Source organism: Chryseobacterium sp. L12, assembly GCF_056133985.1.
In genome coordinates, this window is sequence record NZ_JBVYOF010000046.1 from 1 (window position 1) to 57,671 (window position 57,671).

General features: G+C 33.8%; 48 protein-coding genes (1 of these 48 running past the window's edge). 39 read left to right on the top strand and 9 right to left on the bottom strand.

Annotation, left to right across the window (positions count from 1 at the left end; genetic code table 11):
- The first annotated feature begins 72 nt into the window (after positions 1 to 72).
- A complete protein-coding gene (locus tag AC0NBN_RS17610) occupies positions 73 to 234 on the top strand; it encodes a hypothetical protein (RefSeq protein ID WP_474468974.1) in 162 nt (53 codons plus the stop codon).
- 54 nt (positions 235 to 288) lie between these two features.
- On the opposite strand, the gene AC0NBN_RS17615 is transcribed toward AC0NBN_RS17610, so the two are convergent.
- The 5 genes from AC0NBN_RS17615 to AC0NBN_RS17635 form a co-directional block, all read right to left on the bottom strand.
- Positions 289 to 2,145, bottom strand: a complete 1,857-nt coding sequence (locus AC0NBN_RS17615) for a M61 family metallopeptidase (RefSeq protein ID WP_160813064.1) — start codon at positions 2,143 to 2,145, stop codon at positions 289 to 291.
- A gap of 66 nt (positions 2,146 to 2,211) precedes the next feature.
- A complete protein-coding gene (locus tag AC0NBN_RS17620) occupies positions 2,212 to 2,622 on the bottom strand; it encodes a hypothetical protein (protein ID WP_160813063.1) in 411 nt (136 codons plus the stop codon).
- 150 nt (positions 2,623 to 2,772) lie between these two features.
- Positions 2,773 to 4,419 carry a M1 family metallopeptidase gene (locus AC0NBN_RS17625; RefSeq protein WP_160813062.1) on the bottom strand — a complete coding sequence of 549 codons (1,647 nt, stop codon included), beginning with the start codon at positions 4,417 to 4,419 and terminating at the stop codon, positions 2,773 to 2,775.
- 140 nt (positions 4,420 to 4,559) lie between these two features.
- Positions 4,560 to 5,384 (bottom strand): twin-arginine translocase subunit TatC, encoded by an 825-nt coding sequence (gene tatC, locus AC0NBN_RS17630; protein ID WP_474468979.1) that lies wholly within the window; start codon positions 5,382 to 5,384, stop codon positions 4,560 to 4,562.
- Between the two features lie 103 nt (positions 5,385 to 5,487).
- A complete protein-coding gene (locus AC0NBN_RS17635; protein WP_160813061.1) occupies positions 5,488 to 6,447 on the bottom strand; it encodes a KpsF/GutQ family sugar-phosphate isomerase in 960 nt (319 codons plus the stop codon).
- A gap of 143 nt (positions 6,448 to 6,590) precedes the next feature.
- On the opposite strand from AC0NBN_RS17635, the gene recQ reads away from it, so the two are divergent.
- The 7 genes from recQ to AC0NBN_RS17670 all read left to right on the top strand — a co-directional run bounded on the left by recQ (position 6,591) and on the right by AC0NBN_RS17670 (position 15,847).
- Positions 6,591 to 8,795: a DNA helicase RecQ gene (gene recQ, locus AC0NBN_RS17640; RefSeq protein WP_160813060.1), complete on the top strand. Its 2,205-nt coding sequence runs from the start codon at positions 6,591 to 6,593 to the stop codon at positions 8,793 to 8,795.
- Positions 8,796 to 9,009: 214 nt separating this feature from the next.
- Positions 9,010 to 10,092 (top strand): glycosyltransferase, encoded by a 1,083-nt coding sequence (locus AC0NBN_RS17645; RefSeq protein WP_160813059.1) that lies wholly within the window; start codon positions 9,010 to 9,012, stop codon positions 10,090 to 10,092.
- Positions 10,093 to 10,149: 57 nt separating this feature from the next.
- A complete protein-coding gene (locus AC0NBN_RS17650; RefSeq protein ID WP_160813058.1) occupies positions 10,150 to 10,500 on the top strand; it encodes a hypothetical protein in 351 nt (116 codons plus the stop codon).
- A 36-nt stretch (positions 10,501 to 10,536) separates the two neighbouring features.
- Complete coding sequence (locus tag AC0NBN_RS17655) at positions 10,537 to 11,019, top strand: hypothetical protein (RefSeq protein WP_160813057.1); 483 nt, start codon at positions 10,537 to 10,539, stop codon at positions 11,017 to 11,019.
- Between the two features lie 118 nt (positions 11,020 to 11,137).
- A complete protein-coding gene (gene lpdA / locus AC0NBN_RS17660; protein WP_160813056.1) occupies positions 11,138 to 12,541 on the top strand; it encodes a dihydrolipoyl dehydrogenase in 1,404 nt (467 codons plus the stop codon).
- Between the two features lie 118 nt (positions 12,542 to 12,659).
- Positions 12,660 to 14,888: a reprolysin-like metallopeptidase gene (locus AC0NBN_RS17665; RefSeq protein ID WP_160813055.1), complete on the top strand. Its 2,229-nt coding sequence runs from the start codon at positions 12,660 to 12,662 to the stop codon at positions 14,886 to 14,888.
- A 134-nt stretch (positions 14,889 to 15,022) separates the two neighbouring features.
- Entirely contained in the window at positions 15,023 to 15,847 is an 825-nt protein-coding gene (locus tag AC0NBN_RS17670; RefSeq protein ID WP_160813054.1) for a S1-like domain-containing RNA-binding protein, read from the top strand.
- Positions 15,848 to 15,920: 73 nt separating this feature from the next.
- Here the strand turns inward: AC0NBN_RS17670 and nadE are convergent, their stop codons facing one another.
- Both nadE and AC0NBN_RS17680 read right to left on the bottom strand, forming a co-directional pair.
- On the bottom strand, positions 15,921 to 16,712 hold the full coding sequence (gene nadE, locus AC0NBN_RS17675) for an NAD(+) synthase (RefSeq protein ID WP_160813053.1): 792 nt from the start codon (positions 16,710 to 16,712) through the stop codon (positions 15,921 to 15,923).
- A 58-nt stretch (positions 16,713 to 16,770) separates the two neighbouring features.
- Positions 16,771 to 17,298 carry a GNAT family N-acetyltransferase gene (locus AC0NBN_RS17680; protein ID WP_160813052.1) on the bottom strand — a complete coding sequence of 176 codons (528 nt, stop codon included), beginning with the start codon at positions 17,296 to 17,298 and terminating at the stop codon, positions 16,771 to 16,773.
- A 42-nt stretch (positions 17,299 to 17,340) separates the two neighbouring features.
- Between AC0NBN_RS17680 and gldB the strand changes: the two genes are divergently transcribed.
- The 5 genes from gldB to AC0NBN_RS17705 all read left to right on the top strand — a co-directional run bounded on the left by gldB (position 17,341) and on the right by AC0NBN_RS17705 (position 20,996).
- Positions 17,341 to 18,327, top strand: coding sequence for a gliding motility lipoprotein GldB (gene gldB / locus AC0NBN_RS17685; RefSeq protein ID WP_160813051.1), 987 nt, complete (start codon positions 17,341 to 17,343; stop codon positions 18,325 to 18,327).
- A gap of 34 nt (positions 18,328 to 18,361) precedes the next feature.
- Positions 18,362 to 18,688: a gliding motility protein GldC gene (gene gldC / locus AC0NBN_RS17690; RefSeq protein WP_143883578.1), complete on the top strand. Its 327-nt coding sequence runs from the start codon at positions 18,362 to 18,364 to the stop codon at positions 18,686 to 18,688.
- A gap of 77 nt (positions 18,689 to 18,765) precedes the next feature.
- Positions 18,766 to 19,905 (top strand): cystathionine gamma-synthase, encoded by a 1,140-nt coding sequence (locus tag AC0NBN_RS17695; protein WP_160813050.1) that lies wholly within the window; start codon positions 18,766 to 18,768, stop codon positions 19,903 to 19,905.
- 60 nt (positions 19,906 to 19,965) lie between these two features.
- Positions 19,966 to 20,412: a GNAT family N-acetyltransferase gene (locus AC0NBN_RS17700; protein WP_160813049.1), complete on the top strand. Its 447-nt coding sequence runs from the start codon at positions 19,966 to 19,968 to the stop codon at positions 20,410 to 20,412.
- A gap of 80 nt (positions 20,413 to 20,492) precedes the next feature.
- The gene (locus tag AC0NBN_RS17705; RefSeq protein WP_160813048.1) at positions 20,493 to 20,996 is read left to right on the top strand and encodes a DinB family protein; all 504 of its coding nucleotides are present in this window, start codon (positions 20,493 to 20,495) and stop codon (positions 20,994 to 20,996) included.
- 17 nt (positions 20,997 to 21,013) lie between these two features.
- Here the strand turns inward: AC0NBN_RS17705 and AC0NBN_RS17710 are convergent, their stop codons facing one another.
- Entirely contained in the window at positions 21,014 to 21,388 is a 375-nt protein-coding gene (locus AC0NBN_RS17710; RefSeq protein WP_143883582.1) for a winged helix-turn-helix transcriptional regulator, read from the bottom strand.
- A 194-nt stretch (positions 21,389 to 21,582) separates the two neighbouring features.
- On the opposite strand from AC0NBN_RS17710, the gene AC0NBN_RS17715 reads away from it, so the two are divergent.
- From AC0NBN_RS17715 to lpdA (AC0NBN_RS17760), 10 genes are all read left to right on the top strand, one after another.
- Complete coding sequence (locus AC0NBN_RS17715) at positions 21,583 to 22,644, top strand: NADH:flavin oxidoreductase (protein WP_160813047.1); 1,062 nt, start codon at positions 21,583 to 21,585, stop codon at positions 22,642 to 22,644.
- A 254-nt stretch (positions 22,645 to 22,898) separates the two neighbouring features.
- Positions 22,899 to 23,417 carry a sigma-70 family RNA polymerase sigma factor gene (locus AC0NBN_RS17720; RefSeq protein ID WP_160813046.1) on the top strand — a complete coding sequence of 173 codons (519 nt, stop codon included), beginning with the start codon at positions 22,899 to 22,901 and terminating at the stop codon, positions 23,415 to 23,417.
- A gap of 10 nt (positions 23,418 to 23,427) precedes the next feature.
- A complete protein-coding gene (locus tag AC0NBN_RS17725; protein ID WP_160813045.1) occupies positions 23,428 to 25,923 on the top strand; it encodes a YfbK domain-containing protein in 2,496 nt (831 codons plus the stop codon).
- 65 nt (positions 25,924 to 25,988) lie between these two features.
- Positions 25,989 to 28,757: a hypothetical protein gene (locus AC0NBN_RS17730; protein WP_160813044.1), complete on the top strand. Its 2,769-nt coding sequence runs from the start codon at positions 25,989 to 25,991 to the stop codon at positions 28,755 to 28,757.
- Between the two features lie 49 nt (positions 28,758 to 28,806).
- Positions 28,807 to 33,333: a TonB-dependent receptor plug domain-containing protein gene (locus tag AC0NBN_RS17735; protein WP_160813043.1), complete on the top strand. Its 4,527-nt coding sequence runs from the start codon at positions 28,807 to 28,809 to the stop codon at positions 33,331 to 33,333.
- Positions 33,334 to 33,484: 151 nt separating this feature from the next.
- Positions 33,485 to 33,988 carry a helix-turn-helix domain-containing protein gene (locus tag AC0NBN_RS17740; RefSeq protein WP_160813042.1) on the top strand — a complete coding sequence of 168 codons (504 nt, stop codon included), beginning with the start codon at positions 33,485 to 33,487 and terminating at the stop codon, positions 33,986 to 33,988.
- 140 nt (positions 33,989 to 34,128) lie between these two features.
- Positions 34,129 to 34,941, top strand: coding sequence for a DCC1-like thiol-disulfide oxidoreductase family protein (locus AC0NBN_RS17745; protein WP_160813041.1), 813 nt, complete (start codon positions 34,129 to 34,131; stop codon positions 34,939 to 34,941).
- Between the two features lie 6 nt (positions 34,942 to 34,947).
- Complete coding sequence (locus tag AC0NBN_RS17750; protein WP_160813040.1) at positions 34,948 to 35,403, top strand: SRPBCC family protein; 456 nt, start codon at positions 34,948 to 34,950, stop codon at positions 35,401 to 35,403.
- 98 nt (positions 35,404 to 35,501) lie between these two features.
- Entirely contained in the window at positions 35,502 to 36,398 is an 897-nt protein-coding gene (locus AC0NBN_RS17755) for a TIGR01777 family oxidoreductase (protein WP_160813039.1), read from the top strand.
- Between the two features lie 184 nt (positions 36,399 to 36,582).
- Positions 36,583 to 37,971, top strand: a complete 1,389-nt coding sequence (lpdA, locus tag AC0NBN_RS17760) for a dihydrolipoyl dehydrogenase (protein WP_160813038.1) — start codon at positions 36,583 to 36,585, stop codon at positions 37,969 to 37,971.
- Positions 37,972 to 38,056: 85 nt separating this feature from the next.
- On the opposite strand, the gene AC0NBN_RS17765 is transcribed toward lpdA (AC0NBN_RS17760), so the two are convergent.
- Positions 38,057 to 39,418, bottom strand: coding sequence for an aldehyde dehydrogenase (locus tag AC0NBN_RS17765; protein WP_143883592.1), 1,362 nt, complete (start codon positions 39,416 to 39,418; stop codon positions 38,057 to 38,059).
- A gap of 179 nt (positions 39,419 to 39,597) precedes the next feature.
- On the opposite strand from AC0NBN_RS17765, the gene AC0NBN_RS17770 reads away from it, so the two are divergent.
- The 16 genes from AC0NBN_RS17770 to AC0NBN_RS17845 all read left to right on the top strand — a co-directional run.
- The gene (locus AC0NBN_RS17770; protein ID WP_143883593.1) at positions 39,598 to 40,098 is read left to right on the top strand and encodes a hypothetical protein; all 501 of its coding nucleotides are present in this window, start codon (positions 39,598 to 39,600) and stop codon (positions 40,096 to 40,098) included.
- Positions 40,099 to 40,309: 211 nt separating this feature from the next.
- Positions 40,310 to 40,924 carry an outer membrane beta-barrel protein gene (locus AC0NBN_RS17775; RefSeq protein ID WP_160813037.1) on the top strand — a complete coding sequence of 205 codons (615 nt, stop codon included), beginning with the start codon at positions 40,310 to 40,312 and terminating at the stop codon, positions 40,922 to 40,924.
- Positions 40,925 to 41,587: 663 nt separating this feature from the next.
- A complete protein-coding gene (locus AC0NBN_RS17780; RefSeq protein WP_160813036.1) occupies positions 41,588 to 42,652 on the top strand; it encodes a PKD domain-containing protein in 1,065 nt (354 codons plus the stop codon).
- A 32-nt stretch (positions 42,653 to 42,684) separates the two neighbouring features.
- Positions 42,685 to 45,156, top strand: coding sequence for an ATP-dependent Clp protease ATP-binding subunit (locus AC0NBN_RS17785; protein ID WP_160813035.1), 2,472 nt, complete (start codon positions 42,685 to 42,687; stop codon positions 45,154 to 45,156).
- Positions 45,157 to 45,393: 237 nt separating this feature from the next.
- On the top strand, positions 45,394 to 46,041 hold the full coding sequence (locus AC0NBN_RS17790; RefSeq protein WP_160813034.1) for an NlpC/P60 family protein: 648 nt from the start codon (positions 45,394 to 45,396) through the stop codon (positions 46,039 to 46,041).
- Between the two features lie 12 nt (positions 46,042 to 46,053).
- The gene (locus AC0NBN_RS17795; protein ID WP_160813033.1) at positions 46,054 to 46,980 is read left to right on the top strand and encodes a type VI secretion system baseplate subunit TssG; all 927 of its coding nucleotides are present in this window, start codon (positions 46,054 to 46,056) and stop codon (positions 46,978 to 46,980) included.
- Complete coding sequence (locus tag AC0NBN_RS17800; protein WP_160813032.1) at positions 46,977 to 47,945, top strand: TssN family type VI secretion system protein; 969 nt, start codon at positions 46,977 to 46,979, stop codon at positions 47,943 to 47,945. Before AC0NBN_RS17795 ends, AC0NBN_RS17800 begins: the two co-directional genes overlap by 4 nt.
- A 54-nt stretch (positions 47,946 to 47,999) precedes the next feature.
- The gene (locus AC0NBN_RS17805; RefSeq protein ID WP_160813031.1) at positions 48,000 to 49,046 is read left to right on the top strand and encodes a hypothetical protein; all 1,047 of its coding nucleotides are present in this window, start codon (positions 48,000 to 48,002) and stop codon (positions 49,044 to 49,046) included.
- A gap of 22 nt (positions 49,047 to 49,068) precedes the next feature.
- Positions 49,069 to 49,551, top strand: a complete 483-nt coding sequence (locus AC0NBN_RS17810) for a DUF4280 domain-containing protein (RefSeq protein ID WP_160813030.1) — start codon at positions 49,069 to 49,071, stop codon at positions 49,549 to 49,551.
- A gap of 15 nt (positions 49,552 to 49,566) precedes the next feature.
- Entirely contained in the window at positions 49,567 to 52,485 is a 2,919-nt protein-coding gene (locus tag AC0NBN_RS17815) for a hypothetical protein (RefSeq protein ID WP_474468990.1), read from the top strand.
- A gap of 1 nt (position 52,486) precedes the next feature.
- Positions 52,487 to 53,656 (top strand): tetratricopeptide repeat protein, encoded by a 1,170-nt coding sequence (locus tag AC0NBN_RS17820; protein ID WP_160813029.1) that lies wholly within the window; start codon positions 52,487 to 52,489, stop codon positions 53,654 to 53,656.
- A gap of 102 nt (positions 53,657 to 53,758) precedes the next feature.
- The gene (locus AC0NBN_RS17825) at positions 53,759 to 54,691 is read left to right on the top strand and encodes a hypothetical protein (protein ID WP_160813028.1); all 933 of its coding nucleotides are present in this window, start codon (positions 53,759 to 53,761) and stop codon (positions 54,689 to 54,691) included.
- Positions 54,692 to 54,814: 123 nt separating this feature from the next.
- Positions 54,815 to 55,183: a hypothetical protein gene (locus AC0NBN_RS17830; protein ID WP_130913097.1), complete on the top strand. Its 369-nt coding sequence runs from the start codon at positions 54,815 to 54,817 to the stop codon at positions 55,181 to 55,183.
- Positions 55,184 to 55,638: 455 nt separating this feature from the next.
- Positions 55,639 to 56,799, top strand: a complete 1,161-nt coding sequence (tssK, locus tag AC0NBN_RS17835; RefSeq protein WP_160813027.1) for a type VI secretion system baseplate subunit TssK — start codon at positions 55,639 to 55,641, stop codon at positions 56,797 to 56,799.
- 32 nt (positions 56,800 to 56,831) lie between these two features.
- Positions 56,832 to 57,344, top strand: coding sequence for a type VI secretion system TssO (gene tssO, locus AC0NBN_RS17840; protein ID WP_130913099.1), 513 nt, complete (start codon positions 56,832 to 56,834; stop codon positions 57,342 to 57,344).
- A protein-coding gene (locus AC0NBN_RS17845; protein ID WP_160813026.1) for a hypothetical protein crosses the window boundary here: on the top strand, positions 57,317 to 57,671 show its 5' portion. Its footprint extends 305 nt past the window's final position; only the first 355 of its 660 coding nucleotides appear in the window; its start codon is at positions 57,317 to 57,319; its stop codon lies off the right edge, out of view. The genes tssO and AC0NBN_RS17845 overlap by 28 nt, the downstream gene beginning before the upstream one ends.

A 57,671-nucleotide genomic window follows, 5' to 3' on the forward strand; every position in this document is an offset into this window, starting at 1 on the left:
ACTGCGTGATTTGGGTTTAAGAAAGTCTGGAAAGCGTATGTAAATGATCCTGCAAAAAACATGCGTGAAATGATGATGAAAAATACAGACACCAATAGAGTTGTTTTTAAAACACGATCGGCAGACGGAAGGGAAATTTCAGATCCGAATCAGGTTTTCAGGGAAATGGAAAAAAGAGCAAAAGAAGGTTTTAAAAAGAATAATAATCCTATAGAACCGGATTTGTATAATTAATTTTGAAGTAGTAAGAAAAAGGCTGTCCAAAGATTTTTGAACAGCCTTTTTGTTTTATTTTTTTCCGGTCAGCCACTGATTTTGCAGTTTTTGCTCTACAGCCGTAGGATTAGGTTTAAACTCCAGAGTTTCTAAAACTGTTTTTTCAAGGACGGCTTTGCCTTTCAGATCAATTTTATCAGTTTTATCTCCATTTTTGCGAAGAACAGTTACGGTAACGTTTTGTCCGTCTTTGATGGATTGCGCATAGCCGATAAACTCCTGAATGTTCTGCACATTCACCGTTTTTCCGTCTAAAGCAACCACTTCGTCGGTAATCTTGAATCCGATGCTTTTTGAGAAAGCCGAAAGTGCAGAGCTTTCATCAAAAACAAAGGTGTTGTTTTTCTCATCATAACCGGTCTGCTCAGGATTTTTAATAAACCAGAACATTGGCGGTGTTTCCTGTTTTTTGATGTCGACACCCACCATATTCAGATATTCTGCATACGGAGTAGGCTGGCTTCCGGCAATATACTTATTATAAAAATCTTTTACCTGCGGATAACCAGTGATAGAAACCAGTTCGTCAATCAGCTTATCATCTTTAAATGGCTTGTTTTCTCCGAATCTTTGTGAAAGCTTTCGGATCATGTCACGATAACCCATTTCTCCGTTAGAAAGTTTTCTCAGCTCAATATCCAGACACATGGTAAGAAGCGTTCCTTTTTCGTAGACGTTTCTGTACTGGTCTTTATATTCATCCAAAAGAATATTTTTGCTCATCACCGTAAAAGGCATGGTGTCGTTATAATTTTTGGAGTTTTTAATTTTATCGCTCATTCTCTGCAAGAACTGCTCTTTGGAAATCAAGCCCTCCTGTATCTGAAATAAATTGGCAAAATATTCGGTTCCTCCTTCGTACATCCAGAGATGCTGAGACATTTTCGGATTGGCATAATCGAAGTAATGAATTTCTTCAGAATGCGTTTTCAGAGGATTTACCGTATGGAAAAACTCATGGGAAACCACATCTACAATCGCTTCGTCTATCGCTTCTTTCGGCATCATCTCATGAAGCACTACGCTGGTTGACTCATGATGTTCCAGCGCTCCGAATCCTTTGATCTGCGGACCGGTTAACCCGCCCAAATAAAGCATGATGGCGTATTTTTTATTGGTATTCATATCACCCAGAAATTTTTTCTGAGCGACGACCATTTTTTCTAAATTTTCTTTAAAATCAGCAGCTTTATATTTTCCGGTTGGGGAGTAAACACCTAAAACCAGATCCATTCCGCCTGCATTGAAGGTAATATAATCAGGTTTGGAATACATCAGCGGAGAATCGGTAAGCTTAGCATAGTTTGCCAGTGTAAAGGTATCTGTCGCTTCAGATTGATCTTGGTCTACCAAAGCGGTAGTTCCGTAAAAATCTGTTGGCTTTTTGATGATCAGCTGATAAGGAACATCCTGCATATTTTCAATATATCCTACAAAACCATGAGTATTGATAAGATACACTTTGCCTTCTTCAATATTGGTTCCGGATGGTGAGAATACGGCTTTATGCTTTGATGTGTCCTGTTCTTCATCAAAACTGTCATTTACAAGATAGGTTATTTTGCTTAAAGACTGCGCATTTTTTAATGAATAGGTGTTATCATTTACTTTAGTAAAAGCCAGCTCTTTTCCTTTATTGTCAAAAAATTTTATTCCTTCTACAAATCTTCCGTAATCATCTACCGAATAGGTTCCGGGAACGGTTTTTGGAAAATGGAACTTTACATCTCCCGATTTCATTTTCGGAAACTCCATGGTTACGGCTACTTTATCATCTTTTACATTCACAAGATCAATATTGGTCTTAATTGACTGTGCATTAAAAAAGAATGCGCCCAATAACGCCAAGCTTATTGCTGTTTTTTTCATATTACATTAATTATAGATAAGTAGTTGACTGTAAATTGAATTTGTTACAGAATATCTTTAAAGTGATTATTTTTTCTTTAAAAAATTTTCTATTTCAGTAAAATAATCAGAACCGTAGTATTTCAAAAATTCACCAGTGGGCTTTAATATAAAAAATGCTCTGCAATTTTCCTGCAATGTAAATACGGTTTGAGCAAAGAAACCGGAATCTTTTCTGTAATTTTCTCTTTTTTCAAATCTCTCTTTATTTAGTGCATCGTTTGTGAAAACAAAAAAATCAACAGCATGATAAGTTGTACTCATTTTTGATGATAACTTAATATAATTATCTATCAATTGGTTGGCATATTTTTCTTTCAGACTGTATTCGCTGCAGTTTTTTCCGTATTGAAAATAATTGATAAGTATTGATTTATCTTCTTCAATTTCTACTTTTAATTCATTGCTAATTAAAGTCCTGATTTGTTTTAACTGCACGGAATCTAATTTTCCATGAAATTGTTTTCGGCTTAATAAATAGCTTTCGTTAATTTTTGTGTTTATTTTATCTGGTTTCTTTTGTGCTTTGTGACTAATAAATAAATTTAAAATAAGAATTAATAATAATTTTTTTTTCATTTGTATTAATTAAACTTTTTTATATCTGATATAATAATTCCTGTTAAACTGTACCGGGTTTGAGCTGGTAAGTTTTAAGCTTTGCCATTCTTCTGTAGGAGAAATGGTCTGATCACCAACTTTTAGGGGAAGCTTTAGGTTTTTTACAGTATTAGCATATCGGAATTTAAGCTGATTACCCTTTTGAGAATATTCCAGAACGGGAACGTTTGTTGTTCTGAGATATTGGTCGAAAACAGTCGAAAAATCAATACCCGCTTTTTCAGAAATATAATTTTCAATTTGCTGTGTAGTAACGGTCTGATGATAAAAATCTTTATTGATTCCTCTCAGAATCTGACGGAATTTTTCGTCATTATTGATCATTTGCCTGATGGTATGTACCAGACTTGCGCCTTTAGGATACATATCGCCGCTGCCTTCATTGTTTACGCCATATTTTCCGATAATCGGAATGTCGTTTTCTATATTATTCTGAATTCCCTGCGCATAAATTTCTGCTGATTTTTTATCCATATAACTTTCGGTAAACAATACTTCAGAATACATGGTAAATCCTTCGTGAATCCACATGTCGGCTTTGTCTTTTGCCGTGATATTATTGGCAAACCACTCGTGTCCGCTTTCGTGGATAATGATATAATCCCAGTTGAGCCCCACTCCAGTACCGGAAAGATCTGTTCCCAAATAACCGTTTGTGTAGCCGTTTCCGTAGGCAATGTTGCTTTGGTGTTCCATTCCAAGATAGGGAGATTCCACCAGTTTATAAGAATCTTCGTAAAACGGATAAGGACCAAACCAATATTCAAAAGACTGAAGCATGGGTTTTACCTGCTGAAACTGCTTTTTAGCTTTATCTAAATTATAATCTATCACCCAGTAATCCAGATCAAGTTTTCCTTTCTCTCCTTGATAAGCATCTTTAAAATTTACATATTTACCAATATTTGGAATGATAGAATAAGCATTGATAGGGTTTTTCACTTCCCATGTCCATACTGTTCGATTGTCTCCGATAGAGTTTCCGATTTTTACTTTTTCATCAATTAATCTTCCGTTTCCGATACCTACCAATCCCATAGGTGTGATGATATTCATAACTATTCCTTCATCCGGTTCGTCACTCCAGATATCTTTTACAGGAAGCCAGACAGAAGCACCAATCCCTTCATCGGCAACACTCATCCAGGGATTTCCTTTTCCGTCTTTTGTAAATATCCATCCGCCATCCCACGGAGCATTTCTGGCAATAGTTGGCTGACCCGAATAAACTACATTAATGGTAAATTTCTCTCCTTTTTTAAAGTTTTTATTAGATGGTATAAAAATAAAATCACCTTCTCTTGTAAATGATTTCGGTGTAGGAAAACTGCACTGCACTGCGTCAGCTTTCATAGGCTGCTGAAGATCAATCTGGAATACAGGATTGGAAATGTCTTTGGTAATCTCAAACGTAATTTTGTTATTTCCTGAAATGCTTTTTTGCTCAAAATCTGCTTCAACGGAAAGCTCATATTTTTTTACATCCCAAAAGTTTCGATATTCGGTGTTGGAACCTTTTAAAGTATCAGATTTGGTAAAGGATGTATTATGGCTAAACAACTGACCAAAATAAAGGCTTGAACTGAGTATTAAAGCAAAGGAAATGATTTTCATCTTAAATTTTCTGAATTTGTCGTCCAAAAATAAAGAATATTATTTAAAGGAATGCAAAATCAGTAATGATTGATTCACTTTTTTATGAAAAGAGCGGTAAAATATTTGATTTTACCGCCCATAAGTATATTTTTAAGAAATTATTTTGATTTTTCCAGCCCCATTTCACGTTTAAGAACTTTCTTGTAGGTGTAAGAACACATGACGATACTAAATTCATAAAGCAGCAAAAGAGGAAATGCTGCCATAAGCATACTTAGAACATCTGCAGGAGTAATGATGGCTGCAATAACCATAATAAGTACAATAGCATGTCTCCTGTAGGTTTTCATAAAAGTGGGGTTCAGAATTCCGATATTGGTAAGGAAATAAATAAGAACCGGAAATAAAAACACAACTCCCATTCCTAAAACAACCTGCAGAAAAAGAGTGGTGTAATCACTCAGGTCATACAAAGGAATAATGATATCTGAAATTTTAAATATAACCCCAAAGTTGACTGCAAATGGTAAAATAAGGAAATATCCGCATAAAACTCCTGTCATAAAGAGAATCCAGACCGAATTGATGATAAAAATAGAGTTTTTTCTTTCATTAGGATGCAGGGCAGGACTTATAAATCTCCATAATTCCCAGACTATATAAGGAAAAGCAGCTACAACACCTCCAAAAATAGAAACTGCCATCATTACATTAAACTGCTGATATAAACGCTGTACACGAACGGGAAATTCTGCGGGCAGAGTAATGCTGTCTTCTCCCAAAACCCAGCGTGAAAACTGATTGACAATTTTAAAAGTTGGAAAATCATTTCTGGTAGGACCGAAAAAAATATGATCCATAATCCAGTTAATATTAAACCCAACAACAATTGCTGCTATAATTATGGCAAGAATAGATCTGATAAGATGTCCTCTTAGTTCTCCAATATGTCCAAGAAAGGACATTTCTTTTTCTTCGCTCACAGATAAAAATTTAATGTTTCAAATTTAGTTAAAAGTTTGTTTATACCGGAAGCAGAATATTTGATTCCGGAAATTGCAAATCTTGTTTAATCTAATACCAAATCTAATTAATTCCCTCATCCAACAATTTGTGCAGATCAATAATTCCGAAATATTTTCCGTTTTCTGTGACTACAAGCTGTCCTATATTATTGTCTTTTAAGATTTTCATTGCTTCTTTTGCCAGTGCATCTTTCTCAATTGTTTTTGGCTGTGAAGACATAATATCTTTTGCCAAAGTTTCAGATATGTCATTGCCGTTTAAAAGCATTCTTCTTAAATCTCCGTCTGTGATAACGCCTACAAGCTTTTCACCGTCTGTCACAACCGTTATTCCGTGGCTTGATGCACTGATAGATATAATTACATCTTTTATTGACGCATTTTCAGACACATACGGTTTCTGTGAAGATAAAAACTGCTCAACTTTTGCCGTTAAATTTTTTCCCAGGCTTCCACCCGGATGAAATTTGGCAAAATCATTTTCCTTAAAATCATTCAGCTCCATCAGACATACTGCCAAAGCATCTCCCAAAGCCATTTGGATGGTGGTTGAACTTGTAGGAGCCAGTTTATTTGGGCAAGCTTCCAGATCAACATGTGTATCCAGAATTACATCAGCATATACGGCTAATTTGCTTGTTCGGTTTCCGGTCATCCCGATAAGTGCAGAAGAATAATCTTTAAGATAGGTAACCAGATTGGCAATTTCAGGAGAATTTCCGGAATTGGATATGCACAAAACAACATCCTGTTTCTGGATAACCCCTAAATCGCCATGAATCGCTTCAGAAGCGTGTAAAAACTGAGCAGGAGTCCCCGTCGAATTTAATGTTGCCACAATTTTATTGCCTACATGAGCAGATTTCCCGATTCCTACCACAATTAATTTTCCTTTAGCCGAATGAATAAGTTCTATGGCTTTCACAAATTCGTCACCAATTCTGTTTTTCAGTTTTTCTAATTCGGAAATTTCAATTGAAAGGGTGTTTTTTGCAATTGAGATAATCGAGTCTCTTTCCATTATTGTTTAAATTAAAATGCAGATTACCAAAGTTTTTAGTTTATACACTGTATAAATAGAGGGCTTAAAAAATCTATTGCTTTTGTTTTAACTAAAATTTTTATAACTTTGGATTGGATGCAAATTTAGCAATACAAAATTAGATGAGTGCAAAAAAAGCCAATTTATCAGGCGAATTGAAAAAATACTTTGGGTTTTCTACCTTTAAAGGACAACAGGAAGAAATCATCAGTAATCTTTTGGATGGAAAAGATATTTTTGTGCTAATGCCTACCGGTGGCGGGAAGTCGCTGTGTTATCAGCTTCCGGCTCTTATTTCCGAAGGTACTGCAATAGTTGTTTCACCTTTAATAGCCCTGATGAAAAATCAGGTAGATGCGGTGAACGGATTATCGTCAGAAAGCGGTGTTGCGCATGTTCTGAACTCTTCTCTTAACAAAACACAGACCAAACAGGTCTTTGATGATATTAAAAGCGGAAAAACAAAACTTTTATATGTAGCTCCGGAATCACTGATTAAGGAAGATTATCTGGATTTTCTGAAAGATGTAAAAATTTCTTTTTTTGCGATAGACGAAGCTCACTGTATTTCAGAATGGGGACATGATTTCAGACCCGAATACAGAAATTTAAAATCAATAATAGATAAAATTGCCAATGTGCCGGTGATTGCCTTAACGGCAACTGCAACTCCTAAAGTACAGGATGATATTCAGAAAACTTTAGGGATGACCAATGCTTTGGTGTTTAAAGAAAGTTTTAACAGACCCAATTTGTTTTACGAGGTAAGACCGAAAGTAAATATTGATAAAGAAATTGTAAAATTCATCAATAAAAATAAAGGAAAATCGGGAATTGTATATTGCCTGAGCCGAAGAAAAGTGGAAGAATTTGCCCAGCTTCTTCAAGTAAACGGAATCAATGCGCTTCCTTATCACGCAGGTTTAGACCAAAAGGTAAGAGTTGCCAATCAGGATAAGTTTCTGATGGAAGAGGCAGATGTAATTGTAGCAACCATAGCTTTTGGAATGGGGATTGATAAGCCGGATGTCCGTTTTGTAATTCATTATGATTTCCCGAAATCTCTGGAAAGTTATTATCAGGAAACGGGACGGGCAGGACGCGATGGAGGCGAAGGGTACTGTCTTGCCTTCTATGATCCGAAAGATATTGAAAAGCTTGAAAAATTTCTTGCTCAAAAACCAGTCTCCGAAAGAGAAATAGGTTTGCAGCTGCTGAATGAAGTGGTAGGTTATGCAGAAACGTCAATGAGCAGAAGACAGTATATTTTGTATTATTTTGGCGAAAAGTTTGATCCTGTAAACGGTGACGGAGCCAATATGTGTGATAATTCTGCAAATCCGCCTAAGCTGAAAGAAGCAACAGAAGATCTGAAAAAAGTTTTACAGCTGATTGATGAAACTAAAGAGAAATTTAAAGCAAAGGATTTAATTTCTGTTATTGTCGGAAAAGAAACCGCTGTTACCAAATCTTATAAATTAGAACAGAGTTCTTTTTTCGGTTTTGGAAAAGAAGAAAAAGACAACTACTGGAAAACTATTCTAAGACAGGCAACGGTTCAGAATTTTTTAACCAAAGATATTGAAACATACGGCGTTTTAAAAATTGCCGAAAAAGGAAAAAAAGTATTAAGCGGAGAGTGTAAAGAAGCATTCCAAATCGCTGAAGACCGCGAATTTGATTTAACGCAGAGCAAAGCGGAAAGCGATCAGGTTCAGATGCAGTCCGGAGGAGGGTTAGATCAAAATCTTTTTGCCCTTCTAAAAGACTTGAGAAAAAAGATTGCTAAGAAACACGAGATTCCGCCTTATACGGTTTTTATGGATCCAAGTCTGGAAGATATGACCGTGCAGTATCCTATTACTGTGGAAGAAATTGCAAAAATTTATGGTGTAGGAGAGGGAAAAGCAAAAAAATACGGGAAAGAATTTGCTGATTTTATTGCAAAATATGTAGAAGATAATAATATTGAGCGTACTCAGGACATGGTTCTGAAGCAGGTTGCAAACAAATCCAGCCATAAAGTTTTTATCATCCAGAATACCGATAAAAAAATTGATCTTGAAGATATTGCAAGAGCCAAAAATCTTTCGATGAATGATCTTCTCAAAGAAATGGAACGTATTGTTTATCAGGGAACAAAGCTAAATATTGATTATTATATCGAAGAGAATTTTGACGAAGATATTGTAGATGATTTTATGGAGTTTATGCGTGAATCTGAAAGTGACAGTATGAAAGTTTTGCTGGATGAGTTTGGTGATGAACTATCTGATGATGAGGTAAGAATACTCAGAATTAAATTCATTTCTGATGTCGCTAATTAGACATGATTTTAATTTCAATGTTAGAAATACGACAAAAAAATTAATATAGTTTGGTAAAAGTTTTTACGATACAAAGCAAATAACAATCCTTCGTGTAAATATTTTTTGACCAGAAGAAGAACCGATTTTAATTAATTATATCATCAATAATCATTCTTCAAAATTTGAGGATTTATTTTAAAGTCAGTAAATTTATCATTACTAATTTTGCAGGATGAACAAGAGAATTACCGTCATATTTATTTTGCCTGATTTGGAAACCGGTGGAGCAGAAAGAATTGTTACCACTATTGCCAATCACCTGTCAAGAGATTTTTTTGACCCTAAAATTTTATTGTTGAGAAAACAGGGCAGTTACTTGGATTTACTGAAAAAAGATGTTGAAATTATTGATATAAAAACAGAAAGAATAAGACACTCTTTAAAGCCGATTCTGAAAGAAATTTACAAACGAAAGCCCGATATTGTTTTTTCTGGATTTGGTGAAGTTAATGCTTACCTGTCATTATTTATCAAGCTTTTTCCTAATACAAAATTTATTGCCAGAGAAACCAATGTGGTTTCAGAGCACGTTACCCGAAAAGAAATTAGATTTTTCTATAAATTTTACAACAATTATCATCAGATCATTGCCCAAAGTGACGATATGATGAAAGATTTAACGGGTAATTTTGATGTAAAACCATCTAAAATTGTTAAAATTAATAATCCTGTCGATTTTGATTTTATTAATTCTAAACTTGCCATTTCCAATAAACCGGAAAGTTTCAGATACAATTACAAAAACGTCGTGGCAATCGGTAATCTATCTGCCAGAAAAGGTTTTGATAATTTGCTGAAAGTTTTTTCCCGGCTCAAAAATGAAAATATTCTGCTTCATATTTTGGGTGATGGGCGAGATAAAGAAATACTTCATCAGATGAAAGATTTTCTTGGTTTGAAACATGTAATTTTTCACGGCAGACAAGAAAATCCGTATCGGTTTTTGAAATTTGCAGATCTGTTTATTCTCTCTTCAAGGTATGAAGGGTTTCCCAATGTTTTGCTTGAAGCCGGAGCTTGTGGCACATACGCCTTAGCGAATAACTGTCCGGGAGGAATTAATGAAATTATTCAAAACGGAATCAATGGCGAAGTTTCGGATATTGATAATCATGAAGAGTTTTCGCAGATGATTCTGCAGGCTTTACATCGGGAACATGATGCTGATGCTATTAAAAATTGCATTAAATCAAGATTTTCTAAAGAAATTATTTTAGATCGTTACGAAAATGTTTTAAAAGATGTTTTGAATTAGATAAAACATTTAATATTCCTAAATTTACGCTCAATTTCGTTAAACATTATTTCGAGTATGAAAAAACTTCCGAAATTAGGTTGTGCCTGTGAAAAACACGATCTGATTGAATCTGAATACAGAACTTCAACGGTGGGAACTGATTTTACCGATGGCAGAAATGCTGAAGTAAGTATTATTCAGTGCAGACTTTGTCAGAGAATCTGGCTTAAATATGAAATTGAATCTCCGGATAATCTCAAATATTCAAGATGGTACAAAGGAATTATCGCCAAAAAAGAAGTTGCCGTAATGAAACCGGAAAACGCAGTTGAATATTTGGAAAATCTTGACTGGTACATTTGTGGTGGTTCTTATTTTGGAAATAAAGAAGTTTTTAAACAGGGTAATCTCAGTTTTGATATTTAAAAATTCTTTTTTAAATGAAGTTGTAATTATTTTCAAATGAATGCAAAATTTTTACTAATAATCTTTGGAACTATTATTTTAGTCGGATGTAAAAGTCCAAAAGATAAAATCACAGATACTGTTCTTTATCAAGATAGTGTTGGTTATTGGAACTATGAATGGGATAGAACAGGAGCTGAAGATTATGGTTTTACTTTTAAATTTTTAAGGAAAAATAAGCTTCAAAAGTTATCATTTAATAAAATTAAGAACAAAAGATGGATGTGGAATGATTATCCATATGATGAGTCTATTTATAGATGGGGCGTTACTGATGATTCAATTTTCACTTTCATGAATTATGACTCAAAAATAAAAATTACCAAATACAATAATGATACAATCTGGCTTAATGATAAAGAAAGAAATAGGAAAATGCTTTTAATTAAGGTAAAGGGAGAATTAAATATAGAAAAGTCTATTGAAGTAAAAGCTGGGGACGGAGATGCAGATAAAGAAATTCAACCGCTAGATATTTAATTCCCGTCATCTGACATAGCGCTCAAAAAAACCTGACAAAACTTACTTTGCCTGTTCTAAATTATTCAGTAAATTTGTAAGAATCAGTCAACAGATAATAAATAAATTAAAATATACAATGAGTCAATTCGATGTTACCGTAATCGGTTCTGGTCCTGGAGGTTATGTTGCTGCTATTCGTGCAGCACAATTGGGTTTCAAAACCGCAATTATTGAGAAATATCCAACTTTAGGCGGAACTTGTCTTAATGTTGGGTGTATTCCGTCAAAAGCACTTTTAGACAGCTCTGAGCATTTTGAAAACGCAAAACACAATTTCGAAAGTCACGGGATTATCATTAATGAGCCAAAGGCAGACATCGCAAGAATGATTGCCAGAAAAAACGAAGTGGTGGAGCAGACAACAAAAGGAATTAACTTCCTAATGGATAAAAACAAAATTACTGTTTTTGAAGGTGTTGGAAGCTTCGAATCTGCAACTCAGATTAAAGTTACAAAAAACGATGGTTCTTCTGAAACTATCGATTCTAAATATACCATTATTGCAACAGGTTCTAAACCATCATCCTTACCTTTCATCACTTTAGATAAAGAAAGAGTAATTACTTCTACTGAAGCTTTAAATTTAAAAGAAATTCCTAAGCATTTAGTCGTAATCGGAGGGGGGGTAATTGGTCTTGAATTAGGTTCGGTTTACTTAAGATTAGGTTCTCAGGTAACTGTAGTTGAATTTATGGATAAAATCATTCCTACGATGGATGGAGCTTTAAGCAAAGAATTGACTAAAGTTCTTAAAAAGCAGGGAATGAAGTTTATGCTTTCTACAGCGGTTTCTGCAGTGGAAAGAAACGGAGATTCTGTAAAAATTACAGCAAAAGATAAAAAAGGAGAAGAAGTTACAGTTGAAGGAGATTACTGTTTGGTTTCTGTAGGCAGAAGACCTTTCACAGATGGTCTTGCTCTTGAAAAAGCAGGTGTTGAACTAGATGAAAGAGGAAGAATTAAAACCAACGATCATTTACAGACAAACGTTGCCAATATTTATGCAATCGGTGATGTGATAAAAGGTGCGATGCTTGCTCACAAAGCTGAGGAAGAGGGAGTTTTTGTTGCTGAAACTTTAGCGGGACAAAAACCTCACATCAACTATAACTTAATTCCCGGAGTTGTGTACACTTGGCCGGAAGTTGCAGGAGTTGGAAAGACAGAAGAGCAATTGAAAGAAGAAGGAGTTGCTTATAAAGTAGGAACTTTCCCGATGAGAGCTTTAGGCAGAAGCCGCGCAAGCGGTGACGTGGATGGTTTGGTGAAGATTATTGCTGATGAAAAAACAGATGAGGTTCTTGGCTTCCACATGATTGGTGCAAGAGCTGCCGATTTAATTGCTGAAGGAGTTATTGCAATGGAATTCCGTGCAAGTGCAGAAGATATTGCAAGAAGTTCTCATGCGCACCCAACGTATGCAGAAGCTATTAAGGAAGCTGCTTTGGATGCTACAGGCAAAAGAGCGCTTCATATGTAAGAATAACAAAAGAACTGTTATTTACATTTTAAAATTATATAGAATGCAGAAATATTTTGATATTTCTGCATTTTTATTTCAAATTATGTAGTAATTTTGATAGGTTAAAAATTATTTTATGAAAATAAAACGTTTACTCTGTTTATCAGTAATTATATTCTTATCTTCTTTAACGAAAGCGCAAGATTTTTTTACTGTATTTAATGAAAGAAGTATTTCAACCGATTCTAAATCCAGAACGGTACAACCGGAAAAATATCTTACCTATAAGCTCAATGTTGAAGATTTGAAAGCTTATATTAAATCTGTACCGCAATTAAGTGATATGGATTCTAAAGAAAATGCAAGCATTATTGTATTACCGATGCCAAACGGAACAAAAGCTAAGTTTAAAATTTGGAAATCTTCTGTTATGGAGAACGAACTTGCAGCTAAATTTCCGAATATCGTGACATTTACGGGGCAGGGTGTGGATGACCGTTATGCAACAGTAAAATTAGATTTTACTGAGCTTGGATTCCACGCTCAGATAAAATCTGTGGTAACCGGAGATTTATATATTGATCCGTATGCACAAAATGACAATACTCATTATGTTGTCTATAAGAAAGAAGACTTAAGGGATAATCACGCTAGAAGTTGTGAAGTTCAGGATGATCTGCATGTCGAAAAAAAGATCGAGCAGAAAAGCGTAACTCCAAGCGTAGGTAATCAGATAAGAATTTTTAGACTAGCTGTTGCGTGTACAGGTGAATATGCCATTGCAGCAACCGGAAACCCTTCACCTACTGTAGCGCAAACTCTTTCTGCGATTGTTACTACAGTAAATAGGGTTAATGGTGTTTATGAACAAGATTTGGCGGTACGATTAATATTAGTGGCAAATCAAACGAGTATCATTTTTACAAATCCTTCTACTGATCCCTTTACCGGAAATAATGATGCTTTTACATTAATAGATGAAAGTCAGGCGAATATTGATGCGTATATTGGTAATGCTAATTATGATATAGGACATACCTTTAGTACAGGAGGAGGAGGTTTAGCAGGATTAGGCGTAATCTGTAATAATTCTTCAAAAGGAAGCGGAATTACAGGCTCACCATTTCCTGTTGGTGACCCTTATGATATAGATTATGTAGCACACGAAATAGGACATCAGTTTGGTGGACCCCATACTTTCAATGCTACAACAGGCAGCTGTAATGGTAATAGGTCTGCGGCTAATGCAGTAGAGCCGGGAAGTGGGGTAACTATTATGGCATACGCAGGAATTTGCGGATCTACAAATGATCTAGCTAATAATAGTATTGCAATTTTTCATACGCGTTCATTTCAATCAATAACTACAAAAGTTCAATCAACATTTTGTCAGGTGACAACCCCTGTGTCAAATACAGCTCCGGTAGTTAATGCCGGAAATGATTACACTATACCAGTTAATACACCTTTTAAATTAACGGGTTCTGCAACTGATGCACAGGCAAATGCGCTTACCTATTGTTGGGAGCAAAATGACACTGGACCTGCGGGAAACTGGAATGTTCCAACAGGAAATGCACCTTTATTCAGATCATATTTACCAACGACAGTTCCACACCGTTACTTTCCAAGACTTCAGGATGTTTTGAACAATCAGGTAACAATAGGCGAGTTTTGGCCAAATTATGCAAGATCTATGGAGTTTAGATTAACCGTTAGAGATAATAATGCCGGCTGTGGCGGAGTGGCAAATGATGATGTTATAATTACTGTTAATGGTACTTCTGGTCCTTTCAGAGTAACATCACCTTCTACAGCAGTATCATGGGCAGGTAACAGTTCTCAAACTGTAACATGGAATGTAGCAAACACAACTCTGGCGCCTGTAAACTGTGCAAATGTTAGTATTTTACTTTCCACAGACGGAGGTCTTACTTATCCTATTACAATTCTGGCTTCAACACCAAATGATGGTTCTCAGGTAATTACTGTTCCAAATGTCAACACATCTCAGGCGAGAATTATGGTGGCAAGCGTAGGAAATGTTTTTTACCATATTAATCCGGCTACATTTAGTATTACCCAGACATTAAGTGTGGATGAAGCTTCAATGGATGATGATGCATTTGTAATATATCCTAATCCGAGCAAAGGGATTTTAAATGTAAAATTCACTAAGCAGAACGATAACCATGATATCACTGTTTATGATATGAGTGGTAAATTGGTTTTCAGAAAATTAAACAACACAGTAAACAAAGAAAGAATTGCAACATACAATTTAAGCAGTTTGATAAAAGGTGAATATATAATCAGCATTAAATCTAAAACGATTGACAAATCAATAAAATGGATTAAAGAATAGTTGATTTAAAATTAAAGCTAAACAGAAGAGAAGTATTTTTTGCTTCTCTTTTTCATTTTAAATGATCTCTAATTGAATTGATTTAGATTACTCCAACTTATTTTTCCTTATCTTTGTCAGCTAAATAATCATTAATGCAACCCGGAAAAACTCAGACTTTAAAAATTTCAGAAAAAAACAATTCAGGATGGATTTTAGAAGACAATAGCGGTGAAAAAGCTTTTTTGTCTAAGATTTTCATTGATGAAGAAAAAGAAGTTGGAGAAGAAGTTGAAGTATTTATTTATCAGGATGATAATAAGCTGAAAGCAACAACAGAAATTCCGTTGGCGGAAGTAGGCGAGTTTGCGGTAATGAGCTGTGTGCAAAGCCTCCCTAGCGGAGCATTTATGGATTGGGGAATTATCAAGGATTTGTTTATTCCTTACAAGCAGCAGAAAACCAAAATTATTGAAGGCAAAAGATATCTGGTGTATTTGTACATAGATGAAGATTTGGAGTTAATTACCGGAACTACAAAGTTTAAACGAAACCCTCAATACGAAAATCTTCCATTTCAAAAAGGTGATAAAGTGGATTTGATTATGATGAACGAAAGTGAACTGGGCTGGAATGTAGTCATTAATAAAAAATACATCGGTCTGATCTATGCCTCTGATGTTTTCAAAAAATTGTATCCGTTATCTGAAGAGCAGGGCTACATCAAAGAAATTCGTGAGGACGGAAAAATAGATGTTTCTCTTCAGCCTCAGGGTTTTGAAAATATTGATGAATTTAAGCAGAAAATTCTTACCAGACTTGAAGAAAATTTCGGATTACTTCATCTTTCAGATAAGTCTTCACCGGAGGATATTAAAGATGAGGTTCAGATCAGCAAAAAGAATTTCAAAAAAGCGATCGGTGGATTATATAAAGATAAATTAATAGAAATTCTTGACGATAAAATCAGGCTTCTGTGAAAATTTTTCAGCATAAAAATAAAAAGGCTCAGATTGTATTATCTAAGCCTTTATTTTATTCTAAGATTGGCTCTTAATTCCGCCATTCTTCATTGATGTCGCATACAGGAATAGGAACCATTTTATGTTTTGCAGCCTTATGCATTCTGTCGAAAATCATAAAAACTTCTTTATCCCGACCTTCATAATCATCAGCTGTTTTTGTGCCGTATTCTTTCTGTATTCTTTCCAGCTCCGGATAAGTTGCACCAATTTGCTGCTCATCGGTTCGGTCTACATCCCACAATCCGTCTGTAGGAATTGCATTTTTAATGCTTTCAGGAAGATTCAGCGCTTTTGCCAGTTCATAAACTTCCGTTTTATAAAGGTCAGCAATCGGTGAAACATCTACGCCTCCATCACCGTATTTGGTATAAAATCCAATTCCGAAATCCTCTACTTTATTTCCTGTTCCGCACACCAAAAGTCCGTTAATCTGCCCGTAGTAATATAACGTAAGCATTCTTAATCGTGATCTTGTATTGGCAAAAGCCAGTTTTTCATTGGGGAATTCGTCATCTTTTACATCAAAAATATCGTGTAAAGCCTCAAAAGGAGCGTTGAGATCTACCGTAAATCCTTCTACATTGGTAAAGTTTTCTTTAAGGAAATCAATCTGTTCCAGAGCTCTTGAGATCTGATCTTTCTGCTGTCTGATCGGCATTTCAATAACCACAGTTTTCAGCCCTGTCAAGGCACATAGTGTGGAAACAACACCGGAATCTACACCTCCGGAAACTCCGATAATATATCCTTGTGCATTAGCTTTTTTTGCATAATCTTTCAGCCATTCAATGATGTGGTCTATAACCTTTTGTGTTTGCATATTTTATTTTTTAGGGCGAATCTTATGATTTCAATGCATTCGCTGTTATACTTTTATTTTAAAATTTTATTCTGTCAATTTCATACCAAAAACATTTGTCTCCTTCATCGGTGAAAGTTTCTTTCTCCTCGAAACCTAATTTTCTCAGCACATGATTGGATGCATCATTATTTACATCTGCATACGCATAAATTTTCTTAAGGTTCATGGTATTAAATCCAAAATTTAAAACGGCTGAAGAACTTTTAGTAGCATAGCCTTTTCCCCAATGTTCAGGTGTGAAGCGGTAACCAAGATCATAAATGTTTTTATGATTATTGATTTCTTTAATCAGTTTAAGTCCGCTCCAGCCAATGAGTTGATGATTTTCTTTTTTAATGACAGCCCATCTTCCGATTCCGTTTTCATGGTATTGGGTTCGGATATTTTTTATCATTTCTACACTTTGGCTGATATCGGTAAGTGGCTTTATACCAACATATTTTACGACTTCAGGATTGCTGTCCATAGCAAAGAAACCTTCTGTATCTTCAGGAATTATTTCTCTTAAAAGAAGTCTTTCGGTTTCAATGAATATTTTTGCCATTAATTTTCCTTATTTTTGTATACTTAATTCCATGTAAAAATAATGAAGATTTTTAAAATTGCTATCCTTTCTCTTGTTTTAGTTTTAAGTTTAAATTCCTGTAAGAAAGATCAGGAAAAACAATGGAAAGTAGAAATCAAAAATCCTGCTGAAAAAGTGGAAGTGACCGATATTTCCAAAATATTTTATGATCCTGATGTTCCGTTGGAAAAATTTAAGGCTCAGTTTCCGTGGTTTCAGGGAACAGTTTCGGATGAAGACTTTGCCAAAAACAAAGTAAACCAAACCGAAATAAAAATTTATAAAGAAGCAATTTCCAAAATTGATCAGGCGAAATTACAGAAAGAACTTCAGGATCTTTTTTCGCATATCAAATATTATTTTCCCGAATTTAAAACACCGAAAGTTTTCCTGTTTTCATCAAGTCTGCAGATGATTCAGGATCCTATTCTGTATGATGATAAAACCAATTTTCTGTTTATTGACGTATCAGGATTTATGGGGAATAAAAATCCTAATTATACAGGTTTGGAAGAATATTTTCAAAAATCTATGAATCCGAATAATATTGTTCCTAAGATTTCTAGAGTTTTTGCGGAAAATATTGTTCCATTCTCTACGGATCATCAGAAATTTATAGATTTACTGGTTTATAACGGCAAAATGATGATTCTCCAGGATGCTTTCCTTCCGGAAACTCCTGATTATCTGAAAATGGATTATGATCAGAAACAATATCAATGGGCTTCTTCCAACGAACCCAACATTTACAATTATTTTGTGGAAAATAATTTAATATTTGGGGATGATCACCGTTTAATTGACCGTTTCATCAATCCTGGACCTTTTTCCAAATTCTATACAGAAATTGATAATGAGTCTTCTCCCATGGTAGGAGTTTTTATAGGATGGCAGATTTGTAAAGAATTTTTAAATAAAAATCCTGAAATTAAATTGACAGATTTCCTCAAAATGGATGCAACAGAAATTTTTAATAAATCAGGATATAAACCAAAATTAGAAGAGTAAATGCAACTCACTAAAATATAAGAAAATAGATAAAATGAGAAAAACTCAGATTACAATAGATGTAGAGCTGGACGAGAACCACATCCCTGAAAATATGACATGGAACGCTCAAGATGGCGGTGTTGAGAAAGAACCAACAAAAGCAACCATGATTTCAGTTTGGGATGACAAAGCGATGGAAGCTTTAAGAATAGACCTCTGGACCAAAGATATGCCCGTAGATCAGATGAAAATGTTTATCCATCAGATTTTGGTTTCTTTAGGAAATACTTACCAAAGAGCTACAGGTGAAGAAGATGTAGCACAGTGGATGGAACAGATGGCTGAAGAATTTGCGGTAAAATCTGCTATTAAAATGTAAACAATGAATGTAACAGTCTACCAAAGTACCAATCATTGGTGAACTGGTATATTGATACATTGCTAAATTATAAAATAATGAATTTCAATACAAAAGTTATACACGGCGGGCAACATCATGAGTCTGCAACAGGTTCTGTAAATGTTCCTGTATTTTTAACCTCAACATTTGCACAAAAATCTCCGGGAGTACATTCAGGATATGAATATTCAAGAGCAGCAAACCCGACCAGACAGGCTTTGGAAGACTCTTTGGCAAGCATCGAAAATGGTGCGAAAGGCTTGGCTTTCGGTTCTGGTTTGGCAGCAATCGACTGTGTTTTAAAATTATTGAATCCGGGTGATGAAGTAGTTGCAGTAGACGATTTATACGGCGGTACTTACAGAATGTTTACAAGGCTTTTTGAAAAATATCAGTTGAAATTTACCTTTGTAAGCTTTGATGACGTTTCTAAAATTAATGATCTGATCACTGATAAAACTAAGTTGATCTGGGTTGAGACTCCAACGAATCCATTGATGAAATTGGTAGACATCAAAGCGGTGGTAGAAATTGCAAAAGGAAAAGATATTCTGGTTGCGGTAGATAATACCTTTGCAACACCTTACCTGCAGAGACCCATTGATTTGGGAGCCGATATTGTGATGCACTCAGCAACAAAATATTTAGGAGGACATTCTGATGTAATTGCAGGAGCTTTGATTGCCAAAGATGCAGAATTGGGAGAAAAATTGCACTTCATTCAGTTTGCAAGTGGCGGCATTTTAGGACCTCATGATTCTTATCTTGTTTTGAGAGGGATTAAAACATTGGCTTTGAGGGTTCAGAGACATTCTGAAAACGGAATGGCTGTTGCAAAGTATCTGGAATCTCATCCTGCTGTTGATAAAGTAATTTATCCCGGATTGGAATCTCATCCGCAGTATGAACTGGCAAAATCTCAGATGAAAGATTTCGGAGGAATGGTTTCTTTCACTTTTAAATCGGGTAAAAAAGAAGATGCAGTCAAATTTTTAGAAAAAGTAAAGGTTTTCACTTTAGCAGAGTCTTTAGGCGGAGTAGAATCTCTTGCCAATCATCCTGCTTTGATGACTCATGCATCTATTCCGGCGGAAAAACGTGCAGAATTAGGAATTACAGATGATTTGGTTCGTTTAAGTGTTGGAATCGAAGATGCAGAGGATCTGATTGCAGATTTAGAAAGAGCATTTTCTTAGATAAATAAAGCCTAAACATCCGTTTTTAGCGGATGTTTTAGGTTTAAATAATAATTATCAATGAGAATTACAAGAAAGGCTGATATTAAAGATATAGATCAGTTAACAGAGTTATTTGATCAGTACAGGAGTTTTTACCATAAGGATTCAGATATTCAGAAAGCTGCAATATTTTTAAGAGAAAGAATTGAAAATAAAGATTCTGTAATTTTTGTAGCTGAATCTGAAGGAAATTTAGCTGGCTTTGTGCAGCTGTATCCGTTATTTTCCTCAACCAGAATGAAGCGTTATTGGTTGCTGAATGATTTGTTTGTAAATGAATATTATCGTGGAAATGGTTTTTCAAAAGTATTGATTGAAGAAGCAAAAGATTTAGCAAGATCAACAAATGCCTGCGGTATTCTTCTTGAAACCGGAAAATCTAACGACATCGGAAATAAATTATATCCAAGCTGTGGTTTTGAGTTATACGATGAAGTGAATTTCTACGAATGGACGACCGAATAATTAATGTAACAATATATCAACTTAACAGGTTGCCAAAAATTGTTATACTGATACACTACTAAATTGCTAAATTCAATTTGATGACTGATGTTCAAAAATACATCCAGAGATATTTAGACTTAATTCCATCTGAAAGCTGGCTGGAAGAACTTAAAAACTGTGGAGAAAAAACGTTTAAAATTTATTCTGAAATTTCAGAAGAACAATCGCTTTTTGCTTATGCTGATGGAAAATGGACCCTGAAGGAATTGCTTTTGCATCTTTCGGATACGGAAAGGGTCTTTCAATACAGAATTCTGGCTATTGCGAGAGGAGATCAGAATGAGTTGCCGGGTTTTGATGAAGAACTTTATGCTAACCAGTCTTTTGCAAACGAAAGAACACTGAATTCTTTGCTTGAAGAATATCAGCTGATCAGAAAATCTTCACAGATTTTACTGGAAAGTGCTCATTCTTCTGCATTGAAAAATATCGGAACAGCAAACGGAAACAGAATTTCTGCAGAAACCATAGGAAAACTGATTGTGGGGCATAATATTCACCATTTGAATATTATTGAAGAGAGGTATTTACCAAGTTTATAAGTAAAAATTTCTATTAATTAAGTCGAAGCAGCTTTCTCCTTTTCTAACGCCATTTGCATTTTTTTGCATTCAGGACTTTGGTATTTTGATTCCCATTCTTCAAGAAGATAAAGAATCGGCAACAATGCCAAACCTTTTTCAGTTAAAGAATACTCAACCCGGGGAGGAATTTCTTTAAACTCTTCACGGATGATCAAACCATCAGTTTCCATTTCCCGAAGCTGATCTGTCAGAACTTTTCTGGAAATTACATTAATTCTCACAGCAAGTTCTCCGAAACGTAATTTTCTGTCTTTAATTACCAAAGCAATAATAGGTTTCCACTTACTGCCCAATGCTGACATTGCTTTGCCGAGCGGACAGTTATATTTCATCATTTCATTTTTTTTCATAATCAGATATTTTTAAGGTACACACAACGGCTTGTTCTTATTTAGATTTTATTTTCAGTGATGTTAAATCTAATCGTTACTTTATGGTTACCATCACTGGTTACTGCAAAGTTACTACTTTTTTTTATTGAAAGATACAAATGTGAACTATTATTAGTTACTTTGTGTAACAATTAATATTTAAGCATAAATAAATGAGTACAGAATCACTATTCAAGCCATTCCGATATAAAAACCTGGAACTGAAGAACAGAATTGTCATGGCGCCTATGACCAGAGCTCAATCTGATAAAGGTGTTCCTACACAACAGATTGCAGATTATTATGCAAGAAGAGCAGCTTCTGAGGTTGGATTAATCCTTTCTGAAGGAACCGTGATTAACAGACCAGCCTCAAAAAATCTTCTAAATATTCCTGACTTTTATGGAAATGAAGCATTAAATGGATGGAAAAACGTAATAGATGCAGTTCATCAGAATGGCGGAAAAATGGGACCGCAGATCTGGCATGTAGGTGATACAAGAATGTCTGAAGAATATCCGGCTGTTGATATGGAGAAGGCTTCTTCAATGACTTTAGAGGATATTCACGATACCATTGCTCAATTTGCTGCGTCAGCGAAGTCAGCTAAAGAATTGGGATTTGATGTTTTGGAAATTCACGGAGCTCACGGCTATCTGATTGACCAGTTTTTCTGGGAAGTAACCAACACGAGGACTGATGAATATGGCGGAAAAACGCTTAAAGAAAGAAGCCGTTTTGCTGTAGATGTTGTAAAAGCGATCCGTAAGGCAGTTGGAGAAGATTTCACCATTATTATCCGTCTTTCTCAATGGAAGCAACAGGATTACTCAGTAAAACTTGCCAACACACCACAGGAAATGGAGGAATGGCTAATTCCTTTAAAAGAGGCAGGAGTAGATATCTTCCACTGTTCTCAAAGGAGATTCTGGGAACCTGAATTTGAAGGATTTGATCTGAATTTTGCAGGTTGGGCAAAGAAAATTACGGGGCAGCCAACTATTACTGTAGGTTCTGTTGGTCTTGAAGGAGATTTTATGGAAGCATTTTCAGGAAAAGGTACAGGAAAAGCCGATCTTTATGAACTTACCCGAAGACTGGAAAGAGGTGATTTTGATCTTGTAGCTGTGGGAAGAGCGCTTTTGCAGGATCCGGAATGGGTAAAGAAACTCAAAGAAAATAAAATTGATGAGATAAAAGATTTCTCTGCTGAAAGTATGGCAATACTTTATTAAATTTAAAGCATAATTTTACCTATAATTTTTTTGATTTTAACCGTTTTCAAGTTTTTGAGAACGGTTTTTTCGTAGGAATATAGATATTGATATTTTTTACTGAAACCATTTTCGGGGTTTAATAATATTCTAAACAAAGTATAAGTAAGAAAAAATGATTGTTTTATTACTTTTTAGATTATTTTTAAAAAAAGTTTATCATGTTTCCAACCAAGATTAAAATTCCTGCATCTATTAAAGTATAAAGCCAGACTATGGAACAAAAACTACTAATAGAATGCCAGCAAAACGACCGCAATGCACAGCGCAGGGTTTACGAAAAAATGGCGGGCAAACTATACTCGGTTTGCAAGCGCTACCTGAAGAATGATGAAGATGTTGAAGAGGTACTCGCAGATACTTTTTACAAAATTTTTACTAAACTCAATCAGCTGAATAATCATGAAATTTTCGAAGCCTGGGCAAAGAAAATTGCGGTGAACGAATGTCTGCAAAAATTGAGAAGTATGAAAGCGCTCAATGTTTCTTTGGATGAAGAGTTTATCGAATCAACGGATTCTCCTACAGACAGTATTTCTTTCGAGAAAGATATTTTGAGGCTTCTCAATTTTCTTCCGGAAGGTTGTCGGGCGATTTTTAATCTCTTTGCAATTGAAGGTTATCCACACAAAGAAATTGCAGCGATGCTTTCAATCAGTGAAGGAACTTCAAAATCCCAGCTGAATTTTGCGAGAAAAAAACTTCAGGAACTCTTGGTTAATCACAACATTTAAACTTTATACAATGGAAAATAATCACGATATCGATAAAAAATTCAATGAGGCTTCTCAATCTCTGGAAGAACCTGTTACTTTTCAGGGTTTTGATAAAGTCTGGGCTAAAGTTGAAGAAAAATTAGATAAAAAAGAAGACAAAAAGAGAATCGTTCCAATTTGGTTTCCTTACGGAATTGCTGCGAGTTTAATTATCGGTTTGGGTTCATTTTATTTTATTAATAAAAATGATGTTTCTGAAATTGGAAAACCAGCTATCGTTCAAAATACAGTTTCACCTAAAACGAATTCAAACGTTCAGACGATTGACAGTACGGTGAAATCGAATATTGAAAAGGAAATTGATGCTCAAAAACAAGTGCGAAATCCTGAAATTTTGGCTTATGAAGATGTTGTTCCTACACCTGTAAGAAATACTGTTCCTGAGACAAATAAACAAATTTATTTTTCTTCAGATTCATATTACATTGAAAAAAGTAATAGTATATCTTCCAATACAACATTAAATGAAATTTATGAAGATACAGATGGAGATGGAGTTTTAGATAAAGATAATAAGGAAACGAAAATTGAAGAAGTTGTATTGATAGGTTATAAAACGACGACTAAACAATCTGCTGTAACTAGCACAATGAAATTATCTGCTGCCAATAATACAATATCTTCACAACGAAGAAATTATCCTGACCAATCAAAATTAGACGGATATATTGATCATCCAAGTGCTAATGTATTGAATATCGCACAAGGTCAATTAGCAGGAGTAAATATTTCCGTTGGTACGGGAAACCCAGGTTCTACACCGATTATTACAATTAGAGGCAAGGGTTCATTAAACGGAAATACACAGCCATTATATGTTATCAATGGTATTCCAAAAAATGCTGATGAATTCAGGAAATTAAATCCAAACTCTATTGAAAGTATGGAAGTTTTAAAAGATGCTTCCGCTACAGCAATCTATGGAAACAGAGGGTCAAACGGAGTTATAATTATTAAAACCAAAAAACTTTCCCGAAAAGAAAGAAAAGCGTTCGAAAAACTGCAGAAAGTTCAGGATAGTATCGACTTATCGAAAAAGATTCAGCAGCAAAATAATGAAGAATATGATGCTTTTGTGGAAAATCCTTTTGAGCTGACAAAAAATCAGTCGGTTTCTACGTTTTCAATTGATGTGGATAAAGCGGCATATTCCAACATCCGAAGAATGATTAATAACGGAGAATATGTGAATAAAAATGCTGTGAGAATTGAGGAAATGATTAATTATTTTAAATATGATTATCCGCAGCCTAAAAATGAACAACCATTTTCCATTAACACAGAATACAACGATTCGCCTTGGAATAACAAGCATAAATTATTAAAAATAGGTTTGCAGGGAAAAGAAATTCCGGTGAGCAAACTTCCGAATTCAAATTTTGTTTTTCTGATTGATGTTTCAGGTTCAATGGAAGCTGCTAATAAATTACCATTGTTGAAATCATCTTTTAAAGTTATTTTGGACCAGTTAAGACCAACGGATAAAGTAGGTATTGTAGTTTATGCAGGAAGTGCAGGAATGGTTTTACCTCCGACTTCTGCTAAAGAAAAAGGAAAAATTATTGAGGCTTTAGATAAACTTCAGGCAGGCGGAAGTACAGCAGGTGGTGAAGGAATTGAATTAGCCTATAAATTGGCTCAGGAAAACTTTATAACAGGTGGAAACAACCGAGTAATCATTGCAACGGATGGGGATTTCAATGTCGGAGCTTCTTCAACAGGAGATTTACAGACTTTGGTGGAACAAAAAAGAAAATCAGGTGTTTTTCTTACGTGTTTAGGTTTTGGAATGGGAAATTTTAAAGATAATCGAATGGAAACTTTAGCCAACAAAGGAAACGGAAATTACGCTTATATCGATAACCTTCAGGAAGCCAATAAGTTTCTGGGAAAAGAGTTTGCCGGAAATATGTATGCCATTGCAAAAGACGTGAAAATTCAGATAGAATTCAATCCGAAATATGTGAAATCTTACCGTTTGATTGGCTATGAAAACCGAAAACTAAAGAATGAAGATTTTACCAATGATAAAATTGATGCGGGAGAATTAGGAAGCGGACACACTGTTACAGCTTTGTATGAAATTATTCCGACTGATGTGAATTCTGAATTTTTGCCTAAAGAAAATGATTTAAAATATACGAAAAACACAAATGATGAAAATTTTAATGATGAGTTGGCAACGGTAAAATTCAGGTATAAAAAACCGGATGCAGATAAAAGTTCTGAAATTATTCAGGTAGTAAAAAACACAGAATTATCTTATTCATCTGTAAGTCCTGATTTCAAATTTGCTTCATCTGTTGCGTGGTTTGGTTTGGTTTTAAGAAATTCAAGTTTAATTAAAAACAAAGATTTAAGAGAAATTGAAAAGCTTGCTAAAAAGGGAAGAGGTAAAGATGATGAAGGATACAAAGCAGAGTTTGTGAGATTGGTGGAGACTTATAAATCGACACAGAAATAATAGCCTGTAAAAAGAAATTTCTTCGGAGATTTCTTTTTTTTTCTCTATTTTTAGACATATTATTTATGATGAAAAAAGTTTATCTGTTTTTACCTGTATTTATGGTTCAGTTTGTCTATGCGCAGGATTCTCAACGTTATTTTTCGGGTACATTTTATAATGAAAAAAAGAAACCTCAGAATTTTCTAAAGGTTTTTAATAAGAATAAAGGAGTTTATGAATTAACCGATGAGAAGGGTTTTGCGATTATTCAGGCTGATGTAAGCGATACCTTGGTCTGGAATAACGGCAAAAATATCCAGGTGGTTTATAATGTCTATGAACTAAAAAATATTCTCGAAAGACAGACAAACAGGAAATATGTAGAAAGTATCAGTTCCAAAGATTATGACAATCTGATTAAAAAGCCTGAATCGGATAAATTCAGCGTTGAGAAATCTTATGATTCTATTAGGAATTATTCAGATTACAGTCTTTCTGCGGTCAGAAAACTGAAATTAAAATCAGATTCTACCTACAAACTTAAAAGGCAGCCTGAAAAATTTCTCGTTTTTAACGGGAGTTTCAGCAGTTCATTAGATATAAAAAACAGAAACCGTATTCCTAAAACTCAGAACAGATATGTTCAGGGAAGATCAGAAAATGGGTTTTTAGTTTGGAAAGGTCCGGAGACAGGTGAAATGTTCAGTTTCGGACCGGATATTTCAACTTTAGGCTATAACGGACAGCCTTATGAATATGATGTTAACGGACAATTAATCAATTTGTCCAACGGAATTTCTCCTGCAAAAGCTTACAATAACAATCTCTTTAGAACTACAGTTGGTTTCAGCAATCAGCTGAACGTCAATGCAATTATTAGGAGTAACGGTTACAGCGAAAATGCAAGACTTTCTTTGAGTATTGTACAGCAAAAAGATCAGATGTATTTTATAGATCAATTTGATATTGTAAATTCTTTTAAGGCAAAATTCAGCACTGAACTTTTAAAGTTTAAAATCAATGCAGGATTTAATTATGAAGAAAATAAAGCAACCAATACCAACAGAATCGGACTTTTCAACAGGGTGTATCAAAATTCTCTTTTAACACCGGTTTCATTTTCAAATCAGCAAAATGCTTTTTTAAGTAATGGCTTACAGAGAAGTTACAGTCCAACTGCAGACAACCCTGAATTTCTTTTTAAGCAGGATAATAAATACAATTATTACGAAAATGTGCGACAACTTAATTTTGATGTAAGCAGACAATGGAGAGGTTTTAAACTCAATATCAGTCAGGCTTATGACGATCAGGAGATTACGCATCGTGATGTTTATAAGATTTCAACAGCTGGTTTTCAAAACGGATTATACAATATAAGAAATCAGAAAAATGAATTTTACAATTCAAATATTTCAGCGAATTATGATTTGCAGGGTGGAGTTTTGAAGAATAAATTCAGTTTAAATCATATTTTAAATGACCGGAAAATCAATATCAGTCATACTTTAGACCGTAACTATTTTTACAGACGGACTTCTCAGGATTATATTTTTAATTATAATTTGGATTACGATGATTATGATGATATTGAATTTGGTGTTAATCTGGGAAACTCTTTTTATATTTCAAATACCTCTTTAAAAAACGGTTATTGGCTGCCAAAAGCGAACGGATATTTTACTTTTAAAGAGCTATTTGGTTGGTATAATACAGACTTTCAGGTTTTGGGAGCTTACACGCAATTAGCAGCCGAACCTGAAATTTCAAAATCGTATTCTTCTTATGCAATAACTCAGTTTTCTGCTCAGAATGCCCAACTTTATTTTCCTTTAAAAGAGATTGAAACATTTAAAAATCTCTCGAATATTAATGTTAAAGAATGGAAAACAGGATTCAAATTTATCATTAATCATAGAATGAATTTAACCGCAGAATATTTCAACCGAAAAATTTACGATGATGTATTTCCTGTCTTTGAAAACCAGAATTTAGTCTTAAAAAATCTTGCAGACCATACCTATGATGGGTATGAAGTTAATTTTAATTACGATAACATCATTCGTAGTCAAAGTATCAGTCTAAGCAGTAAAGCCTCATTCTTTAAATACCGGGATATTGTGAATCGTGTTAAATCAGGATATAATAATCTGATGATTTCAGGCTTCACTGACATTTATAAAACTTTGACTGAGGGTGAGGTTTTAGGTGCAGTTGCGGGAAGTTATTATGAAAGAAATACAGATGGAAATGTAATCATTGATAACCATGGTTATCCGGTAAAAGCTTCAGGAACGAAAATTATTGCAGACCCGACTCCGGATTTTGTGATGAAATTTTCCCATAGTCTCACCTATAAAATGTTTGCTTTGGATGTGAATTGGGAATGGAAAAAAGGTGGTCAAATCTGGAACGGAACTCAGGCTGTTCTTGATTATTATGGTCGTTCTCAAACTTCGGCAGACGAAAGAAATATTAAAAATTATGTTTTCGAAGGGGTTAATTCTAATGGAAATGTCAATCAAATTCCTGTTGATTTTTATAATCCTAATTTGTCAGTCAACGAGAATCGCTGGACGAGATATGGTTTTCTTGGTGTTGCGGAATATTATGTGCAAAAATCTGATTATATAAGAATAAATGATATTGCACTTTCTGCCTATTTTGATGTTGGAAATTTGAGAAGAGCTTTGGGCGTGAGTTTTTATGTTAACAATATTTTTATTTGGCAGGCAAATACTGGTGTGGATTCTAACCAGAATTTTTATGATTTTGATAACAGCAGAGGTTTGGATTTTTTCAATCTTCCGTCTTTTAAAACGTATGGTTGTACGGTTTCTTTTAAATTCTAATTGAATGTCACCAAAACCAAAAGTATTTTCAAACTTAAAACGAAATTCAATGAGATTCAATATTTTATCTTACATAATCCCTGTTTTAATTCTACTTTCAAGTCCTTTTTGTAAAGCGCAAAATAAATTCAGCGACTTCAAAAAGGAAAAAACATACATACAGACCAACCATGTTTTTTACAAACCGGGAGAGGAAATGTATTTTAAAATTTATATTGTTCAGGCAGAAAACCAACTTCCGACAGAGCAATCTAAAGTTGTCAATTTTGAAATTGTCGATCCTAGCGGAACGGTGGTGAAAAAATCTAAGTATGAAATTAAAAATGGTCATGCAGAAGGATATTTCTATTTCGATAATGACATGAAAGGCGGAATTTACAAGGTAAGAGCTTTTACAGCCTGGATGCAGAATGAAGCTGGAAAAAATGTTTTTGAAAAAGAAATTACACTTCAGAAAATTGTTTCTCCACGAATTTTAATGAAACTTGATTTTCCTAAAAAAGGTTATGGAGCCGGAGATGAGGTTTTGGCAGATTTTTCAATAAGAAGTTTAAGCAATCTCCCGATTCCATTTTACGAGGCTAATTTTACAGTAATGCATCAAGGCGAAAAAATTACTGAAGGTAATTTAATTACTGATAAAGAAGGAAAATACTTGTTGAAATTTCAGCTTCCTGACGTTTTGAAATCTCCTGACGCTCTTTTGAATATTAAAGTTAATTTTGACGGTTTCACAGAATCTATTTCCAGAAATATTCCAATAGTTTTAAATAATCTTGATTTAAAATTTATGCCTGAAGGCGGAACTTTTATCAATGGAATCGAACAAAACATCGCTTTTAAAGTTTTGGATGAATTTGAAAAGCCTGTAGACGCTGTTTTAGGGATTTATAACCAGAATAATCAGAAAATTTCTGAAGTTTCAGCTTACAATTTCGGAATGGGAAGCTTTTATTTAACTCCAAAAAATAGTGAAACGTATTATGCAAAAATTTTAAAACCGGAAAATATCAGTCAGATTTATCAGCTTCCTGCCGCAAAAGATGACGGAATTGTTTTTAATGCTAAAAAAGAAAATCAAATTATCCGTTTGATCGTCAAATCGACCTCCGAAAGAAACATTTTAATCTCCGGGAATTTTCGTGAGAAAGAAATTTACACTAAAAACTTGAGCTTAAAAAAGGGCTTAAATCAAATTGAAATTTCTGAAAAAGAATTCCCAATCGGAATCTGCAGGTTTACGATTTCAGAGAATAATATTCCACTTGCCGAAAGAATTGTTTTTACGAATGAAAGTAAGCAGATGAAAGTAAAGGTTACTCCGGTCAAGAAAAATTATTTACCAAGAGAAAAAGCGATTGTCAATATTGAAACTTCCGATGAAAATAACAATCCAATCCCTGCAAATCTTGCCGTGTCAGTAATTGACGATAAATTGTGGACTTATGCAGATGATAAACAAAATCATATTCTGTCATGGCTTTTAATGGATTCTGAATTGCGAGGGAAAATTGAAAGACCTCAATTTTATTTTGATAAAAAAGAAGAAAAAGCGGTAAAAAGTTTGGACTTGGTTATGTTAACAAACGGTTACCGATACTTTGAAATGAATTCTGAAGTGAAAAAGACAGGAAACTACAAATATCTTCCTGAAAAGAAAAACCCGATTTACGGCATCGTTGAAGATGAAAATAAAAAGCCTGTGAAAGCAGAAGTTTATTTGGTCAGCAGTAATTCTAAAATAAAAAAACAGATTACTTCCGAAAACGGATTGTTTTATTTTTCAGATTTGAATCGGAATGAATATTATTTTGTTATTGCAAAATCTGCAGATCAAAAACAGAAAGTAAAAGTGAGAATGTTATCTTATAAACTCAATATAAATCCTTTAGTAAAGCAATCTTTAGAAAATATTGATGTAGATGAGATTATTAAAGAAGCAGAGATTAACGAGAAAAAGCCTTCAATTTCTCAAGAAATAGAAGGTTTGCGGAAAACTTTACCTTCAGTGAATTCTAAATCGGATACAATTAATAAAGAACAAAAAATTGAGGAAGTTGTAGTTGTCGGTTACAAAACGGTAAAAAAAAGTGTAGCAACTTCATCAATTGTGAATTTAAACCAACGACCGAACTCAAATGTTCTCAATATAGCTCAAGGGCAATTAGCTGGAGTCAATATTTCTACAGGAACAGGGCAACCAGGTACAACACCGTCAATTGTTGTAAGAGGACTTGGTTCTTTAAGTGGAAATACTGAGCCTTTATATGTAATTGATGGTTTTCCAACAAATACTAATGCTTTTAGAATCCTAAATCCGAACGATATCAATTCGATGGAAGTTTTGAAAGATGCAGTAGCCACATCAGTCTTTGGTAACCGCGGCTCAAACGGAGTAATCATCATAAACACAAAAAAAGACAGAAACTCAAACCTAAAATTCAATATCACGCCCCAAAGTTATTTTGCGGTAAAAAATATTCCAAATGACAGTTTAGTCAGTTATGAATATTCACGGCAGTTTTCATATCCTGTTTATGAGTCAACCAATACCGGATATCGTCATGATTACAGGGAAACTTTATATTGGAATCCAGTTGTTGAAACTGATAAAACCGGAAAAGCTCAGATTGAATTTTATCAGTCTGATGCCAATTCAGCTTTCAGAATTATGACGGAAGGAATTTCCGCAAACGGATTAGTCGGAAGAGACGAAACGACTTATGCTGCGCAAAGTTTAATTTCCATTGATGCTAAAATTCCGCAATATTTAACACGGACAGACCAAATGACAGTTCCTGTTGTTGTCAAAAATAATTCTTCGGAAATCCGAACTTTGAAAATGGATGTGATCGTTCCTAATAATATTAAATTGATGAAAGCTGACAGTTTAATTACTTTAAAACCTTTGGAATCCGGAAGATTATTTGTAACCATGCAGACCGATAAACTGATTAATTCTAATATTCAATTTGCTGTAAAGTCTGGAGAATCCAGAGAAACAATGATTTTGCCTTTGAAAGTTGAGGAAAAAGGTTTTCCGTATCATTTTTCAATAATAAATAATAAAAATGAAAATTTTAAAATTAATATTCCGGAATATATCAACGGAAGTTTTGTGTCGTCTTATTACGTTTATGAAAATTCGGCATTGCAGATGTTTGAAGATTTAGAAAGAATAAAGCAAGAACCTTACGGATGTTTTGAGCAGCTCTCATCAACGGTGTATCCTAATATTTTTATTCTGGATTATTTGAAGTCTACGAAAAAAATTGATCCGAATACTGAACTTAACGTTATTAAAAATATGAAAAAAGGATATCAGAAAATGCTATCCTATAAAAATAAAGATGGCGGTTTTTCATATTTTGGAGGTAATGAATCTGATGTTGCGTTGTCTGCATTTGCTTTGTTAGAATTCAGAGATTTGAAAAAATATGTGAATGTAGATACAAAATTAATTCAGAATTTAAGTTCATTTATTTTATCAAAAAAGAATGCAAACGGACTTTTTGAAGTGCGAAAAAGCTACGAAATGACAACTGTCTATTCCGAGTATTCATGGTCGAGAAATATGTATGTTTTGTACGCACTTTCTAAACTCGGATTTAAAAATGAACTGCTTCAAAACTATGATTACAGCTTAAAAAGAGTTTTAGCAACAAAAGATTCATATCAATTGGCTTTGATGGCAAATACAGCAAAAAGTCTCGGAAAAAATGAAGATTATACTCATCTTATTGAAATTCTTAATAAACAGTATGCTGATAAAAATATAAACGTAAAAACTACTTTCACAGGTTCAGCAGGGATTTCAGCCAATGCAGAAACGATCTCGCTTTATATGATAGCATTGCAGAAAAATGAGAAAAATAATCAGCTGAAAATCGCTGAAGTTGCGGATGAATTGATTAATTATAATGGTTATTACGGCTTTGGTTCAACTCAGGCAACATCTTTGGCATTAGAATCATTATCCGATTTCTTTGCTAAAAATGAGAAGCTCTACGGAACTGATAAACCTACTATTAAGGTAAATAATGTAGTTGTTTCAGATAAAAATAACAGCTTTGCACAGGCTTTCAGAAAAGGAGAAAATGATTTGAAGGTTGATTATAGCTATGAAAAAGGTTTACCATACAAATTAGATTATCAATATTATACTTTAGAAGCTCCAAAGAGTGAAAATATTCCGATAATCTTAGAGACAAAGCTGAAATCTCAGGTTTCTAAAGTAGGAGAGACCAACAGAATGACAGTGACGATAAAAAATAAAATCAATAGTCAATTGCCGATGACAACAGCAAAAATCGGAATTCCTGCAGGCTTAACTCTTCAAAATGCTTTGCTGAAAGATTTAATTGATAAAAAGCAAGTTTCCTATTACGAAATTTTTGATAACTATCTGGTTTTATATTGGGAACATTTCGATAGCAATGAAACGAAAACAATTAATCTTGATTTAAAGATAGAATTTGCTGGAGAATATACAGGAAAAGCAAGTAATGTATATCTTTACTATATGCCGGAAGCTAAGTTTTGGAATGAAGGAATCAAGGCGGTAATATATCCGTAATTTTAAAGATCTATTTATATAGAAGTGGCTGTTTTAAAACTAAAATCAGCCACTTTAATTTAAAGGCTAAGATTTTAAAATAAATTTTCAAAAATTATTGAAAATTCAAAAAGTATTATTATCTTTGTAATAGAAATTTAAATATAAAAAGATGCAGCTTTCAGAAGCCAAAGAAAAATATATTCAAACCTGGGGAACATTTGCAACCAATTGGGGAATCAATCGTACAATGGCACAGGTTCACGCTTTGCTTTTGGCAAGTGGAAAAGCACTTTCTACGGATGAGGTGATGAAGCAACTTGAAATTTCCCGAGGAAATGCCAATATGAATTTACGAGCTTTAATGGACTGGGGAATTGTAAGAAAAGAATTTGTAAAAGGTGAACGAAAAGAATATTTTGTTGCTGAAAAAGATGTATGGTTTTTGTTTAAACAAATTACCAAAGAAAGAAGAAAACGAGAAATTGAACCTGTTATTTCTTTTCTGGAAGAACTGAAAAATATTGAAGATAAAGATTCTGAAGAAGCAAAGGAATTTATCAAACTGATGAACGATTTTAGCACTGTAACTGGAAAAATCAACAATATAATGGATCTGGCTATTAAAAGTGATGATCATTGGCTGGTTGGAAAAATCACTAACTTATTAAAATAGAAAGGACTTATACCCTTTTTTATTTCATAAAAACTTTCAAAAATTATTGAAAATATTATAATTATGAAAAATTTAATCATTCATCTATTTCTGATTTTATATTTCGGAATTAATACAAAACATTAAAAAAACAAATAATCATGAAAACTCTCAACAACCACACGCTCATCTACGATAACGAATGTCCATTGTGTAATCTTTATTCAAAAGGTTTTATAAAAAGTGGAATGCTGAGTGAAAATGGAAGGGAAGCCTTTACTGAACTAAGCTTAAGCAACGAAAAACTCATTGATCTCAACCGTGCAAAAAACGAAATCGCATTAGTTGATTATAAAAAAAATACCGTAATCTACGGGTTAGACAGTCTTTTGCTTATTATCGGGAATTCGTTTCCGACATTAGAAAAAATTGCCAGAATAAAGCCTTTATATTGGTTTTTCAAGAAATTATATTCTTTCGTTTCTTATAACAGAAAACAGATTATTCCTTCTGCTAATGACCATTCTGTGAAAGCTTGTATTCCAGATTTTAACCTCAAATACAGATTAGCTTATATTATTTTCGTTACATTTTTTTCTTCCTGTATTCTGAGTGCTTTCAGTGGAAATTTAGGGTTAAACCTGCATCAGAATTTTGGCAGAGAACTCTTCATTTGTTTAAGTCAGATTATCTGGCAGACCATATTTTTAAAATCATATTTAAAAGAAAAATTCTGGGATTATCTCGGAAATATGATGACCGTTTCTCTTATCGGAACTTTGCTGCTGATTCCAGGTTTACTTTTCAGCTTTAATTCATTATCAGCAATAATTTATTTTGGAATTGTAGTTTTCATTATGTTTTTAGAGCATTTAAGAAGGTGTAAAGTTTTACGATTAAATTTTCTTCCCACTATTTCGTGGATGATTTTCAGAATAACAGTTTTGGTCATCCTTATATTGATTAATTATTAAAGTAAAATGTCAAAAATTCACTTAAAAACAATCATAAAAGCTGATATTGAGACCGTTTTCGATTTGGCGAGGGATATTGGTCTCCATCAAAAGTCAGCTTCACAAACCAATGAAACAGCAGTTGCAGGAAAAACTTCAGGACTTATTGAGGAAGGCGAAAGCGTGACTTGGAGAGCTAAACATTTAGGTTTTTACCAAACGCACACATCAAAAATTATTGAAATGCAAAAACCTCATCAATTCACCGATATTATGCTGGAAGGAGCGTTTAAATCTTTTAAACATCAGCATGTTTTTAAAACGAATGCCAATAAAACAATCATGATCGATATTCTCGAATTTGAATCACCTTTTGGAGTCATCGGTAAAATTTTCAATTTTATATTTCTGAAAAACTATCTGAAAAATTTTCTTTTGAAGAGAAGTCAACTTATAAAATCAATTGCCGAAAATGAATTTTAAAAAATGAAGGTACCAAGCAATCGTGCAAATATTAATTACTAGAGATGCCGAAATATCTCAAGACAACAAACCATTAATCTATATAACTTTTAATTAAAATGAAAATAATCATCGCAGCCGGAACTGGTTTCTTAGGCAAGAATCTTGAAGAATATTTTATGCAAAAAAGAGATCAGGTCTATATTTTAACCAGAAATCCAAAACGTAAAAACGAAATTTTCTGGGATGCAAAAACTTTAGGGGAATGGAAAAATTTACTTGAAAATTCCGATGTTCTTATAAATCTTGCAGGAAAATCTGTAGATTGCCGATATACAGACAAAAATAAGAAGGAGATATATTCTTCACGTATTGAAAGTACCAAAGTTTTGCAGCAGGCGGTCGATTTATGCATCAATAAACCTAAAATTTGGTTAAACGCAAGTTCAGCAACGATTTATATTCATTCAGAAAAGCAGTTAAATACAGAAGAAAATGGTATTATCGGGGATGATTTTTCTATGAACATTTGTAAAAGCTGGGAAAGTGAATTTTTCAGATCCAAAACAGAATGTGTAAGAAAGGTGGCTCTGCGAACTTCCATTGTTTTAGGAAACAACGGCGGCGCTTTTCCAAAGCTTAATATCCTGACTAAAATTGGTTTGGGTGGTAAACAGGGAAGGGGAAATCAGAAAATAAGCTGGATACATATTGACGATTTTTGCAGAGCAGTTGAGTTTGTTATTGCAAACGAAGATCTTACGGGTGAAATCAATATAACTGCGCCCAATCCTTTATCTAACAATGATTTTATGAGAAATTTAAGAAAGGAAATGAAAGTCCCTTTTGGGCTAAATGCTGCGGTTTGGCAATTGGAAATCGCCTCTGCGGTCATGGGAACTGAAACTGAGTTGTTACTAAAAAGCAGAAATGTATATCCGGAAAAGTTGATTAAAAACGGTTTCAGTTTCAATTATCCGGATGTTGGAAAAGCTTTGAAAAACCTTATTAAGTAAGTTTTATATAGGTTTAAGCCAGATCTGATTTTGTTTTGGGAAATTGAGAAAAAAACGAAACTGAATGAAATTGAGCCAGATTCTGCAGGGTTTGAATTAATTTGAGACAGCCTTAATTGATGAAAAAACCGTAGGGCGTAACATCCAATATTTTTCCTTAAATTCGCATAAAAATTTTAAGCTAATGAATTACGATATTATTGTCATCGGGAGTGGTCCCGGTGGATATGTTACAGCAATCAGAGCGGCGCAGTTGGGTTTTAAGACTGCAATTATCGAAAAAGAAAACTTAGGGGGAATCTGCCTGAATTGGGGTTGTATTCCAACAAAAGCTTTATTGAAATCTGCTCAGGTTTTTCATTATATTAATCATGCTGAAGATTATGGATTAAATAAAGTAGAAGCTAGTTTTGAGTTTCCAAACGTAATTCAGAGAAGTCGTGGGGTTGCCTCAAAAATGAGCAAGGGAATTGAATTCCTGATGAAGAAAAATAAAATTGATGTAATTCTTGGTACAGCTAAAGTTCAGAAAGGTAAAAAAGTTTCTGTAACGGATAAAGAAGGAAAAGTAACCGAGTATACAGGTACTCATATCATTATCGCTACAGGTGCACGTTCAAGAGAATTGCCGAATCTTCCGCAGGACGGTAAAAAAGTAATCGGATACAGACAGGCATTATCTCTTCCTGAGCAGCCAAAATCTATGATCGTAGTAGGTTCCGGAGCTATCGGGGTAGAGTTTGCTGATTTCTATAACACAATGGGAACGAAAGTTACTGTTGTTGAATTTATGCCAAACATTGTTCCTGTAGAAGATGAGGAGATTTCAAAACACTTGGAAAAATCTCTGAAAAAATCAGGAATTGAGATCATGACCAATGCTTCTGTAGAAAGTGTTGATACAAGCGGAGAAGGTGTAAAGGCTAAAGTGAAAACAGCTAAAGGAGAAGTTACTCTGGAAGCAGACATTTTACTTTCAGCAGTTGGTATTGCTGCAAATATTGAAAATATCGGACTTGAAGAAGTGGGAATTCAGACAGATAAAGGAAGAGTTTTGGTAAACGAATGGTACGAAACTTCAGTTCCTGGATATTATGCAATCGGAGATATTATTCCAACTCAAGCTTTGGCGCACGTTGCTTCTGCGGAAGGAATTACCTGTGTTGAAAAGATCAAAGGAATGCATGTTGAAAAAATTGATTACGGCAATATTCCCGGATGTACTTACTGTCATCCTGAAGTGGCTTCTGTTGGTCTTACAGAAAAGCAGGCAAAAGAAAAAGGTTATGAAATCAAAGTGGGTAAATTTCCTCTTTCTGCAAGTGGAAAAGCAACAGCAAACGGCAATACAGACGGTTTTGTAAAAGTAATTTTCGATGCTAAATACGGAGAATGGTTAGGCTGTCACATGATTGGAGAAGGAGTTACAGATATGGTTGCTGAAGCAGTTGTCGCAAGAAAATTAGAAACGACAGGTCACGAGATCATCAAGTCTATTCACCCGCACCCTACAGTTTCAGAAGCAATTATGGAAGCTGCTGCAGCTGCTTATGGCGAGGTAATTCATATTTAATAAATAGTTTTGACCTATTTTCAGGGAAAAAATAGAAGGAGAATCAATAATGGTTCTCCTTTTTTATGGACCTGTATTTATTTATCTAAAACATTTTTTTGATCCAGTGAAGTTTTTTCTCAGAGTAAGGAGGGTATTTGATGTTGGGTTCGCCCCAGTTGACTCTTTCAAGAATAGCTTTCTGATGCGAGAAAGTTTCAAAACCAAACTTACCGTGATAGCTTCCGATTCCGGAATTTCCGACACCTCCAAAAGGGAGATTTTTATTGCCTAAATGCATAATCACATCGTTGATACAGCCACCGCCAAAAGAAATTTTTTGGGTGAAATGCTGTTTTTCTTCCGAATTGTTGCTGAATAAATATGCTGAAAGAGGTTTTTCTTTTTCAAGAATATCATTAAGAGCAATATTAAAGTTACTGAATGTTAAAACCGGAAGTATAGGTCCGAAAATTTCTTCCTGCATTATATCATCTTCCCAATTTGTATTTGAAAGAATTGTGGGTTCAATATAGAGATTTTCACGATCATAATTTCCGCCATAATAGATTTTTTCTGTATCTACTAAGCTAAGAAGTCTGTCAAAATTTTTATCGTTTATGATTCTTGTATAGTGTTCTGCATTAGGCTGATAATTAAATTGCTTAATATATTTTACCAGAGTTTCCATAAACTGTTCCTGTATAGATTCTTCTACCAAAACATAATCAGGGGCAACACAGGTTTGTCCTGCATTCAGAAATTTTCCCCAGACAATTCTTTTGGCTGCAACTTCAAGATTGGCGTCTTTGGTGACAATTGCGGGAGATTTTCCTCCAAGCTCCAGAGTAACAGGTGTAAGGTTTTTTGCAGCGGCTTCATAGACTATTTTTCCGATCTTGGTACTTCCTGTGAAAAATATTTTGTCAAATTGCAGTTTTAGAAGTTCAGTAGTTTCATCAACTCCGCCTTCGAAAACATACAGATATTCAGGAGGGAAGTTTTCGTTGATAATTTTTGCCATCAGTTTCATGGTATTTTCTGCAATTTCGCTTGGCTTCAGAATACAGCAGTTTCCGGCAGCCATTGCAGCGATAAGAGGGGAAAGTGATAATTGATAAGGGTAATTCCATGCTCCGATAACAAGTATATTGCCTAAAGGCTCAGGATAAATTCTGCTTTTTCCAATTTGGTTGGTGAGATTGGTGCTTACTTTTTTTGGCTTGGAAAGTGATTTTAAATTTTTCAGATAATATTTAATATCATTCAGAATAAATGAAATTTCAGTAGTAAAGGTATCAAACCTGGATTTTCCAAAATCTTTTTTGATTGCTTCATATAAAGAATCCTCATTCTTTTGAATCAAATCTTGCATTTTCTCCAGATACATCTTTCTGAAATTAAGATTTTTTGTTTTATGTGTTTTAAAAAAGTCTTTTTGAAGCTGTACTATTTCTGAAATATTCATAAATATAAATTTAGATAATCAGAAGCAATTTTTCTGCCTAAAAAATTTAAGAATATAATTCAGTAAATTCCATTACAGCATTAAAGTTATTATTGCCGGGTTAAAATTAGATAAAACTGCTGTGGCATTGTGTTTGCTCCCAAAAGAATATTGAGTTAACAACGAAAAATAGAATCATTATGAAAAAACTATTATTATTAGGAGCTTTTGCATTATTTGGAACAATCAATGCACAAAGCGGCTTTAAGCTTGGTGGTCATATTGGTGCTCCTGTAGGAGATGCCTCAAAAGTTTCAAGCTTCACACTTGGAGTAGATGCTGCTTATATGTGGAACATTATAAGAGGACTGGATGTAGGAATTGCATCAGGATATTCTCACTTTTTCGGAAAAGACAGATGGGATGATTTTGGTTTTATTCCGCTTGCTGCATCAGGAAAATACAAATTTGCAAGTGTTCCTTTGTTTGTAGGTCTTGATCTGGGAGGTGCTATTTCAACCAAAGATGGTGTAGACAGCGGCTTGTATGTTTATCCTAAAGTTGGTTATCAGATGTCTAATGCAGAATTGTATCTGGGATATCAGAATATCGGAAGTGAAAGAAGAGATTTTGACAGAGACAGAAGGATAGATTCAAATTTTGGTGCAATTAATTTGGGTATCAACTTTTTCCTTAAGTAAAATATTTTTTTAGTTATCATATCATACTCCAATTGCAAAGTTGAAGTTTTTTTTATTTTATTTTTAAATTTTATACAATTAAGTCTCGTTAAAGCGATTTTAGTCCATAAAACCTCAGTATTGATGAGTGATATTAATCATGTTAACAAATTTTAATATTGCAAATATCACTTATAAATTTGCACTCAGAAAATATTAAATAATTTAAAACATGAAAAAAATATTATTAGCAGCTGCAGTAGTAGCTTTTGGTTTATCAAACGCTCAAATCGCAAAAGGAACTACTTATGTATCAGGAGTAGTTGGATATTCTTCTACAGAAAATAACAATGATGATACTAAAGTAGAAAACTTCGCAGTTGTTCCAACGGTGGGTTATTTTGTTGCACCAAACTTGGCAGTAGGTTTAGGAGTTGGTTATGCATCAGCTAATGAGAAAGAAACTTTTCAAAATGGTTTCGATAAATATACTCAGTCTGCATTCGTAGTTGAGCCTTTCGTAAGAAAATACTGGACTTTAAGCGAAAAATTGTATATTTTCGGTCAGCTTTCAGTTCCTATGGAGTTTGGTAATGAAAAAATGGAAGAGAACTTAAATAACACTACAGTTTCAAACAAAGTAAACTATAATGCATTTGGTGTTTCTGTAAAACCAGGTTTAGACTATTTCTTAAACAAAAACTGGACTATTGAAGCAACTATCGGAGAATTCGGTTACAGTACTTTCAAATATGATGTTGATGGAGCGAAAAATGTAAACAATTTCAACTTCGGATTGAACCTTGCTAATGTAGGTATCGGTGTGAAATATGTTTTTGCTAAGTAATAATAATTTCTGAACATTTGTTTAGAAGTAAATATTACATTAAAATAATATAATAGTCTGGTAATTTTTGCCAGACTATTTTATTTTGCTATTGTTTAAATAAACTTGATTTTGCATTAATTATAATATTTTTTTAATGTAAAAGGTTGCCAGGATTCTTTTATATACCAACTGTTTTATGTTCGCAAGGTCGTTTAACTTCGTAGATCTTCGATTTCATTAAGCAAAGAACTCAAAGGGTTTTTCTTGTAAAGAGGTAAGTGCTTTGGATATACGAAAGCAAGCTGAAATCGTGGATACTAAAATCGAATAACTTGATTGACAAATAGAAACCTACTTGAGCTGAGAAAAAGGATTAATCGCCCGATACAAATTAGAGAAAGAAGAATCTCTGAAAATCGTTAAGAACCCTGAATGTGTGACATAGAGAGAGAAACGGAAAATTTCAATTATTTTATGCAAAAAACCCTACAAAGCTTTGAGCGATGCTTTTCTGATAAAACAAGATAATACTTTGAAAACAAACTGAAAAATATTCTGGAAGAAAAAGATAATACAGAAATAAAATTTCTCATTTTGTTGAATTTTTATAATAAATTAGTCAAAAAAAATTGCGTAAATTAAAAATCGTAAATATCTTTGTAAGAAACACGCAAAAAACAAATGAAGAAAAAGAATGCCAGTTTCTTATCAAATATTGACCCCAGAATTTATGTAAGCTTCGGAATAATCTTACTTCTTAGTCTCCTATTTCTTATATACCAGTACTTTCGTCATGTAGATTGTGAAAATGCAAACTATTACATTCATGCAGATGAATATATTGTCAATAAAGTGGTCGAATTCAATGACAATACAAAAGGAGCCACTTCCTGGGAATGGGATTTTGGCGACAGTACGGCAATAGACAGAAGACAGCGTACGCTTCATTATTATAAAAAGCCGGGAGAATATATTGTAAAGCTCAAAATTAATGGAAACTGCGTTCACGAAAAATCAGTGATCATTACCAGCATCAGTCAGCAGACAGGCTATCTTCCGATTATTATGGCTCCAGATGTAGCAACAGTAGGTGATCCTATATATTTCAACGCAGAAAAAGAAGGTGGGGAATCGTGGGAGTGGAGTTTTGGTGAAACAGCCAGTACAGATGCGCTGGGAAAATCCCCAGTTTATCGTTTCAAGACTACGGGAGATAAAAAAATAACCCTTATCGTTAATGGAGATGTAGAACATACCGCCGTAAAAACAATCTATGTAGCTCCAAAAACCATCAAAGCAAAACAGAAAATTGATATTAAATCATACGAGTTTGAGAAGCCTCATTCTGCGTTTTCATTGCCAATAGGAAGTGCACAGAAAGATCCGCTTGTCGATATGTTGCAATATATACCTGTTTCACCTAAAACAAAATCCAAAAAAGATTCTGTAATTGCGGTAAAAAAAGCACCGGAAATTTCCAATGAGCAATTTCAATTATTGCTTACTCAGGTGGCTGCACAGGCAAAAACAAAAGATGATTTTAAAGATTATCTCTGTGAAAAGTATGATATTCCTGTTGTTGCGAATGATAAGAAGTTAATTCCATTTGAACAGTTCTGTCAGAATATTGCAGGAAAAAAAATAAAAATCACAGCATTACGCCTAAACAAAGATGCTCATAACTGTATTCAGAATATCAATATCCAATACAAAGTCAAAAAATATTTGATTTGGATGAAGGAATAAAAAAAACTAAAAAAAAACACAAAACATTGAAGATGAATCAAACCAATACCTACAATCAGGAAGTTACCAAGGCGCTCAACATCGCTCAAAAAATAGGACGAGAAAACCTTAATGCTTATTATTCGGGTTCACATTTACTAAAAGCAATGCTCAACAGGGATTTATCTTTGTTAAAGCAATTAGAATCTTTAGGAGTTGATGTTTTTTATTTAGAAGAATGGGCGGAAGTACGCATAGAAGAACTTCCAAAATCGCCCAACAGATACTCTTGTGAGCCCGATGAAATTATAGACGAAATATTTGCAGAAGCAGATGCCGTTAGAGAACTATTGGCAGAAGAAGAAGAAATTTCTCTTTTTGCGGTAATGGTTGCCATCAGTTCGCCCGGAGTCGCCTTCAACTTCGATCAGATGAAAACCTTTCCGGTAACCCGAAACGAACTGATGAAAGAAGTATCTGCATTTGGAGGATCGGAGGAAAATATACATTTAGATTCATCTAAAAAAACAAGCAAAGGATTTTTACAAAAATACTGCATCAACAAGAAAGAACAGGTTAAAAAGAAGAACAAAAAAGAGCTTTTAGTGGGTAGAGATACCGAAATCAATAAAATCACCGAAATCCTCTGTCGTTTCAGCAAACAAAATGTATTAATTATCGGCGATCACGGTGTAGGAAAAACGGCTTTGATTGAAGGTTTCGTACTGAAAGTTTTGTTAAAACAAATCCCCGATATTCTCTCTGGATTGGAGATTTTTGAATTGGATATGGGAGCTTTGGTTGCAGGTGCCTCTTATAAAGGAGAGATTGAGGATCGTATCAAAAATATTGCTTTAGAAATCAAAACTGTTCCAAAAGCAGTGTTGATCATTGAAGAATTTCATTCTTTATTTGGAAGTCAGGGGTCGGATTCCGGTATTGTGAATCTGTTGAAAAGTGAGTTGTCCAACGGACTTACCATTATATCCACTTCTACGATTGAGGAATATACCAAAAAAATAGAAAAAGAACAGGGTTTAGCAGGGATGTTCGAGCTTTTGAAGCTAGAAGAAACCGATGACGAAATGCACTTTAGAATGCTGAAGCAAACATTACAAGAATACCAGATTCATCATAAAATCACGATAGATGATGATACGATGAACGAGGCTATCCGTCTTTCCAAACGATATATGAAAGAAAAAAGCCTGCCCGCATCTGCAATTGATTTAATAGATCATACGATGTCTGTTCTTAAAACTGCGGGAGAATCTTTTCTAAAGGAAAGAAACCATTTGGTGACAAAAATTATCCATCTGGAAGACAATACCAATAATTTTACGGAAGACGAGCGAAGAATGCACGCAGACTGGTTACTGAAAGATCTTATTGCAAAAACCAGATACCTGATCAGTACGGCAGATGAGCAGCAGGAAGAAAATGAGCTTCCGAAATTTGAAAGTACCGAAGAAGTTTTGAAATTTTCCCGGGAACTGATTGAAAAAACCGAAAAAATAGCTCAGGAAAAAAGAACGCATATTACCGAATTTGATTTAGGTTTAATTATATCTCAAAAAACGAATATCCCGATTGGAAAACTAAAAGAGGAAGAAAAGCAAAAGCTCAACGAGATGGAAGGTATCCTTGCCCGACGAGTTGTTGGGCAGGACCACGCAATAACAATAGTTTCTGAAGCTGTTTTAGAAACACGCTCCGGACTGAGCAAAGCCGGACAGCCCATCGGTTCTTTTTTCTTTTTGGGACCTACCGGAACCGGAAAAACCGAATTGGCAAAATCACTGGCGGAATTTCTTTTTCAGGACGAAAATGCCATTATTCGTTTTGATATGTCTGAGTTTAAAGAAGAACATTCTGCAGCACTTCTATATGGTGCGCCTCCGGGATATGTTGGTTATGAAGAAGGAGGTTTGCTTGTTAATAAAATAAGACAAAAACCTTATTCTATTGTGCTTTTTGATGAAATTGAAAAAGCACACGCATCGGTTTTCGATGTCTTTTTGCAGATTATGGATGAAGGAAAACTGCACGACAGATTAGGCAAAGAAGGAGATTTTTCTAATGCCATTATATTATTTACATCCAATATCGGTTCAGAGTTTATTGTAGAGTCCTTCGGAAAGGGACAAATTCCGCCGTCTTCAAAACTTCTGGAAATAATGAGCCGTTTCTTCCGTCCAGAATTTTTGGGAAGGCTTACCGAAACTATTCCTTTTGCACCAATCAGTAAAGACAATGCCCTGAAAATTTTTGAAATTCACCTTAAAAAAGAATTGCTGGATTTAGCTAAAAATCTAAACATTGAACTTATTATTAGTCAGGAAGCGAAAGAATATTTATCAACAGAAGGTTACGATATCAAATACGGAGCCAGACCTTTAAAAGGAGTTATCCGTGGAAGATTAAGAAGACCTCTTGCCAAAAAAATCGTTGCAGGAGAATTTAAAGAAGGTGATTCAGTAGAAGTTTTATTGGCAGATAATGACTTGATCTGGAGGAAATTGTAGTGAAATAAAAGATTGTATTAATTGCAATAAAATCTGATTATTATTCACAAACCATTGACAATTAATGAATATGAACATTGAATATGATTAATATAATGAATGATGATTCAATAAATAATATTGTATAATTCATTAATTTTAGTTGTTTGTTTAATTTTTCTTTAATTTTTAACCTAAAATTTTATTTATTGATAATATTTTACGGATAAATTGATATATTTGTTAAAACCAAATTTGATGAAATTTAATAAGCTATTTTACATAGTAATTCCTTTTATATTCTGTGTTATTGTGTTTTCCTGCGCTGGCAAAAAATACATCAGAGAAATTCCCTACAATTATTCGTCAGACACATTCTCTCAAACCGTTCAGAACCAAAAAGAAAATTCTGATCTCAATTATTCATTAATAGATGATAATCCGGATGGACTTAGTGATGATATTTTAAGGATTAAAGAAAAGTATTCCATTATTTTGGAAGTAATGCCGAAGGAGATCAGGGATTACAAATTGTATTCTTATCTGGATGAATGGATAGGCACTCCGTATAAGAAACAAACGTTAGAAAAGCAGGTAGGTGTAGAGGCATCGTATTTTGTTCAGGCTTTATACAGTGATATTTATAAAGAAACCTTTCCGAAAACTCCTGACGGAATCTTTCGTTCCAAATCAATTCAGCTTTTTACAGGAAGAACTTTTTTAAAAGAAGGAGACATCATTTTCTTCCGCTATGATAAATTCCGTCCCATTTCTGATGTGGGAATTTATCTTCATAACGACAGGATTCTGGCGTGTACAGCACAGGGTCTAAATATTTATGATTTTAACGACGAATATTTTCAGCTTCGCTATGTAGCAGCAGGAAGACTAAAAGAAAAGCAGTAAATGATTGAGCATATGAACAATATAGCAGATGTTATAAGAACGCTTGAACACGATATAAGAGCTGAAGTTATTATCAACAACCTGCAAGAAAATAATGATATTACAGAGGAAGAATACGTGATCTCTAAAGAAGGTCAGTTTTCCCGGGCATACCGTTTTGATGTTCTGGATTCCAGAATTGTAGATTATAATTATGACAGTACGCAGATGCTGAGTCTGGATCTCTCCAGAGACAGTATGTACGATATGCTGCCAGAAGGAATAACTCATTCGTCTAAAAATGACACCCTTGAAAAGGATGTAGATGTGATGATTCGGGAATATAAAAACCAGAAGAAGCAACAAAGATCGGCAAGGAAATTTTTTCAGCCCTTTGAAAACGAAATGTTCAGGTTTGGAGTAAATACGGAAAATTTTGAAAATGAATTTTTGTACGGACTCAATGGCAGTGCAGCACCGGAAATGTTTTATGATTTTTGGAATATCGACCGTCATTTTCCTCCTTTATTAGTTTCTAAATTTATACGGTTATTACCCTTTGCGTATAAAATCGTAGGAAATATTCCACTTGCTGTTCATATTCTTTCTGTTCTGCTGGAAGAATCCGTTGCTGTAAATGATAGAGATTATCAGGAATATGCAGATGAGAGTCAGGGTATTTCATTAGGTGAAACCCGTCTCGGTCTGGATAGTATTACAGGAACCCGTTATGACGATTATTCTCGCCATCTGGATATTAAGATAGGACCTTTGGAAAAATCATCTTTTACAGATTTTATCCACGATGGTAACAAAAAGAAATTTACCGAAATGTTTTATGAGCATTTCTTTCCGCTGGAGGTTGAAATAAAAACCATTATTGTTCTTCCAAGGCATAAGCAAAACTTTGAATTTAATACTGCAGAAGCACCCGTTTTGGGTTATAACACGAATATATGAACAAAATAAAGAAATATTTCACCAATTTATTCGATCCACAATTGCTGATCATCGTGCTTGTGGTCATTGCCCTGTGTATCATATTAAGTATGATATTTTCACAGAAAACATCTGATTTTAAAGAAAAGTATCGATCTAAATTTTACATTTATCTGTTTTCGTTTGCTTTTGTATATGCTATTATTGCACTATTAGGTTACAACAAGCTTTTGCAGGATAATAATCTGTATGAGTTTGTGTTTTATCAAATATGCTCTCTTATTATAGGAATTGTTCATTGCTATGCTTACAGGGGTTATTTTGAAAAATTCGGTTCTAAAAAACCAGGCAATGAATATCTCTTTGCCTTATTGTCAGTATGTTTTGCCTCGGTTCCTTTTATGCTCATTTATACATTTTTGAATGGAACTGATCTGGTTTATCTGATGCTGGGACATTTCATCGTATTTTTCATTCCAACTTTCCTTAACGATACTTTTAACCGTGCGATGAACATTCCTCCGAAAGTATATGTTACCTGGCAGTTTCCGGAGAATTACAAAGAAGCTGCAGGTGTAAGTGACGAAGAAATGAGAGATCTGGTCGTATTTACATTATTGATGGAAAAAGATAAAGAAGCGACTAAATACAGTGTTTACCGAGCCAAAGGACCTACCAGAATAGACTTTGGGAGATTATTTTACAATTTCGTTTTAGATTACAATGACCGTCATCCCGGTGAAGAGATACAGATTGAAGACGAAAATGGTCTTTTTGACTGGGTTTTCTTTCTGCAACCTAAATGGTATGAAACAACCAAATATATTGACCCAAAACTAACGCTTTATATGAACGGGATTGAAGAAAACAGTGTGGTTTTCTGTATGAGAACGGATCAGATGTTAGGTGAAAATAATACAATCCAAAAGACGGATTTTGAATACGATCAAAAAAAGGATAATGAACGAGTAGAAAAAAATGATTAAAAACAAATTGATGAAACGGAAACAATAGGATCTTAATAATAAAGTGCTAAAACGATGGAACGATATAAAACTTGCAAAATCACTCCAGGAAAGGTAAGTTTACAAGAACTTGCCGAATATTTCGGTTTGCTGCCCGAAGAACTCAGGTGGTTTCATAATCGTTTTTGTCCTTTACAGGATTTAATAGATCCCGAGATACAATCGCACGTAGATGTTATCTATGTTCCCGTTCCTGGAGTAGAAACAGGATATTTTGTTACAAAGAGAAAAAAGAAACCCTTTTATGAGAAAGTAAACACCTTAAATATTCCTAGGTCTTTTGAAAAGAGATATGGAATTGTACAAAAAGTGTATGAAAATGGAACAGAAAAACTAAAACTGCATTACGAAACAGAACTAAAGAAAACCAGCAAAGAACATTTTATTATCAGCCGAAAACCATTGTATATTAATGATAAGAGACCTGATATGGTAATGGAACAGATTGCCGATAAAGTAGGGAATATTTTTTATCCTTTACAACTTGAATTGTGTGAAAATGCCATGCTAAAGAATATTGCCAACTTCTCAGAAATACAAACAAGATGGAATTATAAAAAACAGCAACTGGCTTCGTATTACACAGGAGAAGTAGCAGAAAATTTTTTGAATACCATAGATAATCAGTTTGATTACAGAGGTAAAACCCAGTGTGGGATTTTAGATAGTTGGTTTTTTGTATTGTATTTTTTTCCATTGTATGAGACCTTTACAGATGAAAAAATGTACACCTTTCAAGTTACACTTCCTATTTTTCCTAAGCAACCCAAAGTTTTATTTGAAATTACGTTGAGTATAGATGAAGAAATTTCTGAATCCCAAAAATACATCATCACGGCAAAAGGAAAATGTATCGATGATAGAATCGCCTCCGAAATAGAAAACGGAAAAGCTATGCACAACCCCGAAATCAAAGGAGAAAAAGCAGAAGGAAATTTTGATTTTACATATAAGATGAATGCTAAAGACAATAGTATATTTGCTATTTGGGGAGAAACCAATTTAAAACTCAATACAACCCATCATAAAATCTCTTTTGAATGTTATGAGCAGATAGATTAGGAATCAATAAAAACACAAAACAATGAGCGAAAAACACTTAGTATGCCAAGGAGCCACCTGCAAATGCAATTTCGGAACAACCCCCGATAAATTGAAAGTACTTACTCAAAGCAAACGCTACATTAATGATAAAGACGGTAGTAAAAAACTCACCGCCACGCACAAAGACATTGGCAAAACCTTTGAAAAAAACACCTTTGGTTCTTGTGCCAAGATGAACAACAACCCTTGTCAAGTCGTAGTAACTGAATGGAGCGGCTACTATGAAAAAATTACGATAGAAGACAATGGTGGTAAAGCATTGTTGGAAGGCAGCAAAGCCACCTGTCCCATTGGGGGTAAAGATTGTATTACCATTATAAACCACGGACAAATCTGTGAAGTGAGTAAGCAAAATCTAAAGAACGCAAGACCAGAGGTGTTGGCAGAGCTATGCCCGTTTGTGGATTTTAAATCAGCATTAAATAATTCAGAAATGGATGAAGAAGGTGCTGATTATTTTTAATAAAAACACAGTAAGATGAATAAAAAAGGTATTTCACAAATAAAAGGTCCCTCCGAAATTAAGATTGGAGAAACGGCTTGGTATGAAGTCACTAGGATACATCGATTGGAAGACCAGTCCAAAGTAGTGACTGCAAAATGGGAACTTTCTAAAAGAGAAAACGGAAAGTGGAGAACACTACGTTCCAAAGCGGGAACTCCGTCCAAAATAGGAGCAAAAGTACCTGTTACAATTACTAATCCCACATTGGTAAATCAAGAGTTGCTAATAGAAGCCTATATTTATGAGGCAGAAAAAACCACACCACCAGGACTAAAAGTAAAGATAATGCCTGCTGTAAAAAAGAAAATAACAAGGGTAGAACTTTTTATGGCAGATGAAACCCCTATTACCAAAGATACCATACTGAAGTACAACCAAACCATAAAAGTAAAAGTATATACCCAAGCCATGCAAGGAGAAATGTTAACTTTATTACTTTACGAAGACGATGCAACAGGAGGAGGGCATCATGCCAAAAATGAGCCGAATAAAGTAGACGAAAAGACAAAAACTCTTGATGAAAACGGCTTTTTATGGCACGAGTTTAAGCTGCAACCCAATTTTTCTGCCATCGCCAATGCAATGATGGATGGTAGTAAAGATAAACTACACGAGTATTATGTAGTAGTAAAAACCGCCGAACACAAAAGCGTAAGCAAGAATGTAGAAGTAGAAAATCCAGACTATATAGTAGAACAAACCGTAAGTGGAGGAAAGCCACCAGAAGAAGAGAAAGTAATAGAGATAGAAGAAGTGGTAATTAAAGGCAAAAGGAAAACGGAGATAGGCGTAGACCCAATCCCACCATCTGGAAATAAAACTGTGGTGGTGGAAAACATTGAAATAGAAGATTTATTAGATGCCTACTTTGCCAAAGAAGAATACACCAAAGAAACTGATGAAAGTGCTGGAAACTACACGTATGCCTTCAAAAGTGTAAATAATAATATAGACAAAGACAAGATATCAGCCATCATAAAGAAAAATGTAGATAGTTCTATAAAAGCAGACAAAAAATACACTAAACTAGAAGCCATAAAGAATAGTTTAGTAAAAACTTCTTATGCCAAAGGGGAAACCATCTCTTTTGCCACCTATAAATTGGGGGCAGAATATAAAAGAATTAATAATGCACCATTAGAAGAAGAGGTATATGTGGTAGCTTCTACCATGAATTTGGACGGCAAAGAAGTAAGCCTGAATATTTATGAAAAAGACGAGGTGTTAAAAGGTAAATTTGAGATAATCCCAGTATTGGAAGCCAAGGAAAACGGATCAGAGCTTACGACTTTAAAAGCGACTGTAGAAAAAGGCATCGCCAAAGTAAAAGTAAAACTACGCCCAAAATCTGATGAAGATCTTAAAAAATGGAAGGAAAAACTACAAGGCGTAAAAGATGGTTCCCATACCTATACCTTTGGAGGAAATAACGATATCTCTACCGAAGCCAAGAAGAAAAGCGTAGCACAAGTTATTATAGGCAAGGTAAAACAGCAATTAGCAAGTAGTAATAAATTTGCTAAAGCGGAAGATATTGTAACCGCTTTCAACAAGATACCAACCAAAACATCTTACGGTAAAGACGAGCAAATTACCTTTGATGTATATAAAACCATTACCGAACAATGGTGGCTAAAAGCCAAAGTTACAGGAACAAAAGAACACAACAAAGAGTTCTTGAAAGAAGATGGGAAGTATTTTACGATTGGGGGAGGAAAATGTGGTTGTAAGATTGATGAAGATTTTTTCTTTACAAACTATAATATAGAATTTCCTAATAAAGATAGAAATAATAATGTAATTCCGATGAGTGAAAACACTAAATCAAGTTTGAGAAAAATGTTTGAATCTACATCGGAATATTATGCAAATGAAAAAAGATGTTGCAATTTAAAACATATTGCATATATGCTAGCAACAGCAAAATTAGAAACGGCTAATACTTTTAATCCTATAAATGAATATGGAGGGAATAGTTATTTTGAAAGAATGTATGACCCAGTCCTTGGAAAAGATTCTAATAGAAGACAAATGGCGAAGGATAATGAAAATACAACACAAGGAGATGGAGTAAAATATCATGGAAGAGGCTTTGTTCAACTAACATGGAAAAAAAATTATAGAAGGATGAAAGAAAAATTTGGGGTTGATTTAATTAATCATCCTGAAAAAGCATTAGAACATGAATTAGCAATGAAAATAATGATTTATGGAATGGAAGAAGGTTCTTTTACGAATAAAAAATTAACAGATTACATCAATGAAAGCAAAACGGATTATCTTAATGCAAGAAGAATTATTAATGGTACAGATAGAGCTTCCGACATTAAAAACTATGCAGAAAAAATAGAAAAATGTCTAAAAATAGAAGAGTGTAATTGTAATGGAGAAAGCCGTTCGAATAGCGATGTGAATAGCAATGTAAATATTCATTTTGTAGGTCAGTCTGCACATGAAGAAGCTGTTTCTCAAAACTCAAGAAGAATATTACAAGAAGTTGGAGAAGCAACAAATAATTTAGATATTTATATAACAAGTACAGCTAGGACTCCATATGATCAAGCCAGGATTATGTATGACAATTGCAGAAGCGATTTACAAGAACAAAGAAGAACATATTTAGGTCCTGGTCAAAGAGTGATAGATGTTTATGTTGCTAATCAAAACAAACCAAGGAATACAGTAATAAGTTTAATGGAAGCAAAAATTAATGAATTGGGACCTTCCACAGTGTCAAGGCATTGTGCGGATCATAATGTTTTAAATGTTTTTGATATTTCGATTAGGAGATTATCAAATTCAAATAATTTTTTAACAAATTTACAGAGCCGAGCAGAAGTTTCTCAAGTATTAATAGAAAATGGTGTTTATCATGTTGAAATCCCACAATAAGATGAAATATGTTATATTAATTTCTTTTTTGTTGTTATTTATACAATGCAAAGGACAAAATTCAAGTGAAGAAGTAAGGACTAGTAAGAATGATACCATAATTTTATCGTCAGGGATTTATGTTCTAACACCTAATGATAAAGAAATCAGGGATTTAAAATTAAAACATGGAGATGAAAATTTTTATGTAATAGCAGACGATGCCAATTATTATATGGCTGAAATATCAGGATTATCAAAAATCAAGATAACATATCCTAGGTTTTCAAAATTAGTTTTTAAAGAGGAAGGCTTTATTTTAGATAAGTCAAAATATGATAATAATTGGTTGGTTATAGATTATCATAAAGGAGATAAACCAAAAATTTATTCTTTGTTAGATTATTATTTGTCTCTGAATGAAAAAAGTAAATCAAAAGAAAGTACTAGTACAAAATCTATTAAGACCGAAGGCTCGTCATTGGTTGTTAATAATAAATACTTTGATGATTTAATAGTTAATGCAATGTCCTTAACCACAAATTTAGAAATAATAGATGAAACACAGTTTTACTTAATATATGAATATAGTGCTTCTGCAACCAAAATGAAGCAGGTATATAACTTTAATTGTGTTAATAGTAAAGTATATCTGCTATCAAAAGAAATACTAAAATATGGTTTACAAGGAGCTAGTTTTAATAAAATATATTTAAAAAATTATATTTTGGATGATAAGAAATTAAGTGATTTAGAAGACATAGGAAGTTCGATTCCTTCAAATTTTTTACCAGCAAAATCACTTGCCTATACTCAATTGTTGGATAACGATTTTCATAAACTAGGAATTATAAAATATAACCGAACCAACGAAGAAAGATTTATGAACTATAATCTAAATAATACAGATAATATTAAACAGTTTTATATAGAAAATATGGATAAACTTAATAATACCGCCTATTATTTCGAACAATCCAAAAACTACAAAGAATCTATATTTCTACTAAAAGAAATAATAAAAAAAGAACCAAACAGAGTTGTAGCTTGGTTAAACATAGCCGATGCATATTGGGGAAATAACCAAAAAAAAGAAGCTAAAGAAGCGTATCAAAAGTATATTTCATTAATGAAAAGTCAAAAAAAAGATTTGAAAAAAATTCCACAGAGGGCACAAGAAAGGAGCAAATAATTTTATGAAATTTGAACAAGAATGACAATGCCGAAGAAGATTATATGAAGACTAAATTTGATGAATCCACCCAAGGTAATCCTATAACTAATTTATATTATTATGAAAATTAAATATCAAATCTTACTTTCTACTTTATTTTTTTCAGTAATAAATTGTAAAGGGCAAAACGATAATGAACGTATTAATAATATTGATAGTACTAAAAAAAGCAACTCAAAATTAATCTCTAAACATGATGATTCGTTCAACATTAATTTTCTTGACAAAAAATATCAGATAAATGGTTTCCATTTACCAGATGATGCGCCACCTTACCCATCTTATAGCTACTCTGACGATAAAATTGGCGTGTTTAGCGTAGATTACATAGGAAAAACAACTGGAATACAGAATTTCTGGGATGTTGGCAACAAAAAAGGATATTTTTCTAAATTTAAAACCCCTCAAGAAGCAGCCTATTTATCAGATGAAATAAAAAAAAGAATAGATTTAAAAGATTATTATATTTTAGCGTCATATATTCCTAGCAAATATATTTCGTATAACGATAATGCGGATGGTGAATTTGATTTAAAGCCAAATGCATTAACCTATTTTTATTTATATGTCGACAATAATTGGAAATTAATACACATAATGAATGCTGATGCAATTCCCATAGATAATATATTAAAATTTAAAACTAGTATAATACAAAAAGAGCTGGTTGGAAGTAACACTAGTACTTGGCGAACAAATTGTAAAGAAGGTTTTACATATATTAAAATCAATGGAAAAAATGCTTCTCTAGTAGTGGCATCCAACCAAATATATATTGATCTAGTAGAAACAAAAAGATATGATTTTGAAAAAGGGATAGCTTATAAATTAGAAAAAATACCTGAAGACATGGGAAGAGGCGGAATGGGATTGAATTGGGAAGAATATATAAATGATAAGCCTATTGTATATGTTAAAATGATTGATGATAATCATATGTACTTTTACTGGTATGGTTTTTATAATAAGAAAACAAAAAAAGAGAGTTTTTAGAATCCGATTTTAACGTTGAGAATAAATCAAAAGATATTATTTTGACAAAATGTGAATAGAAGAGATACTAAATGATTATTTATAAGATGAAACAATTATCCATATTTATATTGTTTTTTTTTGATGCTTAATTGTAAAAAAAACAATGCTACAATATTAAGCATAGATAATAACGTAAAACAAAAGACTAATCAGAGTAAAATAAAAGTATATAACTCTTGTGAAGAAATTATAACAGATATTGTAAAATCAAGCAATGCAGATGCAGTTAGAAATTACAAAAATTTGTTCGTTAAAATTGAAAGCTCAACAAAGGAAAAAATTACAATTAAGCTATATGTTATTAATGATGTTTCAGAAGATCCTTCGGTAAGAAAGCTTACGGATCAAACAGTAGGATGGGTAGAATTTTTTCCCCCAACATACATGTTACAAGACATCACAAATGATATTGAAACCCCTGAAAATTTGACATATGATAAAAGTTTTTAAAAAAATTGGATATTATAGAGCTATGCTTTTTTATAAAAACAAATAAGGATATAAAAAAAAAGAAAGTAGAAGAAACTAATTCACATTGTTATGAAGTGAATGATGAGAAAATTATGTTTTTTCAAAGATATGTGATTATGAAGATATTGAAGATATAGGTTTTTTATACAAGAAAATTTTAGAAAAATAAACCTGATGATTTACTTCAAGAAATCCCGCAAAAAGACATAATATATTCAACACAAAAAGTTCATAAAATTCAGTATTTAGTTTTATCTGATACAATAAAAATTCGTCAATTTTTTGGCGGAGGAGAAACAGAATATTTAATTTACAAAAAAAAGAATAAAGGAGTAATAGAAGAAATATCAATGCCTGATTAATTCAAAAGTGTGGTATATCCAGTTGCTATTTGATAAGAAAAAAATAATCTTTAATGAAAAAATAAAAATTCCATGATAGAAAAATTAAACCACTTTCCCGTAAACTGGATAGACGGGATGAAAATTAATAAGACCCATTTCACAGAAGTACAAAATTTTGTAAGCGATTCTGTACGGGATGCAGTGGGTGTCCATACTTCAATGATTGGTTATGGACTTTTACCTGTAAAAGATCCGGTTAAAATCAATTTAATTATTGATAATCATAAACTTTTGCGAATAAAAGTAGAAGAATGCCACGCCATTACTCCTAACGGTTCTAGAATAGAAATCGGAGAAGGAACATCAGAAAATCTCAGTCTTTCCATTCCCTATCCGGAAGCGGTAAGAGAACTGAAAGACAATGAAGAAGCTGTTTTGCTGGCGTGTATTTCGGTCAATCCTTTCAAAAGAACTCCCTATGGTGAACCAGATCCTGAAGAAAACCCGCCAAGGTATCCGTATACACTTCCCGAATATACATTGAATCTTATCCCGGAAGATGAGCTGAAAAATACTGTAGGATTCGGTACCTATTATCTGACTATCGGTAAAATATTAGTGAAATCTGGCGAGTCTAAGATTGATGAAAATTACATTCCTCCTTGTGTGACGGTTTCCAGTCATCAAAAGCTTCAGGAATTACATACCGAGATTGATCGTTTTTATGGGCAGATTGAGCAGTACGCAGTACAGATTGCTCAAAAAATATATGCCAAAAAGCAGAACAATGCACTGGCAATGATGATGGAATTGATGGCAGACAAAACCTTAAACTATTTGGGGATGGAAATCAATAAACTCCGTTGGCTGTCTCCTCATTCTTCGCCTGCCGAAATGCTGGTGTCTGTTGTTGCTTTGGCAAGGGTGCTGAAAAATTTTATTGATGCACGTTCTGGTGCCGGAAAAGAAGAATTGCTAAATTATTTCGCTGAATGGTGTAATGTGAGTCAGGGAGATTTTGAAATTATTTTCACGGAAGCCATTAATACCGATTACGTTCACAATCAGATGGATGTGGTTATTGCTAAAGTAATAAAGTTTATGAAAACACTGGAAGAACTGTACGCTGTGTTGAGCAGACTGGATTATATTGGCAAGAAAAGAGATGGAAGTATTTTCGTTTCTGAAAACACCGATGAAAGAGACGCCGTTATCCACGCAAAAAGAAGCCGTACATTTTTGGCAGATTAAATACTATAAATTCAAAACCCTAACCTATTGATATGGAAGTTTTAAATAAAACACAACGAAGAAGTGCTTATTGGTTTTTTGTGTTGTTTTTTCTTATTACCGTTGCCGTGCTCATTACTGCCGTTTTCTTTAACGCCTATTTTCCCTTTAAGGAAAACAGTCTTCTGAAAACGGAAAATGCTAAAATGAAAAAAGAAATGGAGACTCAGGAAAAATTTTCTTTCCAGCTAGAGAAAGTAAAACTAGCGGTAGATTCTATCGGAGTTCCCGGGCAGAATGATTTTTTTAATGAAAAACTGGGACTTTCTATTTTGGCAGATATGTATAAGCAACTCCCGAAAGATACTCTGAAGAACAAAAATATGTACAACAATACCATTATGACCTATAAAGATTTGATTGATGCCAAAAAACAGATAAAGCAGCTTTCGGGAAATCAGGCATTAATGGACAGCTTGAGTACCATTAATAAAACGTTGAAAGAAGAGTATGATAAGATGAAAACCGATCTTGAGGTTTGCAGACAATTGTATCAGGCACAATAGGAATGATGATGAATTTTAAAAACAATGTTCTTTTTTGTTTTTTCTTAATCTGTTCGGGTTGGATCAATGCTCAGAACAAAAAAGTCGATTCCACAGAATTTGCGCATTTCGATTGTGATATTACACAGACTAAGCAAAGACTGAACAAGCGCTTTTTTGCCAGCACTCCTTCACTCCAGTTGAGGGTTAATAATGATGAATTTACTTACACGACCATTCAGTTTGGAAAAAGAAAAAACAAGATCTATTTGTACTTGAAGATATTGGCAGATAATGTATGTATCAAAAAAGACAAAAATGTAGATGTCTATTTTAAATCAGGAGAGG

What these genes read in the sequence shown, in the direction of transcription:
- gldC (WP_143883578.1), top strand. Translation starts at nt 18,362, where the DNA reads ATGAGAAAAACTCAGATTACAATAGATGTAGAGCTGGACGAGAACCAC.
- AC0NBN_RS17700 (WP_160813049.1), top strand. Translation starts at nt 19,966, where the DNA reads ATGAGAATTACAAGAAAGGCTGATATTAAAGATATAGATCAGTTAACA.
- AC0NBN_RS17710 (WP_143883582.1), bottom strand. Translation starts at nt 21,388, where the DNA reads ATGAAAAAAAATGAAATGATGAAATATAACTGTCCGCTCGGCAAAGCA.
- AC0NBN_RS17650 (WP_160813058.1), top strand. Translation starts at nt 10,150, where the DNA reads ATGAAAAAACTTCCGAAATTAGGTTGTGCCTGTGAAAAACACGATCTG.
- AC0NBN_RS17815 (WP_474468990.1), top strand. Translation starts at nt 49,567, where the DNA reads ATGAATAAAAAAGGTATTTCACAAATAAAAGGTCCCTCCGAAATTAAG.
- AC0NBN_RS17665 (WP_160813055.1), top strand. Translation starts at nt 12,660, where the DNA reads ATGAAAATAAAACGTTTACTCTGTTTATCAGTAATTATATTCTTATCT.
- AC0NBN_RS17705 (WP_160813048.1), top strand. Translation starts at nt 20,493, where the DNA reads ATGACTGATGTTCAAAAATACATCCAGAGATATTTAGACTTAATTCCA.
- AC0NBN_RS17805 (WP_160813031.1), top strand. Translation starts at nt 48,000, where the DNA reads ATGGAACGATATAAAACTTGCAAAATCACTCCAGGAAAGGTAAGTTTA.
- AC0NBN_RS17655 (WP_160813057.1), top strand. Translation starts at nt 10,537, where the DNA reads ATGAATGCAAAATTTTTACTAATAATCTTTGGAACTATTATTTTAGTC.
- AC0NBN_RS17695 (WP_160813050.1), top strand. Translation starts at nt 18,766, where the DNA reads ATGAATTTCAATACAAAAGTTATACACGGCGGGCAACATCATGAGTCT.
- lpdA (WP_160813038.1), top strand. Translation starts at nt 36,583, where the DNA reads ATGAATTACGATATTATTGTCATCGGGAGTGGTCCCGGTGGATATGTT.
- AC0NBN_RS17670 (WP_160813054.1), top strand. Translation starts at nt 15,023, where the DNA reads ATGCAACCCGGAAAAACTCAGACTTTAAAAATTTCAGAAAAAAACAAT.
- AC0NBN_RS17825 (WP_160813028.1), top strand. Translation starts at nt 53,759, where the DNA reads ATGAAAATTAAATATCAAATCTTACTTTCTACTTTATTTTTTTCAGTA.
- AC0NBN_RS17775 (WP_160813037.1), top strand. Translation starts at nt 40,310, where the DNA reads ATGAAAAAAATATTATTAGCAGCTGCAGTAGTAGCTTTTGGTTTATCA.
- AC0NBN_RS17740 (WP_160813042.1), top strand. Translation starts at nt 33,485, where the DNA reads ATGCAGCTTTCAGAAGCCAAAGAAAAATATATTCAAACCTGGGGAACA.
- AC0NBN_RS17770 (WP_143883593.1), top strand. Translation starts at nt 39,598, where the DNA reads ATGAAAAAACTATTATTATTAGGAGCTTTTGCATTATTTGGAACAATC.
- AC0NBN_RS17765 (WP_143883592.1), bottom strand. Translation starts at nt 39,418, where the DNA reads ATGAATATTTCAGAAATAGTACAGCTTCAAAAAGACTTTTTTAAAACA.
- AC0NBN_RS17615 (WP_160813064.1), bottom strand. Translation starts at nt 2,145, where the DNA reads ATGAAAAAAACAGCAATAAGCTTGGCGTTATTGGGCGCATTCTTTTTT.
- AC0NBN_RS17830 (WP_130913097.1), top strand. Translation starts at nt 54,815, where the DNA reads ATGCTTAATTGTAAAAAAAACAATGCTACAATATTAAGCATAGATAAT.
- AC0NBN_RS17720 (WP_160813046.1), top strand. Translation starts at nt 22,899, where the DNA reads ATGGAACAAAAACTACTAATAGAATGCCAGCAAAACGACCGCAATGCA.
- AC0NBN_RS17730 (WP_160813044.1), top strand. Translation starts at nt 25,989, where the DNA reads ATGATGAAAAAAGTTTATCTGTTTTTACCTGTATTTATGGTTCAGTTT.
- AC0NBN_RS17820 (WP_160813029.1), top strand. Translation starts at nt 52,487, where the DNA reads ATGAAATATGTTATATTAATTTCTTTTTTGTTGTTATTTATACAATGC.
- AC0NBN_RS17755 (WP_160813039.1), top strand. Translation starts at nt 35,502, where the DNA reads ATGAAAATAATCATCGCAGCCGGAACTGGTTTCTTAGGCAAGAATCTT.
- recQ (WP_160813060.1), top strand. Translation starts at nt 6,591, where the DNA reads ATGAGTGCAAAAAAAGCCAATTTATCAGGCGAATTGAAAAAATACTTT.
- AC0NBN_RS17735 (WP_160813043.1), top strand. Translation starts at nt 28,807, where the DNA reads ATGAGATTCAATATTTTATCTTACATAATCCCTGTTTTAATTCTACTT.
- AC0NBN_RS17800 (WP_160813032.1), top strand. Translation starts at nt 46,977, where the DNA reads ATGAACAAAATAAAGAAATATTTCACCAATTTATTCGATCCACAATTG.
- AC0NBN_RS17795 (WP_160813033.1), top strand. Translation starts at nt 46,054, where the DNA reads ATGAACAATATAGCAGATGTTATAAGAACGCTTGAACACGATATAAGA.
- tssK (WP_160813027.1), top strand. Translation starts at nt 55,639, where the DNA reads ATGATAGAAAAATTAAACCACTTTCCCGTAAACTGGATAGACGGGATG.
- AC0NBN_RS17725 (WP_160813045.1), top strand. Translation starts at nt 23,428, where the DNA reads ATGGAAAATAATCACGATATCGATAAAAAATTCAATGAGGCTTCTCAA.
- AC0NBN_RS17790 (WP_160813034.1), top strand. Translation starts at nt 45,394, where the DNA reads ATGAAATTTAATAAGCTATTTTACATAGTAATTCCTTTTATATTCTGT.
- nadE (WP_160813053.1), bottom strand. Translation starts at nt 16,712, where the DNA reads ATGCAAACACAAAAGGTTATAGACCACATCATTGAATGGCTGAAAGAT.
- AC0NBN_RS17645 (WP_160813059.1), top strand. Translation starts at nt 9,010, where the DNA reads ATGAACAAGAGAATTACCGTCATATTTATTTTGCCTGATTTGGAAACC.
- AC0NBN_RS17780 (WP_160813036.1), top strand. Translation starts at nt 41,588, where the DNA reads ATGAAGAAAAAGAATGCCAGTTTCTTATCAAATATTGACCCCAGAATT.
- AC0NBN_RS17625 (WP_160813062.1), bottom strand. Translation starts at nt 4,419, where the DNA reads ATGAAAATCATTTCCTTTGCTTTAATACTCAGTTCAAGCCTTTATTTT.
- AC0NBN_RS17745 (WP_160813041.1), top strand. Translation starts at nt 34,129, where the DNA reads ATGAAAACTCTCAACAACCACACGCTCATCTACGATAACGAATGTCCA.
- tssO (WP_130913099.1), top strand. Translation starts at nt 56,832, where the DNA reads ATGGAAGTTTTAAATAAAACACAACGAAGAAGTGCTTATTGGTTTTTT.
- AC0NBN_RS17680 (WP_160813052.1), bottom strand. Translation starts at nt 17,298, where the DNA reads ATGGCAAAAATATTCATTGAAACCGAAAGACTTCTTTTAAGAGAAATA.
- AC0NBN_RS17810 (WP_160813030.1), top strand. Translation starts at nt 49,069, where the DNA reads ATGAGCGAAAAACACTTAGTATGCCAAGGAGCCACCTGCAAATGCAAT.
- AC0NBN_RS17785 (WP_160813035.1), top strand. Translation starts at nt 42,685, where the DNA reads ATGAATCAAACCAATACCTACAATCAGGAAGTTACCAAGGCGCTCAAC.
- AC0NBN_RS17715 (WP_160813047.1), top strand. Translation starts at nt 21,583, where the DNA reads ATGAGTACAGAATCACTATTCAAGCCATTCCGATATAAAAACCTGGAA.
- AC0NBN_RS17750 (WP_160813040.1), top strand. Translation starts at nt 34,948, where the DNA reads ATGTCAAAAATTCACTTAAAAACAATCATAAAAGCTGATATTGAGACC.
- lpdA (WP_160813056.1), top strand. Translation starts at nt 11,138, where the DNA reads ATGAGTCAATTCGATGTTACCGTAATCGGTTCTGGTCCTGGAGGTTAT.
- AC0NBN_RS17610 (WP_474468974.1), top strand. Translation starts at nt 73, where the DNA reads ATGATGAAAAATACAGACACCAATAGAGTTGTTTTTAAAACACGATCG.
- AC0NBN_RS17635 (WP_160813061.1), bottom strand. Translation starts at nt 6,447, where the DNA reads ATGGAAAGAGACTCGATTATCTCAATTGCAAAAAACACCCTTTCAATT.
- gldB (WP_160813051.1), top strand. Translation starts at nt 17,341, where the DNA reads ATGAAGATTTTTAAAATTGCTATCCTTTCTCTTGTTTTAGTTTTAAGT.